The organism is Clostridium sp. AF02-29, assembly GCF_934835585.1.
Lineage (GTDB): Bacteria > Bacillota > Clostridia > Lachnospirales > Lachnospiraceae > Otoolea > Otoolea fessa.
Window position 1 is genome coordinate 1 of the sequence record NZ_CAKVZK010000021.1, and the last position, 46,686, is coordinate 46,686.

41 protein-coding genes and 1 riboswitch are annotated in these 46,686 nt (G+C 50.7%); of the genes, 36 read left to right on the plus strand and 5 right to left on the minus strand.

Annotation, left to right across the window (positions count from 1 at the left end; genetic code table 11):
* From PUQ60_RS06775 to PUQ60_RS06895, 25 genes are all read left to right on the plus strand, one after another.
* A partial coding sequence (locus PUQ60_RS06775) for a beta-L-arabinofuranosidase domain-containing protein (RefSeq protein ID WP_273418980.1) occupies positions 1–1,764 on the plus strand: 1,764 nt, incomplete at its 5' end.
* Between the two features lie 105 nt (positions 1,765–1,869).
* Positions 1,870–2,805, plus strand: a complete 936-nt coding sequence (locus PUQ60_RS06780) for an ABC transporter permease (protein WP_022359124.1) — start codon at positions 1,870–1,872, stop codon at positions 2,803–2,805.
* Positions 2,806–2,816: 11 nt separating this feature from the next.
* Positions 2,817–3,941 carry an oligopeptide ABC transporter permease gene (gene opp3C, locus PUQ60_RS06785; protein ID WP_022359123.1) on the plus strand — a complete coding sequence of 375 codons (1,125 nt, stop codon included), beginning with the start codon at positions 2,817–2,819 and terminating at the stop codon, positions 3,939–3,941.
* 11 nt (positions 3,942–3,952) lie between these two features.
* Positions 3,953–5,032: an ABC transporter ATP-binding protein gene (locus PUQ60_RS06790; RefSeq protein WP_273379271.1), complete on the plus strand. Its 1,080-nt coding sequence runs from the start codon at positions 3,953–3,955 to the stop codon at positions 5,030–5,032.
* Positions 5,029–5,967 carry an ATP-binding cassette domain-containing protein gene (locus tag PUQ60_RS06795; protein ID WP_022359121.1) on the plus strand — a complete coding sequence of 313 codons (939 nt, stop codon included), beginning with the start codon at positions 5,029–5,031 and terminating at the stop codon, positions 5,965–5,967. Before PUQ60_RS06790 ends, PUQ60_RS06795 begins: the two co-directional genes overlap by 4 nt.
* A gap of 193 nt (positions 5,968–6,160) precedes the next feature.
* On the plus strand, positions 6,161–7,849 hold the full coding sequence (locus PUQ60_RS06800; RefSeq protein WP_243022819.1) for a peptide ABC transporter substrate-binding protein: 1,689 nt from the start codon (positions 6,161–6,163) through the stop codon (positions 7,847–7,849).
* A 257-nt stretch (positions 7,850–8,106) separates the two neighbouring features.
* Entirely contained in the window at positions 8,107–8,814 is a 708-nt protein-coding gene (locus tag PUQ60_RS06805) for an FCD domain-containing protein (RefSeq protein WP_273379268.1), read from the plus strand.
* A 585-nt stretch (positions 8,815–9,399) separates the two neighbouring features.
* A riboswitch (molybdenum cofactor riboswitch) is annotated at positions 9,400–9,519 on the plus strand.
* Between the two features lie 193 nt (positions 9,520–9,712).
* Positions 9,713–10,153, plus strand: a complete 441-nt coding sequence (locus tag PUQ60_RS06810; RefSeq protein ID WP_118468960.1) for a DVU_1555 family C-GCAxxG-C-C protein — start codon at positions 9,713–9,715, stop codon at positions 10,151–10,153.
* A gap of 85 nt (positions 10,154–10,238) precedes the next feature.
* Positions 10,239–13,160: a molybdopterin cofactor-binding domain-containing protein gene (locus tag PUQ60_RS06815; RefSeq protein WP_022359117.1), complete on the plus strand. Its 2,922-nt coding sequence runs from the start codon at positions 10,239–10,241 to the stop codon at positions 13,158–13,160.
* A 513-nt stretch (positions 13,161–13,673) separates the two neighbouring features.
* Positions 13,674–15,968: a pyridine nucleotide-disulfide oxidoreductase/dicluster-binding protein gene (locus PUQ60_RS06820; protein WP_273379263.1), complete on the plus strand. Its 2,295-nt coding sequence runs from the start codon at positions 13,674–13,676 to the stop codon at positions 15,966–15,968.
* A 5-nt stretch (positions 15,969–15,973) separates the two neighbouring features.
* Positions 15,974–16,210, plus strand: a complete 237-nt coding sequence (locus PUQ60_RS06825) for a DVU_1557 family redox protein (protein WP_022360474.1) — start codon at positions 15,974–15,976, stop codon at positions 16,208–16,210.
* A 169-nt stretch (positions 16,211–16,379) separates the two neighbouring features.
* Positions 16,380–17,915 (plus strand): radical SAM (seleno)protein TrsS, encoded by a 1,536-nt coding sequence (trsS, locus tag PUQ60_RS06830; RefSeq protein WP_273379260.1) that lies wholly within the window; start codon positions 16,380–16,382, stop codon positions 17,913–17,915.
* A 29-nt stretch (positions 17,916–17,944) separates the two neighbouring features.
* On the plus strand, positions 17,945–19,834 hold the full coding sequence (locus tag PUQ60_RS06835) for a DVU_1553 family AMP-dependent CoA ligase (protein WP_273379258.1): 1,890 nt from the start codon (positions 17,945–17,947) through the stop codon (positions 19,832–19,834).
* 130 nt (positions 19,835–19,964) lie between these two features.
* The gene (locus PUQ60_RS06840) at positions 19,965–20,366 is read left to right on the plus strand and encodes a NifB/NifX family molybdenum-iron cluster-binding protein (RefSeq protein WP_022360477.1); all 402 of its coding nucleotides are present in this window, start codon (positions 19,965–19,967) and stop codon (positions 20,364–20,366) included.
* Positions 20,367–20,377: 11 nt separating this feature from the next.
* Positions 20,378–22,063: a DVU_1551 family NTP transferase gene (locus PUQ60_RS06845; RefSeq protein ID WP_273379254.1), complete on the plus strand. Its 1,686-nt coding sequence runs from the start codon at positions 20,378–20,380 to the stop codon at positions 22,061–22,063.
* A gap of 21 nt (positions 22,064–22,084) precedes the next feature.
* Complete coding sequence (locus PUQ60_RS06850) at positions 22,085–23,104, plus strand: molybdopterin-binding protein (protein ID WP_118684152.1); 1,020 nt, start codon at positions 22,085–22,087, stop codon at positions 23,102–23,104.
* Positions 23,105–23,173: 69 nt separating this feature from the next.
* Positions 23,174–24,250: an XdhC/CoxI family protein gene (locus tag PUQ60_RS06855; protein ID WP_273379251.1), complete on the plus strand. Its 1,077-nt coding sequence runs from the start codon at positions 23,174–23,176 to the stop codon at positions 24,248–24,250.
* A gap of 390 nt (positions 24,251–24,640) precedes the next feature.
* Positions 24,641–25,495 carry a molybdate ABC transporter substrate-binding protein gene (modA, locus tag PUQ60_RS06860; protein WP_273379250.1) on the plus strand — a complete coding sequence of 285 codons (855 nt, stop codon included), beginning with the start codon at positions 24,641–24,643 and terminating at the stop codon, positions 25,493–25,495.
* A 261-nt stretch (positions 25,496–25,756) separates the two neighbouring features.
* Positions 25,757–26,536 (plus strand): molybdate ABC transporter permease subunit, encoded by a 780-nt coding sequence (modB, locus tag PUQ60_RS06865; protein ID WP_337626183.1) that lies wholly within the window; start codon positions 25,757–25,759, stop codon positions 26,534–26,536.
* Entirely contained in the window at positions 26,533–27,621 is a 1,089-nt protein-coding gene (locus tag PUQ60_RS06870) for an ATP-binding cassette domain-containing protein (RefSeq protein WP_273379248.1), read from the plus strand. Before modB ends, PUQ60_RS06870 begins: the two co-directional genes overlap by 4 nt.
* Position 27,622: 1 nt before the next feature.
* Positions 27,623–28,633, plus strand: coding sequence for an NTP transferase domain-containing protein (locus tag PUQ60_RS06875; protein ID WP_022360484.1), 1,011 nt, complete (start codon positions 27,623–27,625; stop codon positions 28,631–28,633).
* A complete protein-coding gene (moaC, locus tag PUQ60_RS06880) occupies positions 28,608–29,084 on the plus strand; it encodes a cyclic pyranopterin monophosphate synthase MoaC (protein WP_022360485.1) in 477 nt (158 codons plus the stop codon). Before PUQ60_RS06875 ends, moaC begins: the two co-directional genes overlap by 26 nt.
* On the plus strand, positions 29,081–30,061 hold the full coding sequence (gene moaA / locus PUQ60_RS06885) for a GTP 3',8-cyclase MoaA (RefSeq protein WP_118468939.1): 981 nt from the start codon (positions 29,081–29,083) through the stop codon (positions 30,059–30,061). Before moaC ends, moaA begins: the two co-directional genes overlap by 4 nt.
* Before the next feature lie 132 nt (positions 30,062–30,193).
* Positions 30,194–30,631, plus strand: coding sequence for an MOSC domain-containing protein (locus PUQ60_RS06890; RefSeq protein ID WP_273379241.1), 438 nt, complete (start codon positions 30,194–30,196; stop codon positions 30,629–30,631).
* Positions 30,632–30,660: 29 nt separating this feature from the next.
* Positions 30,661–31,149, plus strand: a complete 489-nt coding sequence (locus PUQ60_RS06895) for a MogA/MoaB family molybdenum cofactor biosynthesis protein (RefSeq protein WP_022360488.1) — start codon at positions 30,661–30,663, stop codon at positions 31,147–31,149.
* Between the two features lie 176 nt (positions 31,150–31,325).
* On the opposite strand, the gene PUQ60_RS06900 is transcribed toward PUQ60_RS06895, so the two are convergent.
* The 5 genes from PUQ60_RS06900 to PUQ60_RS06920 all read right to left on the minus strand — a co-directional run bounded on the left by PUQ60_RS06900 (position 31,326) and on the right by PUQ60_RS06920 (position 36,366).
* The gene (locus tag PUQ60_RS06900; RefSeq protein WP_022360489.1) at positions 31,326–32,027 is read right to left on the minus strand and encodes a response regulator transcription factor; all 702 of its coding nucleotides are present in this window, start codon (positions 32,025–32,027) and stop codon (positions 31,326–31,328) included.
* Complete coding sequence (locus tag PUQ60_RS06905) at positions 32,020–33,981, minus strand: DUF4118 domain-containing protein (protein WP_273482889.1); 1,962 nt, start codon at positions 33,979–33,981, stop codon at positions 32,020–32,022. The genes PUQ60_RS06900 and PUQ60_RS06905 overlap by 8 nt, the downstream gene beginning before the upstream one ends.
* An 81-nt stretch (positions 33,982–34,062) precedes the next feature.
* Entirely contained in the window at positions 34,063–34,347 is a 285-nt protein-coding gene (locus PUQ60_RS06910) for a hypothetical protein (RefSeq protein WP_146143920.1), read from the minus strand.
* 17 nt (positions 34,348–34,364) lie between these two features.
* Positions 34,365–35,012, minus strand: a complete 648-nt coding sequence (locus PUQ60_RS06915; protein ID WP_273482887.1) for a TrkA family potassium uptake protein — start codon at positions 35,010–35,012, stop codon at positions 34,365–34,367.
* A 13-nt stretch (positions 35,013–35,025) separates the two neighbouring features.
* Positions 35,026–36,366 carry a potassium transporter TrkG gene (locus PUQ60_RS06920; protein WP_273482888.1) on the minus strand — a complete coding sequence of 447 codons (1,341 nt, stop codon included), beginning with the start codon at positions 36,364–36,366 and terminating at the stop codon, positions 35,026–35,028.
* 243 nt (positions 36,367–36,609) lie between these two features.
* Here PUQ60_RS06920 and PUQ60_RS06925 point away from each other — a divergent pair, with 243 nt between their 5' ends.
* The 11 genes from PUQ60_RS06925 to PUQ60_RS06975 all read left to right on the plus strand — a co-directional run bounded on the left by PUQ60_RS06925 (position 36,610) and on the right by PUQ60_RS06975 (position 46,656).
* Complete coding sequence (locus PUQ60_RS06925) at positions 36,610–37,377, plus strand: NAD(P)-binding domain-containing protein (protein WP_022360494.1); 768 nt, start codon at positions 36,610–36,612, stop codon at positions 37,375–37,377.
* A gap of 261 nt (positions 37,378–37,638) precedes the next feature.
* On the plus strand, positions 37,639–38,811 hold the full coding sequence (locus PUQ60_RS06930) for an ATP phosphoribosyltransferase regulatory subunit (RefSeq protein ID WP_273381059.1): 1,173 nt from the start codon (positions 37,639–37,641) through the stop codon (positions 38,809–38,811).
* Entirely contained in the window at positions 38,805–39,518 is a 714-nt protein-coding gene (gene hisG / locus PUQ60_RS06935; RefSeq protein ID WP_022360496.1) for an ATP phosphoribosyltransferase, read from the plus strand. The genes PUQ60_RS06930 and hisG overlap by 7 nt, the downstream gene beginning before the upstream one ends.
* A gap of 6 nt (positions 39,519–39,524) precedes the next feature.
* Positions 39,525–40,640, plus strand: a complete 1,116-nt coding sequence (gene hisC / locus PUQ60_RS06940; RefSeq protein WP_273381061.1) for a histidinol-phosphate transaminase — start codon at positions 39,525–39,527, stop codon at positions 40,638–40,640.
* Between the two features lie 109 nt (positions 40,641–40,749).
* Positions 40,750–41,346 carry an imidazoleglycerol-phosphate dehydratase HisB gene (gene hisB, locus PUQ60_RS06945; RefSeq protein WP_117796589.1) on the plus strand — a complete coding sequence of 199 codons (597 nt, stop codon included), beginning with the start codon at positions 40,750–40,752 and terminating at the stop codon, positions 41,344–41,346.
* Positions 41,347–41,454: 108 nt separating this feature from the next.
* Complete coding sequence (hisH, locus tag PUQ60_RS06950) at positions 41,455–42,072, plus strand: imidazole glycerol phosphate synthase subunit HisH (RefSeq protein ID WP_273381063.1); 618 nt, start codon at positions 41,455–41,457, stop codon at positions 42,070–42,072.
* Between the two features lie 78 nt (positions 42,073–42,150).
* Positions 42,151–42,861 carry a 1-(5-phosphoribosyl)-5-[(5-phosphoribosylamino)methylideneamino]imidazole-4-carboxamide isomerase gene (gene hisA / locus PUQ60_RS06955; RefSeq protein WP_273381065.1) on the plus strand — a complete coding sequence of 237 codons (711 nt, stop codon included), beginning with the start codon at positions 42,151–42,153 and terminating at the stop codon, positions 42,859–42,861.
* Between the two features lie 93 nt (positions 42,862–42,954).
* Positions 42,955–43,713, plus strand: a complete 759-nt coding sequence (gene hisF / locus PUQ60_RS06960; protein ID WP_117796566.1) for an imidazole glycerol phosphate synthase subunit HisF — start codon at positions 42,955–42,957, stop codon at positions 43,711–43,713.
* A 270-nt stretch (positions 43,714–43,983) separates the two neighbouring features.
* Positions 43,984–44,670, plus strand: coding sequence for a bifunctional phosphoribosyl-AMP cyclohydrolase/phosphoribosyl-ATP diphosphatase HisIE (gene hisIE / locus PUQ60_RS06965; RefSeq protein ID WP_118524367.1), 687 nt, complete (start codon positions 43,984–43,986; stop codon positions 44,668–44,670).
* Between the two features lie 358 nt (positions 44,671–45,028).
* Positions 45,029–46,222 carry an ATP-binding protein gene (locus tag PUQ60_RS06970; protein ID WP_273381067.1) on the plus strand — a complete coding sequence of 398 codons (1,194 nt, stop codon included), beginning with the start codon at positions 45,029–45,031 and terminating at the stop codon, positions 46,220–46,222.
* A gap of 2 nt (positions 46,223–46,224) precedes the next feature.
* Positions 46,225–46,656 carry an RloB family protein gene (locus PUQ60_RS06975; RefSeq protein WP_273381068.1) on the plus strand — a complete coding sequence of 144 codons (432 nt, stop codon included), beginning with the start codon at positions 46,225–46,227 and terminating at the stop codon, positions 46,654–46,656.
* Positions 46,657–46,686: the final 30 nt, after the last annotated feature.

Genomic DNA, 46,686 nt, shown 5'->3' on the forward strand with positions numbered 1-46,686 from the left:
GGAGATGAGAAAGGAACGTATTACGGGCGTGTATTTCAGGACAGCGACCTGGCGAAATGGCTGGAGGCGGTGGCGTACTCGCTGACCGTCGAGGCAAATCCAGAGCTGGAGGCGCGTGCCGATGCGATCATCGACCTGATCGGACGGGCGCAGCAGCCGGACGGCTACCTGGATACCTATTTCATTGCGGCGGAGCCGGAACATAAGTGGCAGAACCTGACGGACTGCCATGAGATGTACTGTGCCGGACATATGACGGAGGCAGGCGTCGCATACTATCAGGCGACGGGAAAGACGAAGCTTTTAGATATCTGTTGCAAGCTGTGCGATCATATCGATCGGCGGTTCGGACGGGAAGCAGGCAAAGTAACCGGCATTCCGGGACATGAGGAGATCGAGCTGGCGCTGATGCGGCTTTATCAGGCAACCGGGGAAGAGAGATACCGGAAGCTGGCGGCATATTTTATCGATGAGCGCGGACGGGATCCGGAGTTCTTCCATAAAGAAGCGGCGGCTAGAAGCTGGAGCCGCACCGATTACATGGACAAGCAGCCGCCGTCCTACATGCAGAACCACAAGCCGGTGCGTGAGCAGGATACGGTGGAAGGACACGCGGTCCGTTGTATGTATCTTCTGACGGCGGCGGCAAACCTGGCAGCGCAGAATCACGATGAGGCGCTGATGGCAGCCTGCCGGAAGATGTGGGACAACATGGTAGACCGGCGGATGTACATAACGGGTGGAATCGGTTCCACTTATTACGGCGAGGCATTTACCGTGGATTATGATTTGCCGAATGATACCGCTTACGCGGAAACGTGTGCGGCGGTGGGGGTCTGCTTCTTCGCGAAACAGATGCTGGAGGCGGATCCGGACGCGCGGTATGCAGATATTCTGGAGCGGGAGATTTACAACGGAACCATCAGCGGCATGCAGTTAGACGGAACGAAATTCTTTTATATCAATCAGCTTGAAGCCAATCCGGGCATGCCGACCAACGCATATGGCGAAGAAGAATACACACCGGAGCGGATCGGCTGGTATGACTGTGCATGCTGTCCTCCGAACCTGGCGCGTCTGATGACCTCACTTGGTTCCTATGTATGGTCTTCAAGTGAAGATACGATCTATTCCCACCTGTTTGTCGGGGGAACGGCTTCCTTTGAAACAGCGGGCGGCGTGAAGATAGCGCTTACATCGAAATATCCGTGGAACGGCTCCGTTACCTACACGGTAGAACCGGAGCAGGCGGGAGCAGAATTTACTTTGGCAGTCCGTTATCCGGGCTGGTGCCATCAGATGCAGGTGAAGGTCAATGGCATACCGGTTTCCGGGGCAGTCAAGACAGACAAGGGCTACTGGATGATCCAGAGAAGCTGGCAGCCTGGTGATACGGTTTCCTGCGAGATGGAGATGGAGCCGGAGCGGGTCTATGCACACCCGATGGTGCGGGCGGATGCCGGATGCGTGGCACTCAGACGCGGACCAATCATCTACACCTTTGAGGGCGTGGACAACGGAGAGGATCTTCAGACACTGCGGATTCCGCGGGAGGCGAAGATTGAAGCGCTTCCGTATCAGGCGGATCTGCTGGAAGGTATCGTGGCGCTGCGCGTGACGGGCTGCCGGAAGAAAGCGGCGGTTAATCCGGCGCTTTATGCAGAAGATGCGGCACCGGAAGACATGGTAACCCTGCAGGCAATTCCGTACTATGCATGGTGCAACCGCGGCATGACGCATATGCGCGTGTGGATGCAGGAATAGAGAGATAAAACCGTTTGTCTTATTTTATACTTCGGAGTTGAAAGAATATCCGGGCTATAAGAGAAGGAGAGAGACGTATTATATAAGAAAGAAGGGAGTACGGACATGAAGAAATATATCGGAAAACGTATCATGATTTCTCTTGTCACGCTTCTGATCATCATCCTGGTACTTTTTATGCTGCTGCAGCTGATGCCGGGATCTCCGTTCAACGATGAAAAGCTGACCGCGGATCAGATTGCGATGATGTCGAAGAAATATGGACTGGACAAACCGTTGATCGTACAGTTTTTCACGTATGTGAAGAACCTGCTGCAAGGCGATTTTGGTGTATCGTATGTTATCTCCAAGGATACCTCCATCTCGGTTCTGTTAAAGAACCGTGTGCCGGTCAGCTTTGGAATCGGACTGGAGGCAGTTTCCTTCGGTGCGGTAGTCGGACTGATTTTAGGTATTCTGGCAGCGCTCAAGAAAAATAGCTGGCTTGATACCATCTGTACTGTGATTTCAGTTCTGGGCGTCAGCCTTCCGTCCTATGTTTTTGCATTGGTTATGGCATATTTCATCGGCTACAAGGCACAGTGGCTGCCGCTTCTGTTTGACGGCAAGAAGTTCTTCGCATCGTCGATCATGCCGATGCTGGCGCTGTCGATGTTTACGGTAGCGACGGTGGCTCGATTTACGAGAACCTCCCTTCTGGAGGTGCTGGACAGCGACTACATGCTGCTTGCAGAGAGCAAGGGAATCACGGGACGCCCGCTTCTGGTGCGCCATGCACTTCGAAACGCGCTGATCCCGATCATTACGGTACTGGCGCCGCTGGTTGTCGATCTGATGATTGGTTCCCTGGTTATCGAGAAGATCTTCTCGATTCCGGGCATCGGAAGTTTAATGATTGCAGCGATTCAGTCCAACGATTACAACGTGACGATTTCGCTGGCATTTATCTACAGTGTCATGTACATTGTCCTGATGCTGGTGGTTGACGTCCTGTACGGAATTATCGACCCGAGAATCCGTCTGGCGAAGAAATCGGATTGAGAGGTGATGGCATGAAAAAACGGAGTGACGAAAAGACAGATGAGAAAATGACAGGCGGGGATGCGGCTTCCGTTCGGGAGCATGTGTTATCACCCGAAGAATATTTAAGCCAGATCGAATTTCTGGACGATGATTTTGAATTCCAGCACAAAGACGGCTTTGAACATGTCGATACAAACTTTGCAAGCCAGAGCTACTGGAAAGAGGCAATTGCACGGTTTAAGAAAAATAAGGGCGCAATGTTCAGCTTTGTCTGTATTCTGTTTCTGATTGTGATGGCGCTTGTCGGACCTCACATGAACCAGTTTACCTACGATCAGCAGATTATTACCAACCAGAACATGGCGCCGAGAGTGCCGGGGCTGGAAAATATGGGTATCTTAGATGGTTCTGAGACGATCCGTACATCTACCGGAAGCAAAGAAATCAACTATTATGAAAGCAACAGTCTGACCGATACCTACTATTGGTTTGGTTCCGATTCGCTGGGACGCGACCTCTGGACCAGGACCTGGAGCGGAACGCGGATCAGCCTCTATGTAGCGGTTCTGGCGGTATTCATCGACCTTGCGTTTGGTCTGACGTATGGACTTGTATCCGGATATTTCGGCGGAAAAGTCGATATGATCATGCAGCGTATCGTCGAGATACTAAACAGTATTCCGTACCTGATCACGGTTACCCTGCTTTTGTTAGTCATGAAACCGGGACTTATGTCCATCACGTTCGCCCTGATGTTTTCCGGGTGGCTGGGCATGAGCCGAATCGCCCGCGCGGAGGTCTTAAAGCTGAAAGAGCAGGAATATGTGCTTGCTTCCCGGACGCTGGGAGCAAAGAGTTTCCGCATTATTTTCAAAGAGATTTTACCAAATATTTTTGGTCCTCTGATTACACAGACGATGTTCTCGATCCCGCATGCGATCTTTACCGAGGCATTCTTAGCCTTTATTGGCCTGGGTGTGCCGGAGCCGATGGCTTCGCTGGGTTCCCTGATTTCGAGTGGATATCAGAACTTTACAAGCCATCCGTACATGATCGTGTTCCCGTTAATTGTCATGGGACTTCTGATGCTGTGCTTTAACATGCTGGCGGATGGTCTGCGTGATGCATTGGATCCGAAGATGAAGGATATGTAGGAGGAAATGGCATGGAGAAAAAAGAAGAAATTTTACGAGTGCGGAATCTGGACATTTCCTTCGAGACGACAGCCGGAGTGGTCAATGCCGTCCGGGGCGTCAACCTGACGGTAAACCGGGGCGAGACGGTTGCAATCGTTGGGGAATCCGGTTCCGGTAAATCGGTTTCTGCGAAGGCGATCATGGGAATCCTGGCAAAGAACGGAACGATCGACCGCGGACAGATCGCATTTTCATATTACCGTAACCCGGAGGAACGGGTCACCAGAGAAATTCTGCAGATGAAAAAAGAGGAAATCCGCCGCCATATCAACGGAAAACGGATCGCGATGGTTTTCCAGGATCCGATGACCTCCTTAAACCCGCTGATGCCGGTTGGGAAACAGATCATGGAAGGCATGATCTGGCATTACCATACACCGAAGGAAGAGGCATATAAGAAGGCGCTGGAGCTGATGAAGCTGGTCGGCATCACCGATGCGGAGAAGCGAATCAAAAACTATCCGCACCAGCTCTCCGGTGGTATGCGCCAGAGAATCGTCATTGCCATCGCACTGGCGTACGATCCGGAACTTTTAATCTGCGACGAGCCGACGACGGCGCTGGATGTTACGATTCAGTCGAAGATTCTGGAGCTGATTCAGGAGATTCAGAAAAAACGGCAGCTGTCGGTTATCTATATCACGCACGATCTGGGCGTCGTTGCGAAGGTTGCCGATTATGTCAACGTCATGTATGCAGGCAAGATCGTCGAGAGCGGCACGGTCGAGGATGTATTCTACGATCCGCGCCACCCGTACACATGGGGACTTCTCTCCGCGATGCCAGATCTGGGAACGGACGACGAACGTCTTTACACAATCCCGGGCAGCCCGCCAAACCTGCTTCACAAGGTAACGGGCGATGCGTTTGCACCGCGGAATAAATATGCGTTAAACATTGACAGTCGTCTGGAGCCGCCGATGTTCAAGATATCGGAGACACACAGCGCCGCGACATGGCTGCTGCATCCGAAGGCGCCGAAGGTCGATATGCCGCCGGAGCTTCAGGATCGAATTGAGAGAATGAAGAAAGAGGGGGGAATCGCATGAGTACAGTGACAGAGACAAACAAAAAGCCCCTTCTGGAAGTAAAAGGACTCAAGCAATACTTTCCGGTCAGCCGGAAATTTACCGTAAAAGCGGTTGAGGATGTCAGTTTTTATATCAATCCGGGCGAGACCTATGGTCTTGTGGGGGAATCCGGATCGGGAAAGACGACGATCGGGCGGGCGCTGATCCGCCTCTACGATCCGACCGCAGGACAAATTACCTTTGACGGAATGGATATTTCCGGAAAAATGAGCCGCCAGACAGAGGCGAGACTCAGAAGTGATATGCAGATGATTTTCCAGGATCCGATGGCATGTTTAAATCCGCGCCAGAAAGTAGCGGATATCATTGCACAGGGGCTGGATATCCATCACCGGTACCATTCCCAGAAAGAGCGGACCGAGATGGTGGCAGACATCCTCCACAAGGTAGGTCTGGCGCCGGAACATGCAAACCGGTACCCGCATCAGTTTTCCGGTGGTCAGCGGCAGCGTGTCGGCATCGCCCGGGCGCTTGTCATGAACCCGAAGCTGATCATTGCCGATGAGTGTATCTCGGCGCTCGATATGTCCATTCAGGCGCAGGTTGTCAACCTGATGAAGGACATCCAGGACGAGACGGGGCTTGCATATCTCTTCATCGCCCACGACCTCTCGATGGTTAAATATATTTCCGACCGCATCGGCGTTCTTCATCTGGGCTACCTTCTGGAGACGGGCACGACGGAGGAGATCTTCTCCCATCCGGTACATCCGTACACCCGAAGCCTGATTTCGGCGATCCCGAACCCGAACCCGGTGGTAGAGCGCAGCCGGATTGCACTGCACTATGATTATAAGACGAGCGGTCTGGATTACGGCGCAGGTACGATGCATCAGATTGAGGGCACACATTTTGTGCGCGGAACCGATGCAGATTTGGAAAAATGGGTGTAGATTTAAAAGAAAGCCGATGCATTCCGGCACAAAATCAACCATAATAAATGTGATAAAATGACCTGTTTAGCGGGTGATTTTATAGATGAGCCGAACCAGCAGACAACTGAGGATAGACAGCCGGGACCAGGAAATGCAGCATGAAACGGGAATGGTTTGGTTTTATTAAAAAAACAAAAAAGGAGGAAGTATTATGAAGCTAAGAAAAGTAATGGCGTGGACGCTGGCTTCTGCCATGTTTGCTGGACTTTTGGCAGGCTGCGGCGGCTCGACCCAGACAACAGAGACAGCAGCGGCTGAATCTGGAAGCGAAGAGGGCGGCAGCTCGGCTGAGGGCGGAAAGGTGCTTCGCTATCAGGCAAGCACTCTGGTAGACTCCCTGGATCCGGCACTTTCCAACGACTACACATCCAGTGGTGTTATCTCCCAGTTTATGATGGGTCTGATGACCAAGGATGAGTCAGGAGCTCCGGTTTACGGCGTGGCGGAGAGTGAGGAGAAGTCCGAGGATGGTCTGACCCTGACCTTCAAGATCCGTGACGACGCAAAATGGTCCAACGGCGATCCGGTAACGGCAAACGATTTCGTTTACGCATGGAGACGAGTAGCCGATCCGGCAACTGCAAGTGATTACCAGTTCTTTATCACAACTGCCTGCATCGCAAATGCAGAAGAGGTAACAACAGGTGAAAAACCGGTTGAGGAACTGGGTGTAGAGGCAGCGGACGATAAGACATTAGTCGTAACTTTAAGCTCCCCGTGTGCTATCTTTGATTACCTGATGGCATCCGGCGCATGCTTCCTGCCTTTAAATCAGAAATTTGTAGAGAGCTGCGGCGGCAACTTTGCAACTTCCGCAGACACCCTGTTAGCAGATGGCCCGTTCAAGGTATCTTCCTATGAGCCGTCTGCCATGAAGGTAGAATTAGTAAAGAATGATCAGTTCTTCGGTGCATCCGATGTGAAACTGGACGGCGTTGAGTTCTCGATCATTACCGACAGCCAGACAGCAGCCCTTTCCTTTGAGAATGGCGATCTGGACGTTGTAACCTTAAGCGGCAACCTGGTAGAGCAGTATGAGGATGATCCGAGATTCTCCACCAGAAGTGACGGTTACAACTGGTATCTGACCCCGAACATGAAGAAAGAAGGGCTTGACAATGTAAATATCCGTAAGGCACTGGCAAAATCGTATGACAAAGAAGCGATCACAACCCGTGTTCTGAAAGATGGTTCCACACCGATGGATTACTTCGTACCGCAGGGCCTTGCAACCAATGAAAAGGGCGAAGATTTCCGTGAGGCAGCAGGCAGCGCATACGACAGCTGGACCTACGATGTAGAGGCAGCAAAAGAGCTGTGGAAGACAGGCCTTAGCGAGCTTGGCAAAGATTCCTTATCCTTCACTTTAATGTGCGAAGATACTGATTCTGCACAGGCTGTTGCACAGTTCTTACAGAGCGAGTGGCAGAACAACCTGCCGGGTCTGACCATCGAACTTCAGGTACTTCCGAAGAAAGCCCGTCTGGAATACATGCAGAAAGGTGAATATGATATCGGTCTTACCCGCTGGGGTCCGGACTACGCAGATCCGATGACTGATCTGGATATGTGGATAACCGGCAGCTCCACCAACTACTCCCAGTTCTCTGATGCAGACTACGATGCAACCATCCAGTCCGCAAAGAAGGGCGATCTGGCACTCGACCAGGATGCTCGTTGGGAAGCTTTAGTTGGCTGTGAGAAGACGCTGGCAGATCAGTGTGTTCTGTTCCCGATTTACGGACAGTCTGTAGCCGTTATGACCAATCCGGATGTAAGCGGTATCCAGTACTACTCCGTAGGACTTCCTTATCTGTTCATCAATGTAGATAAAAAGTAATAAATAAAAACAGATGGATCAAAATCTGAAATGATTTTAGATTCGAAGCGGACCGCAGAGTGAGAAAATGTACCCTGCGGTTCGCTTTTTTTGTTATTTTATGGCATTTTCGCTGTCAAATTGCAGCCTGCTTGTAACGGTTCACAGGTAGGAATTTTCTGAACTGAAAATTCCGTACGATACAGTAAGGGATGATTTACACGAATCGGAAATGATGATACAATCATAGAAATAGTACAGAGTATTGAGGTGGAAAAATGGCAGGGAAAAAACGAAACAGCAGCTTTGAAATACTGACAGCCATGCAGGACTTAAACACCCCGGCGGGAGCACTCCAGCTGGCGCAGATCCTGCATCTTCCGTCCGCCAGCATCGGGCGGGAGCTTCTGGAGCTGGAGAAAGCAGGGCTGCTTGTCAAGGTGCAGAACAAGGGGCGGATCCTGACGCCGCAGGGCGAACGCTTTCTGGAAGAAGAACGGTCACGCCGGGAGAAGATGAAGGCGGCGAATGAGCTTATCGAGGCGGCGTCGATGGAGACAGAAAGCGGGCTGGAGGATATTCTTTTGGTGCGGAAACTCCTGGAGGGATATGCGGCGGAGGCATGTGCAGAGCAGATTGAGCCGAAGGGACTTCAGAAATTAAAAGATCTGCAGGCAGACTATCTCTATGCAATCCGCCATGGAAGGGCGGGAAGCGAGGAAGATCTGGCGTTCCATCTGAAGATCGCGCATCTCTCAGGCAGCCCGTCTATCCTGCGGATGTTAAAGCTCATCCTGACCGACCAGGACGCTTATGCGCGCTTCAATCAGGCAGCAGTCCGTTCTGACGAAGTCCGGGAAAATGAACACGAAAGCCTTCTGACAGCGATTGAAGCCGGAGACGGGGCGCTGGCGCGCCGGGAGATGGAGCGGCATCTGGAGCATGTAGGGGAGAACCTGCAGGCGTATTTTGCGGGGAGAAAGTAGGATTTGTACGGATTATAAATAAGAAAAAATTTATGCAAATCACATCTTCGATGCGGAAGCTGTATGTGCATGAATTCTGTTTTTAAATATGCTTGCGTTATCTGAAATAAAAAATAATGGTCTGCAGAATAAAATTTAAAACAGAAAAAGAAAATGAAAAAAAGATACTTAAAAATGTGAGGATTTATAGCGGATAAATAACAGATATTCATGTTTGATTATGAATCAAAAAGATATAAAATTCATATAAATGAAATTAAAGCGAACAAAATTCATGTTTAAACAAATAAAGATGAAAAATTATGAAAGAGTGAGGAGCGTTATTTTTTAAAAAAATACTCGATTAAATAGTGGAAAGGAAGAATACAAATCTTCAAATAATACAACATTTGAACGGAAGTTATGCTGAAATTCTGTAAGTAAACAGATATTACAAGGGTAAAATAGCATGTTGAAAATCCCGTATTGAGGTAAAATAAGGGGCGAACAAGTGTCTTGTCGATGTAAAAAATTTCAAAATTATGAAAAATGAGATTGACTTTCGATGAAAAGCAGAGTACCATAGAGGTATCAAAACCAAAATAGAAACAATCTGTTTTTCGAGCCGAAATTGCTAAGCGGGAAACCGTATGCAGTCAGGCCAATGGGTACATCTGGAAATGGAAGTGCCTTCCGCATTTGAAAAGAAAGAGAGATTCGCTTTACATCGATGGATACGGGAAGCTGTCAGGCTTCTTGTATAGATAGGGTATATATGTGCTGGCAGATAGGTATAGATATAGGTGTATCCATATCTATAGGTGCAGATGTATATACAAACTCGGATACGTTAGGCGGTACTGTCTTTTCAGAGGCGGTGCCGCTTTTCTTTTTGTGTTTCTAAGAACAGGAGGTGCGGATGGAGCCGGATATTAAAAAACTGAACCAGTTGCTTTTATCGGGAAGCTGCTGCAGTCAGGCACTTGTTTCGCTGGGACTTACCCTTAAGGGCGAGGAGAACCCGAGCCTTCTGAAGGCATCTGCATCACTTTGCCTGGGAGTCAGAAGCGGGCTGACCTGCGGAGCTTTGACCGGTGCGGCGATGATGATGGCGCTCTTTGAGCCGGAAGCGGCATACAGCGAGATGATACCGGAACTGGCAGACTGGTTTCAGGAAAACTATGGTGAAATCTATGGAGGAAGTGATTGCCGTTCGATTTTAGGAGATAACATGGCCAACAAGGCACTTCGGTGTCCCCAGGTGGTAGAGAATACCTACCGCAAGGCCAGAGAACTTCTGGAAGACTATGGCGTGGATCTGGCGGATCTGGCAGAGATGCTGGAAAACGCGGATGACTAAGGAATCGTAAGTGTTAGGTATGATGCGGAAGGATAGTCGGAAGCATCAGGGCTCTATTTATTTTAAAGAAGGAGGACTAAACAGCATGAAATTAAGAAAAATGATGTTGAACATCAACGGTGTGGATCGTATGTTTATGTGCGATCCGGAAAACGATAAACTGTCAGATGTTCTGCGCCGGATCGGTCTGACCGGTGTTAAGGTTGGATGTGGAACCGGTGTCTGCGGTTCATGTTCCATCATTCTGAACGGACAGGTAATCCGTTCCTGTACCAAGAAAATCAGCCAGGTAGAAGAGTATTCCAAGATTACCACCATCGAGGGTATCGGTACTCCGCAGCATCTGCATCCGTTACAGGTTGCATGGATGAACTGCGGTGCTGTACAGTGTGGTTTCTGTGTACCGGGCTTCATCGTTTCCGCATATGCTCTGTTAGAGCAGAACCCGGATCCGACCCGTGAAGAGGTTCGTGACTGGTTCCAGAAGACAAGAAACGTATGCCGTTGTACCGGATACAAACAGATTGTAGATGCAGTTATGGCTGCAGCTAAGGTTATGCGTGGCGAGTGCAGCATCGAAGATATCAAGTTCCACAATCCGGAAGATGGCAACTACTACGGAAAACCGGTTGTTCGTCAGGATGCACTTGGTAAAGTTTGTGGCCTGACCGACTACGGCGATGATCAGGCTCTTAAGATGCCGCAGGGCGTTTTATATGCAGCTATCGTTCAGCCGAAGGTTACCCATCATGCAAAGATTCTGGCTATCCATACTGAGGAAGCTGAGAAGATGCCGGGCGTTGTTAAGGTTATCACAGCAAAGGATCTTATCGCAGCAGGCGGAACTAACATCATGGCTGAGGGTCAGTTCCATGAGAGAAGTACTGTTATGACACCATCCCGTAAAGTTCTTCAGGATGAGAAGATCTATCGTTACGGTGATGTTATCGCTATGGTAGTAGCTCATACACATCGTCAGGCTCGTGCAGCAGCCGCTAAGGTTACGATGGAATACGAGCAGCTGCCAGAGTATCTGACATATCTGGATGCAGTTATGCCGGATGCTATCCGTATCCATGAGGATACTCCGAACATCTTCTGCGAGCAGCCGGTATTAAAGGGAGCAGGTCTGGAAGATGCAGAAGAGGTAAGAGACTTAATCGACAAAGCACCGCATGTAGTAGAAGGAAGCTTCTCCTCCTCCCGTGAGCCGCATCTTTCCATCGAGGGTTGTGTACTTCAGTCTTACTGGGGCGATGATGGCCTGCTGACCATTCAGTGTAAATCCCAGTGTGTATACTCCTCGATCGGACGTCTGGGTAACTGCCTTGGTGTACCGAAGGATAAATACCGTATCATCATGAACCCGACCGGCGCAAGCTTTGGATGGTCTACCAACGCAGGCGATATCGCACTGTGTGCAGCTTGTACCGTAGTTACCGGCGAGCCGGTATCCCTGTCCATGTCCTATGAAGAGCATCAGCACTTCAGCGGCAAACGCTGCCCGGCATACTCCAATGGCCGTCTGGCATGTGATAACGAAGGTAAGATCCTGGCTGCTGAGTTTGATATCGGTATGGACCACGGCGCTTACTCCTGGGGCGGTGACGACGTTATGACCAAACCGGCACGTTTCACCTTCTTCCCGTACAATGTACCGAACGTAGCAGGTCTGGTTCGTGTAGCCAACGTAAACCATGCATTTGGTACTGCTTACAGAAGCTACGGTTCTCCGCAGGCATATACACTCAGCGAGCCGCTGATGGATATGATGGCAGAAGAACTGGGCATGGATCCGTTCGAGTTCCGTTATAAGAATATCTGCCGTGAAGGCGATAAGAATATCAACAGCTATGTATATCCGCAGTATCCGATGGAGAAGATCATGGATACCATGCGTCCAATCTATGAGAAGGCAGTGGCTGATGCGAAAGCAGCTGACACACCGGAGAAGAGAAGAGGCGTTGGTATCGCATGGGGCGGCTTCAACGTTACTGAGGGCGGCGGCGACAGCGCTGAGGTTGCTCTTGAGCTTATGCCGGGCAACAAGATCCGCAAATACGACACATGGCATGCAATGGGCCAGGGTGCTACAACCGGTTCTCTGGTAGTAACACTGGAAGCTCTGAAAGAAATGCATCTGACACCAGAAGATATCCAGCTGATTCAGAATGATACCAAGACCTGTCCGGATACCGGTATGGCTGGTGCCAGCCGTTCCCTGTACATGGATGGTAATGCAACCATCATCGCAGCGAACAAGCTTCTGGCAGCTATGAGAAAAGAAGATGGTACCCTTCGTACCTATGATGAGATGAAGGCAGAAGGCATCGAGACCAAGTATCTTGGCCGTTACGAGACCAACACAACTCCGGGTCTGTGCCGTCTGGATCCGAATACCGGTATCGGCGACCCGACTCCGGCATTCACATACTGCCTGAACCTGGCAGAGGTTGAGGTTGATACTAAGACCGGTAAGACTACCGTTCTGAAATTCACCTGTGTTGACTTCGTTGGACGTATCGGTAATATCGATGCTGTTAACGGTCAGGCATACAGCGGTATCATGCATGGTATCGGCTTCGCTCTGAAAGAGGACTACGCAGACGTTAAGAAACATGCGAACATGTTTGGCGCTGGTACTTCCTACATCAAGGATGTTCCGGATGATATCAACCTGATTCATATCGATGGCGCTATCTCTGATGGTCCGTTCGGTTCTTCAGGTGCTTCTGAGGCATTCCAGGCATCTGGTCACTGTGCAGTTCTGAATGGTATCTACAATGCCTGCGGCGTACGTATCCATGAGATCCCGGCACTTCCGGAGAAGGTAAAAGCTGGTCTGGATGCAATCGCAAAGGGCGAGAAACCGTACGAGCCGAAGAAGTACTTCCTTGGTTCCGATATGTATGAGGAACTGGAGAACATCAAAGAGAATCCGGTACAGGTAGGAACCCAGAGCTTCTACGTATCCCTGGATGATCCGACGGCAGAGCGTCCGTTCTAATCCGATTCGGAAGAGGAATGCGTGGCTGCACATGAAGCGGGCAGCTGCGGCAAGGCGTATCGCGTGATTGTAAATAAGAATTAAATAAAAGCTGCTGCGAACCTGCAGAATCTATGTTTAGAGAGGTAGGTTTTGCAGCGGCTTTTTTGTAATAGGAAATTCCTTGGAACAATGATGCGTACTCATGTGAAGATGTAGGTTGTCGCAAGCGACCGCGCGAGACGCCTGAATGTGCCAAGACACATTCTTTTGTTATAGTGTATAATAAAAAGTATTAAAATGGGCTCCTGGAATTTTTACGTATCGATGGAGGACGGGATAAATGATTCTGGGAGAGGATAAATGGTTACTGTTCACGGGTAGGCACTTTTGGAACCGAAAGTGCCGTAAGAAAACGTGGTGGCAGCAGGAATTTGCCGTATTTAAATGCGAAGCCACGGCAAATTCCGTTACTGGGCACGTATGCGTGAACAGTAACGATAAATGCAGGAGAAAAGAAGGGAGGTCCGCCCTGTGAGCTATTTGGAAGATTTTGAGAAGACGCTGGCGGAGAAATGCCATCAGAACGAGCCGCCGTTCTGCCAGGCAGCCTGTCCGTTCCGGCTGGATATCAAGGGGCTGGAAGAAAAGTGGAAAAAGGGACGTTTCAACGCGGCGTACCGGACCTATCAGAATACGGTGGGATTTCCGGATATTGTGTCGAAGCTGTGCAGCCATCCGTGCGAGAAGGCATGTCTGCGTGCGAAGCTGGACGGGGGAATCGCGATCGGGCTTTTAGAGCGGGCGACTGTCGAGTACGCGAAGCGGAAGGCACCGAATGCGTATAACCTGCCGTCGAAAGGAAAAAAGATCGCGATCGTCGGAGGCGGTCTTTCGGGGCTTGGCTGTGCACTGCGTCTCTGCAATAAAAAGTACGAGGTAACGGTTTATGAGCGGGAAATGGTTCTGGGCGGTCAGGCGAGAAACCAGATGGATCCGGCGGAATTTGATGCGGAGATCGAGGCACAGTTCCAGTTTGAGGAATTTTCACGCCATCTCGGTGAAACGGTAACGGATCTGGAGGCACTCCGGGCGGACTATGATGCCGTGTATGTGGCAACTGGGGCAGACGGCGCGGACTTTGGTCTGGAAATGGACCCGGACGGCGCATTTGCAACCCGGACACCGGGCGTTTTCATTGGAGGTTCCCTGACGGGCGGCGACAGCATGAAAGCGCTGGCGGATGGGCTGGCGGTTTCACTTGCGATCGAACGGTATCTGAAAACGGGCGGCATGAATGAGCCATTTCGAAAGGAAGGGACACTTTTAAATCTTCAAACGAATGGGATCGAGCGTGCCGATCGGGTGGTTCCAGCAAACGGGGAATCGTATACGGAGGAAGAGGCGATGCAGGAGATCGCGCGCTGCCAGAAGTGTTCGTGTGATGCCTGTATGCGTGCCTGTGATCTGATGCGCCTGCATGAGAAAACACCGCGCCGCCTGTATGAAGAGGTTTACATAACAATTCATCCCGGCACGTTATCGCGCGATGGTACGTGGGCGACCAGACTGATCAGCACCTGCGATCACTGCGGGCTTTGCAAGGAAGTCTGTCCGCAGCATATCGATTTCAGCCAGTTTTTGCTTGACAGTATGCGGGCAATGCAAAAAAAAGGCGCGATGCCGTGGCCATTCCACGATTTCTGGCTGCGCGACATGGCATATGCCTCCGGAAAAGCGGGGCTTACGCGGAAACCGGAGAATGTTAAGAAGAGTTCCTATGCATTCTTTCCGGGATGTCAGCTCGCCGGTTCGGATCCGCGCTATGTGACGCGGACGTATGAGTGGCTGCGTTCCAAAAAGCCGGATGCGGCGATCTGGATGACCTGCTGTGGTGCGCCTGCCGAGTGGGCAGGCGAAGTGGACATCCACGCGGCACATCTGGAGGAAATGCGGCGGCAGTGGAGAGAGCTTGGCGAACCGACAGTGGTTTTAGCATGCCCGAACTGCCGGAAGATGTTTGAAGAATACCTGCCGGAGCTTCCGGTTGTCTTTCTGGCGGAAGTGATGGAAGAGTGGGGCGTGGAGAAAGATGCTGCTTTGGAACCGGACAATGCTGAAAAGGGTGAAATGGAAGCAGGAAGTGCCCAGCAAGCGCAGCCGTATGCCTTGTTTGATCCCTGCGCCAGCCGCTATTACCCGGAATTGCAGGAGAGTGTGCGGCATCTGGCGGATGCAGCAGGGATTACGTGGGAAAATCTGCCGTATGACGGGAAAAAGGCGCGCTGCTGCGGATACGGCGGGCATATCGGGATTGCTTCTCCGAGCCACACAAGCTATATGACAACTTCCCGTGCAAAAGAGGAGGAACTGCCGTATGTGACCTACTGCGTCAACTGCCGGGAGTCCTTTGCCGGACAGGGTAAGGAGGCGGTTCATATCCTCGACCTGTTGTTTGGGTTAAATGGCGCGGGGCGCCCGGCGGCGACGGTGACGGAGCGCTGGCACAACCGCCTGGCGGTGAAACGGGAACTGCTTAAGACGTACTGGAATGAGACGATCGAAGAGGAAACACATATGAAATTAGAAGTTGAGAAGGAGCTGGAACGCAAATTGTCAGCGAGCCAGATTTTGATTGAAGATATGGAACAGGTCATTGAACACTGTGAGCGGGAAGACCGCGGCATCATCGACCCGGAGACGGGACATCGGATCGGGCATCTGAAGATCCAGCATATGACCTACTGGGCAGAGTATGAGGTGCTGCCGGACGGCGGTTATAAGCTCTGGAATGGCTACAGCCACCGCATGAATCTGGAAGGAGAGTGATGAGTATGCCGACGATCGATGGAGGCGGAAGAGATCAGCGGATCAAAGAGGCGTTGGAGAAAAAAGTCATCTGCCGCCGGTGTCAGGTGGAGATGGTGCCGAAATCCACATTTTTTGACTATCTGGGGCACAATTTCCACACCGAGATCCTGTGCTGCCCGAAGTGCGGCGAGGTATATCTGCCGGAAGCGCTGGTAAAAGGGCGTATGGCGGATGTGGAGAGAGAGCTGGAAGATAAGTAGATAGTAGATATAAGTATGATTCATGAGAGATGCTTTTGGATCTGAAAAGGATAGGTGAGACAGGCTGGCTGCGGGGATTTGCCATGTGTGAACATGAGAACACAGCCCATTTGCGGCTGGCTGCATCATGGGAGAACTGTAATGAATTGAGATAAGGGGATGAAAGACGATGGTAATGAACTTACAGGACAGAGGTGTCCTGCCGGAAGAAATGCGCTATACATACAGTGTCTGCCCGGTCTGTTTAAAACGCATTCCGGCAAAGCGGGAAGAGCGGGACGGGCAGATATATCTGGTAAAAACCTGCCCGGAGCACGGGACATTTTCCAGTGTAATCTGGAGAAATAAGCGCAAGTTTGCCGACTGGCGCGGGGAACGTCCGGCGGTGGGAGAAAATGAAAATCTAAATTGCCCGGCGGGCTGCGGTCTGTGTGCGGAGCACAGGCGCGCCACCTGCTGTACCCTGCTGGAGATCACAGCGCGGTGCAATATGAACTGTACCTTCTGTTTTGCGGAGCCGGATGGGGCGCAGGATCCGTCCTTAGACACGGTAAAACGGTGGATCAACGATCTGACGGAGCCGGGAAAGACACTTTTGCAGCTTTCCGGCGGGGAACCGACAGTGCGGGACGATCTGCCGGAGATCGTGGCGTATGCGAAGCAGGTTGGCTGTAAATATGTGCAGTTAAACAGCAACGGTCTGCGCCTGGCGGAGGACGAGGCGTTTATAAAGCGTCTGGCGGATGCGGGACTTTCGTTTGTATTTATGCAGTTTGACGGCGTGGACGATGCCGTATATGAAAAACTGCGCCGCCGCCCGATGCTGGAAGTGAAAAAACGGGCGATCGAGCAGTGCGGCCGGTATGGAATCGGCGTGACGCTTGTTCCGGTCATTGTTCCGGGCGTCAATACGGAGCAGATCGGGGACATCATCCGGTTTGCCATTCAGCGGTCGCCGTATGTGCGCGGCGTGCATTTCCAGCCGGTCAGCTATTTTGGACGTATCCCGGAGCTTCCGGCGGATGATGACCGCTATACGCTGGATGAGCTTCTGGAGGCGGTTGTCAGCCAGAGCGGCGGGCTTATCAAAGAGGAACAGATCGCGCCATCCTGCTGCGATCACCCGATGTGTGGGTTCCACGGGGATTTCATCGTGATGCCTGGGGATAAATTGATGCCGCTGACAAATTATAGTGGAAAAACCGAGACAGAACCGGAGGGCGAAGGCTGCTGCTGCGGTCCGGATCCGGCGGAGAAGAACCGAGAATTTGTCGGACGCCGCTGGGAACGGCGCGATTTGGAAGAGACCTGCTGCTGCGGGGAAAAAGAGCCAGAGAGAGAGGCTTGCTGCTGTGGCGGAACTCAGCCCGAACCAGGAAGCTGCTGCTGTGGCGAAACTCAGCCCGAACCAGGAAGCTGCTGCTGTGGCGGAACTCAGCCCGAACCAGGAAGCTGCTGCTGTGGCGAAACTCAGCCCGAACCAGAGTCCTGCTGCTGTGAAGAAGAATCAGTTGACATAACAAATATGGAGGACTTCTTAAAGCGTGCAAAAAGCCACGGCTTCACGATCACATCCATGGCGTTTCAGGATGCCGGAAATCTCGATATCGAGCGCCTGCGCCAGTGCAGCCTGCATGTGTATAAAGACGGGAAGAAGATTCCGTTCTGTGCATACTACTTGTCTCCGATGGAAAGAGGCAGATAATAGAAGCGCAGAAAGGAGAGGTGCAAAAAATGGATACAAATGAGTGCAGTCTCTGCCGACCGGGCGGATTTGCGCTGACGAGGCAGATGTTCCAGTTTGCGGGAATTGAGATACCGGAGGCGGGAGCGGCAGAGACGGAGTCTACAGACCCTGCAGTGCCGCTTCGCGTCATCGACATCGGCTGCGGAACCGGCGGCACGATGCGATGGCTTTCTGAGCATTTCCCAGACTGGCAGATTTCCGGCCTGGATAAGAATCCGGATGTGCATGAACCTGGCTGGATAGAGACTGGATGTGCGGAGAAACTGCCATATCCAGATCAGACGGCAGATATCATTCTGATGGAGTGCAGTTGTTCCAAGGCTGCGGAACCGGCGGCGGCGCTCCGGGAGGTGTACCGGGTGTTAAAACCGGAAGGATGGCTTTTGATGAGCGATATGTATGCCCGGAAGAAGGAGCTTTTCTTAGACGGGATGCTGGGACGGCTGGAGTCTGCTAAAACAATCCGTGACCGGCTGGCGGAGGCGGGATTTGTGCTTGCAAAGATGCAGGACGCGTCGGGAACATTGGCGGAGTGGATCGGGCAGCAGATCTTCGATGGAAATCTGGAATTCGTCTGCGCGGCGCTGGGGGCGGAACGGAAGATTTTAAAAGAAGCGGGCTGCGGTTATTTTATTGCGGCGGCGCAGCCGTCCGGGTTATGGCGGACACTTTCGTATGTAAAGGAGAAAAGTCCATTTTATCAGAAGAAATTTACATCCGTCTGGGGACAGCTTGGGAAAATGGCAGGTTCCGATGTACGGCTCGCGCCGGATTCGTTTTCATGGGCGGATTTCCGGGCACTTCCCCTCACAACCCCGGAGGAACTGAAAGCGGAGCCGGAAACATTTTTATGTGTTCCAGCCAAGGAGATCGCGCGGATCATCACGCTGAAAACCTCCGGCAGTACAGGGGCGCCGAAGCGCCTGTTTTTTACCGAAGACGATCTGATGCAGACGGCGGATTTCTTTGAAACAGGGATGCAGTACATGGTAAAGCCGGGCGATCGGGTCACGGTTTATATGGAAGGACCTGGATTTTTTTCGATTGGAGGACTTTTAAAAGAAGGATTGGGGCGCATTCAGGTGGAGACGAAGGTTCATGGACTGATTCACGATATGGAAGCGGCAGCGCGGGACGGCGAGGGGGCAGACTGCCTGATCGGTGTCCCAAGCCAGATGTATGCGCTGGCAGCCCATGCGCCGGGACTCCGCCCGAAAACAGTGCTTTTAAGTGCTGATTATGTGCCGGTCAGCGTGCAGCGTTTTTTGGAAAAAACATGGAACTGCCGGGTCTTTACACACTGGGGGATGACGGAAACGGGTTACGGCGGCGGCGTACAGTGTGGGGCGCGTGCGGGTTACCATCTGCGGGATCGGGACCTTTTGATTGAGATTCTGGATCCGGAGACGGGACAGCCGGTTCCGGAAGGGCAATACGGCGAGCTGGTTCTGACAACGCTTCGGCGGCGGGGAATGCCGCTTGTGCGCTATCGGACCGGCGATCTGGGGCGGATGATTGCAGAACCGTGTGCCTGCGGATGTTTAAAGCCTAGACTTGATAAGGTTGAGGGACGGCTGGATGACAGCGTCCGGCTGTCCGGCGGCAAAGTACTTTCCATGCACATATTAGATGAGCTTTTATTTGCCCTGGATGAGGTGGAAGATTTTCAGGCATCTTACAATGCGGTGCAGAAGCATCTGACGGTGGCTGTTATGAAGAAGGCGGGTTATGCAGATGCGGTAGGAAGCAGAGTGAAAAATGTCAAAGCAGCATTAACGGAATACTTTGGGAACTGCCTGACCGTCGCGGTGATAGAAAAAGAAATTTCCCCATACATCGGTTCGGGAAAAAGACGGCTGATCATCGAGGAAAAATGAAAAATGAGTGGTAAAATTCAATATCATGAAAAACTTGACGATAAGTTTTAATTGCAGTATCATAAAATTAAAAATAATCGAGAAATTTTGAAAAAAATCAGTAAAATTTGACAAGAACAAGGAGAAAAAAATGAACATAGCGATTGCATCGGAGACAGAGGAGATCGACGGACTGGTACCGGCGACTTTTAAGGAGAGTCCGTTTTTGATGATTATTGACGCGGACAAGAACCAGATTTTCCATGTCTATGGAAAACAGGATCCGGACAATCTGGTATTTGCGAAGAAGGTGGTAGAACATGACTGTGAGGCAGTCATCTGCGGACCGATCGAGAAAGAACCGTTTGAGATACTGGTAAAAGCGGGCGTGACCCGTTATCTGGGAAGCGGGCATACGGTTCAGAAGGCATATAGCTATATGAACCGTTATAAACTGGAGCTGATCCGCGACTACATCGGCGGACCGGGACCATTTGGACACAGCCATGATTTCAGCTGCGAGTGTGGGGAAGAAGAGGAACACGAGCACTAGGAAAGGATAGAATGCGGACGATTTATTTGATCCGGCATGGGAAGCCGGAATTTCCAGATGAACGGAAATACTGTATCGGACGGACGGATCTGCCGCTTTCAGAGGAAGGGCGGACACAGATTCGGGCGCTGGGGGAGACATTTGCGGGACGCAGAATTGAAAAGATTTATACCAGCCCGTTAAAGCGCTGCCGGGAGTCAGCCGCGATCCTGCAGGAAGTGATTGACAGAAGTATTCCGATTGAGGTCGTAGATGGTCTGGCGGAGATTGACATGGGGGAATGGGATGGTCATTCCTTCGATGAAATCCGGGAACAGTTTCCAGCGGAGTATGTGGCACGAGGGGCAGATATGTACGATTTCCGACCGCCGCAGGGAGAGAGTTTTGCAGATTGTGCGGGGCGCGCCAGGACAATCTGGAATGAACTCCGGATGAAGAGCCGGGGCGATATTCTGGTAATCGGGCACGCGGGTTGGTTCCGGACACTGATCAGCGGCTGGGAGAAGCGGAAAAAGACAGAACTTCTGCAGATTCCCTTTGGCTACGGACAGGTGTATGAAAGAAAGGATTATGTATTTGACGCCTTGATCTCGGCGGCGGGGCGATCCTCGCGGATGGGGGATTTCAAACCGCTCATGAAGCTCGGCGCCCAGACGGTCCTGGAACGTGAGATACAGACGCTGCGGGCGTGCGGCGTACATGAAATCACGATCATTACCGGACGCCGGGCGGAAGATATACGCGCGGCGGCTGCGGGACCGGGAATCCATTTCATCCACAATCCGGCGTATGCGGAGACGAAAATGTTTGATTCCGTCTGCCTGGGGCTTTCCTATTATGAGGAAAAGCGGAAAACGGCAGGAAAGGAGACGCTGGATGGCATTTTCTTTTTCCCGGTGGATGTGCCGCTGTTTACGCCATTTACGCTGGAATATGAAAAATACCGATTTGCGGAGGGCGATGGGGATGTCTATCTCCCGGAGTATGAGAAAATACCGGGGCATCCGCTTCTGATCCGTGCAGATGTGATCGAAAAACTGCTGCAGCATGACGGAACGATGGGGCTTAAAGGCGCCTGTGAACAGCCGGAAATCCGCCGGATTCCCCTGGATGTGCCGGATCCGGGCTGCGCGTTTGATGCGGATACACAGGAAGAGTTTCAGAAATTGCGTGATTGGGAGAGAAAACGTCCTGTCCCGGACAAAGAGGAGTGTGAACGTCTGCTTGCATGGTTTCACACGCCGGAGGCGACGGTGCGCCATAGCCGGGCGGTTGCGGAGCTGGCCGTGGAATTGGCAGATAGAGTTCTAAAGCATAGGGCGGAAACGTGTGTGGAGATGACATACAAAAGCCCTCCAATCGATAAACACAAAATCTATGCGGCGGCGCTTCTTCATGACATCGCCAAAGCATACCCCGAACATCCGGAGACAGGGGCGGGATGGCTGCGGCTTCTGGGACATACCGGGATCGCGGATATCGTTGCGGATCATATGGATCTGCCGGAAGAAAAGCTGGGATATCTGAATGAAAGCCTGATCGTGTATCTGGCGGACAAGCAGGTACAGGGAGAACGGCGTGTAACGATCGAAGAACGGTTTGCGGCAAAACGGGAGAAATTTAAGGATAACCCGGAGGCGCTGGCGGGCGTGGAACGGCGGTATCAGCTGGCAAAGCGTGCGGAGGCATTACTATAAAAAGGAAAAGAGGAAAATCATATGAAATTAATGAAAACAACCGAGGCAGTCGGACAGGTACTCTGCCATGACATGACGCAGATTATTCCGGACGTGACGAAGGACGCCGTATTCCGCAAGGGACATATCGTGCGTGAGGAGGACATCCCGGTACTGCTTTCGATTGGAAAAGATCATATTTATGTCTGGGAAAAGGACGATACAAAATATCATGAGGACGAGGCGGCGGACATTCTGCGCGGCATCTGCCAGAATGAGTATATGCGTGCAACCGATCCGAAGGAAGGCAAGATAGAGCTGATTGCGGAGTCGGACGGTCTGTTTCAGGTCGATGAAGAACGCCTCTTAAAGGTCAACAGCCTGCCGGAGATGATGATCGCGACCCGCCGGACGAATTTTCCGGTAAAAAAAGGTGATAAGTTAGCCGGAACCCGTGTGATCCCGCTGGTAATTGAAAAAGAAAAAATGGAAGAGGCTAAGAAGGCAGCGGGTTCAGAGCCGCTGTTAAAGCTGCTTCCGTATAAAAATAAGAAAGCGGGCATTGTGACGACCGGAAATGAAGTGTTCTATGGACGGATTGAGGATAAATTTGGCCCGGTCATCCGGGAAAAGCTTCAGGAATTTGGTGTGGAAGTTCTGGGACAGAAGATTATAGGGGACAATCCGGATAAAATCACGGAGGCAATCCAGGAATGGCTGGATCAGGGCGCCGATTTTGTTGTCTGTACCGGCGGCATGAGCGTCGATCCGGATGATACGACACCGAGCGCGATCAAGCAGACCGGGGCGGAGGTTGTCTCCTACGGCGCACCGGTACTTCCGGGAGCGATGTTCTTGCTGGCATATACGAAGGACGGAAAGCCGATCATGGGACTTCCGGGCTGCGTGATGTATGCGAAGAGGACCATCTTTGATCTGGTGCTGCCGCGTGTGATGGCAGATGTGCCAGTGACAAAAGCGGATCTGGCGAAAATGGGCGCAGGTGGTCTGTGCTTAAATTGTCCAACCTGTATTTTCCCGAACTGCGGTTTTGGTAAATAATCGAGCCAGAGAGCGGCGATGAGGCAGCAACCGCGATGGCACAACTGCGAAATGAGAAATGGATGGCTCATGCAGTATAAAAGAGAGGAAGTGCGTGATATGAATCTGTATGGGGAGATTCTGAAAAAACTGGAAGGGACGCCGTGTCTGGCGCTCGAGAGAAGCTTTGTGGGAGAAGAGGGAAATCTAGCAGATATGCGCTGTGAACTGAGAGAAGGCGCAGAGGCGTCAGAGATTGGAAAAGAAGCCCTGACACAGGGGCAGCCGGTCTGTGGGCGCGCCGGAAGCAGTTGGAATGTGGCGGAACCATTTTTCCCGAAAGAGCGCCTGATTATTCTCGGAGGCGGCCATGTGGCTCTTCCGGTGGCAGAATTTGGCGCGCGCGTCGGATTCCTGGTAACTGTGGTGGACGACCGCCTTTCCTTCGCGAATCCGGGACGTTTCCCGATGGCAGAGAAGGTGATCTGTGATGACTTTGGGCATGCGATCAAAGAACTCAAGATTCAGGAGAGCGACTATATCTGTATCGTTACGCGCGGACACCGCCACGATGCGGACTGCCTGCGGATGATTGGAAAAGGAAAAGAACCGGCGTATCTCGGCATGATTGGTTCGAGACGCCGCGTCGGTATCGTGAAACAGGAGCTTCTGGAAGAAGGTTACGATCCAGAGCGGATGAGCCGTTTAAAGAGCCCGATCGGTTTAAAGATCGGCGGTGTGACACCGGAGGAGATCGCGATCTCGATTTTGGCGGAGATCATACAGGTAAAGCGCATGGATCGGGAAGACAAACGTGTGAAAAACCGTTCCGATCTGGATTTTGATGTGCTGAAACGCCTGGCGGATGAGCCGGATGAGCCGAAAGCAGTGGTCACGGTGATTGAATCAAAGGGTTCCTCCCCGCGCGGGGCAGGCGCGAAGATGATTGTCTACCGGGACGGACGGATTCTCGGCAGCATCGGCGGCGGCTGCAGCGAGGCGGCCGTGCTGGGCGAGGCACGTTCTCTGATCGGAAGCGGCAGGTACAAAGTAGTTCATGTAGATCTGACCGGCGAGGCGGCGGAAGATGAAGGAATGGTCTGCGGCGGCATTATGGATGTGCTGGTGGAAGACTTTGCCACGGATCGGGAACCGTGTGACCGGTAAGGAAACCGAAGCACCGGCGTATTTGGATACAAAATTTCAAATAAATGAAAAATAAAAAGATAAAAATAAAATACATGAAAAATCATCATAACAATTTCATGAAAATAGACGGAAAGGTTTGGAAAGAAAAACTGGAAAATTCATAAGAATAAAGGGAAAATGCAGAAAAAAGACTCGTTATTATTTAATGCACATAACGACTATGTGCATTAAATAAGAATCATTGTAAAGATTGACAAAAAAAGTGCCACGTGCTACTATTTGATTAGCAAATATCATTATAATTTTCCGAAAATAACGGAAGGGTAAAAACCACATTGCTATGGCGTGAGGAATCGAAACGAGAAGGACGCCGGAAACGTGTGCGTGAAATGAGGGAGGAACCAAGATATGAGAAAAACGTGGGCACTTGTAATGGCAGCAGCGATGGCGGCAGCATCCCTGACCGCATGTTCATCCAGCAAACCGGCTGAGACAGCAGCACCGGAAACGGAGGCAGAGGCAGCTGAGACAGAAGAGACCGAAGCGGAAGCAACCGGCGACCAGCAGGAGATTCTGGTAGCGGCAGCAGCCAGCCTTCAGTACGTTATGGAAGACAAGATTCAGCCGGCATTTGAGAAAGAGAATCCGGACATCAAGCTGAGCTTTACCTTTGACAGTTCAGGAAAGCTGCAGACCCAGATCGAAGAGGGCGCGGATGCAGACGTATTCTTCTCTGCAGCGATGAAGCAGATGAACGCGCTGGAGGACGAGGGACTGGTTGATGCAGATTCTGTCGTAGAGCTTCTGGAAAATAAGATCGCCCTGATCGTTCCGAAGGATTCTACACTGGGAATTACCGGTTTTGAGGATATCACAAAGGCAGAGAAGATTGCACTCGGCGATCCGGAGAGTGTTCCGGTTGGACAGTACTCCAAGGAAGCCTTTGAGAACCTGGGTATGTGGGATGATGTAGAGGCTAAGACAAGCTTTGGTACCAATGTAACCGAGGTTTTAAGCTGGGTAGCAGCCGGAAGCGCAGATGCAGGTATCGTATACCTGACCGATGCAACCACCAGCGATCAGTTTGACCAGGTAAAGGTTATCGGATATGCACCGGAAGGAAGCGTATCGAAGGTTATCTATCCGGTTGGTGTTGTAAGTGCAAGCACAAAGAAAGATGCAGCACAGAAGTTTGTAGATTATCTGGGAACTGATGATGCGCTCTCCTTCTTTGCGGAGTATGGCTTCACAGCAAATAAATAAGCCGGGAGCGATGACTGTCTGGGATATGCAGCTGACTGTGTGAACAGAAAGCAGGACAGCGAAGGACAGACAGTGAACCATGTATGGAATAAAATCCGCCGCAGAATGCAGGGTCCGTTGAAAACCAGGTGTTCTGCGGCAGTTTTTATCTCAGTCGAGAAGACTCCCACCTCTTTAGGTGGCGAGTAATAGCAAATTTGTCTCAGTGGGAGTTGGGTCTCACGGACGTTCGACTTGATTCATAGGAAAGGGAGAAGAAAGATGGACTGGTCTCCGATATGGATATCGATGAAAACAGCAACGCTGTCAATCATTATTACGTTTTTTCTGGGAGTCTGGATGGCGCGGCTGGTGGTATCGGCACGCTCTGAGAAAGTGAAAATGGTGCTGGACGGCATCCTGACGCTTCCGATGGTCCTGCCGCCGACGGTAGCAGGATTCTTCCTGCTGATGATTTTCGGTGTAAAACGACCGCTCGGACAGCTGTTTCTGGAATTGTTTGGCGTCAAGATTGTATTTTCATGGGCGGCAACGGTGATCGCGGCGGTGGCGATCTCATTTCCGCTTATGTACCGGGCAGCGCGCGGCGCGTTTGAACAGGTCGATGTGACGCTTATCTATGCGGCTCGGACGCTGGGATTTTCCGAAAGCCGCATTTTCTGGAAGGTGATTCTGCCGTCGGCGATGCCGGGCGTCCTCAGCGGCGCGATCCTTGCCTTTGCGAGAGGACTGGGCGAGTTCGGTGCGACCGCGATGCTGGCGGGCAATATCGCCGGAAAGACGCAGACACTGCCGCTTGCCATCTATTCACAGGTGGCGGCTGGAAAAATGTCGATGGCATACCAGTATGTGTGGATCATCGTGGTGATTTCCTTCCTGGTCGTCGTGCTGATGAATGTGCTGTCGCGGCGGGATATGCGCGGACGCAACAATCATAAAAAGAAAGATAACAGTGTGGAAGCGGGCGGTCAGGATGCAAAGGTTTCGGTGGAACTGTTTGCGGACAGGGAAGCGGATGCACAGAAGGGAGGCGCGCGATGAGCCTGCAGGCGATAATCAAAAAGAGATTTTCCGGCTTTTCGCTGGACGTATCGCTTAACACCGATGGCGGCGTCATGGGCATTCTCGGCGCCTCCGGAAGCGGCAAGAGCATGACGCTCAAGTGTATCGCCGGAATTGAGACGCCGGACGAAGGGCGGATCGTGTTAAACGGCAGGGTGCTCTTTGATTCGGAAAAGCACATCAACCTGCCGCCGCAGAAGCGGAAAGTCGGTTATTTATTCCAAAATTATGCATTGTTTCCGAATATGACCGTAGAAACCAACATTGCAGCGGGGCTTTCGGGCAGCAAGGAGGAAAAACAGGAGGCAGTTGCCCGCATGATCTGTCTCTTTAAATTAGAAGGGCTTGAAAAAAGGTATCCGTCCCAGCTTTCCGGCGGACAGCAGCAGCGTGTGGCGCTGGCGCGCATTCTCGTCTATGAGCCGGATGTGATCATGCTGGATGAACCATTTTCGGCGCTTGATTATTATCTGAAAGAACAACTGCAGTTCCAGGTGCGCGAGGTACTCCGCGGGTACACGGGCGATGTGCTGATGGTCAGCCACAGCCGGGACGAGGTCTATCGGTTCTGCGAGAAGAGCATCATCTTAAACCGTGGACAGGTGGCGATGAAGGGAGAGACGCGGGCGATTTTCCAGAAACCGGAAAATGTTACTGCGGCACGTCTGACAGGCTGTAAAAACTTCAGCCGGATCCGGCGGATCGGCGAATATGAGGTGGAGGCACTCGACTGGGGACTCACGTTTCAGACCGAAGAAGCGGTTGCCGCGGAGCATGCCTATATCGGCATCCGGGCGCACCAGTTTTACCCGGCGCACGGCAGTGCGAATGAATTTACGTGCGAGTGGAGGGACACACTCTGTCAGCCATTTGAGTGGGATGTTTTGCTGCGTCCGGTGGAAAATGCAGGGGCAGCGGGTGACAAAGAAAATGCACTGGAACGCGAGGTGATCTGGTGGAAGGTAGACTATAAGCAGAGTGATTTACTAAACCAGTATCAGCGCGGAGACCGCGTCCGGCTGGGAATTGCACCGGGAGATATCATGCTTTTAAAAGAAGGTTAGAATGATAGAAAAGGGGATATGTATGGCAGATGGGAAAACAGGCGCGATCATCCTGGCGGCAGGGCGGTCGGCGCACATGGAAGAATTAAAGCCGATGCTCCGGATGGGGCAGACCACGATGATACAGAGGGAGATCGACACGATCCGGCAGGCGGGGATCTCGCCGATCGTCGTCGTGACCGGGTATCAGGCAGATGTGCTGGAACGTCATATTTCACACCGTGGTGCGGTCTGTATCCGAAACAAGCGGTATGAGACATCGCAGATGTACGGCTCAATCTGCATGGGACTGCGCCATATCCAGAAAAAAGCCGATCGGGTGCTGTTGTTCCCTGCCGACGTGCCGATGATCACGGCGGACACAATTGAGAAGATGGCGCAGGCGCCCGGAAGCATGGCAGTACCGGTCTGTCAGGGAAAAAAAGGACACCCGGTCATGCTGTCGAAGGAAGTGTTTGGACATATCTTAACGTACCGGGGCGGAAAAGGACTTCGCGGCGCAATGGATGCGTGGGGCGAAGGTGTCCGGGAGATCGAGGTTGAAGATCCGGGTGTTTTACTGGACACCAACACGAAAATGGACTACGAATCGCTGCTTGCCTACGAAAAAGACAGGCAGAAGCGCGGGGAGCTGGCATTTCAGGCGTCGATTTCGCTGAGCCGCGAGGAAGAATGCTTCAGCGCGCTGACGGCGGATTTTCTGGAGGCAGTTGCTGAGAGCGGTTCAATGCTCGGTGCCTGTCAGATCCGGGATATTTCCTACAGCAAGGGCTGGAAAATGCTCAAGATCGCGGAGGCGCAGCTGGGAATCCAGTTTTTAGAGCGCCAGACGGGTGGAAGCAAGGGCGGATTTTCTGTGCTGACGCCGGAGGGAAAGGCGTTTTTAGAAAAATTCCGCCGGATGGAAGCAGCAGTGCAGGCGGCAGCAGAAGCAGCGTTTGAGAAAATCTTTCTGGAGCCGGAAGAAGAGGAAAAGGAGGATACAGATGGAAGAGAAATTAACGCATTTTGATGAAAAGGGAAATGCGATCATGGTAGATGTAACGGAAAAGAAGATTACCAGCCGGACGGCGACGGCATCCGGCAAGATTCACGTCAATGAAGCTGTCATGAAGGCGGTTCTGGAGGGAACGGTTGCCAAGGGCGATGTGTTGGGGGTGGCGCGCGTGGCGGGAATCATGGCGGTGAAGCAGACCGCACACCTGATCCCGATGTGCCACACACTTCTCATCACGAAATGCAGCGTGGATTTTGAGGTGGATGAAAAAGAGCTGACGATCAAGGCACTTTGTACTGCTAAGCTGGAAGGAAAGACCGGCGTCGAGATGGAGGCGCTGACCGGCGTCAGCGTGGCGCTTCTGACCATTTATGATATGTGCAAGGCGATCGATAAGCGGATGGAGATCGGAGAGATACATCTCGATGCAAAATCGGGAGGAAAGAGCGGGGAATTTGTGCGATGATAGACGGATACGGCAGAACGATCGACTACGTCCGGATCTCCGTGACCGATCGATGCAACCTGCGCTGTGTGTACTGTATGCCGGAGGAAGGCGTCGGCAGCATTTCCCATGAAGAGATCCTGCGGTTTGGTGAGATCGAGAGGGTCTGTCAGATTCTGGCAGAGAACGGCATTCAGAAAATCAAGCTGACCGGAGGCGAACCGCTGGTGCGCCGGAGACTGCCGGAGTTAGCAGCAGCGTTAAAACGGATTCCGGGAATCAAGAGCCTGACGATCACGACGAACGGTGTTTTATTAGAAGAAATGTACGATGCGCTGGCGGACGCGGGGGTTGATTCAGTCACGATCAGCCTGGATACGCTGGATGCGTCGGTGTACCGGCAGCTCACACGCCGGGATGAGATCGAAGCGGTCAGACGCGGCCTTCGGACGGCGATCCAGAAAGGCAGGATGCAGATCAAGATAAATTGTGTGCCGGTGCTTGGGATCGAGGAGCAAAAGCTTTTAGAGGTGGCGGAACTGGCGAAAAACCATAACGTGCACGTGCGTTTCATCGAAATGATGCCGATCGGCATGGGAACGCAGTTTGCCTTTGTGAAAGAAGATGCGTTGAAGCATGCGCTGGAAGAGGCATTTGGAACCTTTACCCCGTGCGGGGACGTGGCAGGAAATGGTCCGTGCCATTATTTCGCAGTCCCTGGCTTTCAGGGACGGATCGGTTTTATCAGCGCGGTCAGCCATAAATTCTGTTCCGAATGCAATCGGATCCGGCTGACCTCAGAAGGATTCTTAAAGACCTGTCTCCAGTATGACAATGGGGTGGAATTAAAGACCATTCTGCGCGGCGGCGGTACCGATGAAGACCTGCGCCGGGCGATCGGACAGGCGCTTGCGGAAAAGCCGAAGGGACATAGTTTTGAGAAAAAGACGGAATTTACGGATCGGGAACACCGGGGAATGTCCCAGATAGGCGGATAAGCAGGGTGTTTGTGAGAATTATGATTATGGTTTCTGCGGTGAAAGTGTGAGCCGGCGGAATGTTACAAGTGAAATATCGTATATGAAATATGAAATCGGAAAATTTATGGATAAAGAAAAGGGGAAACAATCATGGGAAAAGTAATCGCAACGTGTACCAGTGAAATCAAAGGTGTTCAGAAGAAAAATGTCCATCAGGTCTGTCTTATCGAGGACTATGGAATCGAGGGTGACGCCCATGCGGGCAAATGGCACCGTCAGGTCAGCCTTCTTTCATATGACCGGATTCAGGAATTCCGCGCGCGGGGGGCGAAGGTCGAGGACGGCGCGTTCGGTGAAAATCTGGTCGTGGAAGGAATCGATTTCAAGACGCTCCCGATCGGGACAAAATTTAAATGCAACGATGTCGTGCTGGAATTGACACAGATCGGAAAAGAATGTCACCATGGATGCGCGATCTTCCAGGCAATGGGCGATTGCATCATGCCGCGCGAGGGCGTATTTACGAAGGTGCTGCACGGCGGCGTGATCAAAGAAGGAGATAATCTGGAGATTCTGGAAGAAGTGTAGGAAAGAGATCAAAGAGAGGTGGGAAACCAATGAGAGCAGCAATTATTACATCCAGTGACTCTGGGTACGCGGGAAAACGGGAGGATGTGAGTGGTCCGGTAATCGCAGAAATGGTGAGAGAGGCTGGTTATGAGGTGGTCTGGCAGAAGGTGCTGCCGGACGACCAGGCGATGTTGGAAGAGGCGATGAAGGAGATCTGCGATGAGGGAAAGGCCGATCTGCTCTTAACAACGGGCGGAACGGGATTTTCTCCGCGCGACGTGATGCCGGAGGCGACGCTGGCGGTCGCGGAACGGATGGTTCCGGGTATCCCGGAGGCGATGCGGGCATACAGCTTACAATTTACAAAGCGGACGATGTTAAGCCGAGCGGCAAGCGGGATCCGCAAACGCACGCTGATCGTCAACCTGCCGGGCAGTCCGAAGGCGGTGCAGGAGTGTCTGGAATACATTCTGCCGCAGCTGGATCATGGATTAAAAATCCTTTTGGGGCTTGATGGGGAGTGTGCTAGAAAGTAGGGAAAGCAGCAAAAACGAAGATGGAAAAACAGATATAATATATAAGACGATGTATGCTAATAGCGAGGACTTTCAAGTCCTCGCTATTTCAACGATGGTCAGCTTATTTGGGGCAGAATGGAATGACCACAAGAAATCTACTCCATTCAGTCATGAATGTTCAGTTCAGGAATTACTTACTCGATGCGGAGCATCCGATAGCCGATTCCGATGTGTGTTTGTATGTATTGCTGCCCGTCTTTTCCGCGTTCCAGCTTTTTGCGCAGGGTCGCCATGAACACCCGCAGAGAAGCGATATCGTTTTCCCAACTGCTGCCCCAAATCTGCTGCGTGATATAGGTGTGTGTCAGAACCTTACCAACATTTTTGGAGAGCAGGCACAGCAGCTTGTATTCGATGGGTGTCAGGTGCAGCTCTGTGCCGTCAAGATATGCGCAGCCTGCCGCATAGTCGATTTTCAGCGCACCATTCGTAAAAATCGGAGAATCCTGCACGGAGTCTGTTTTCATCATCGACAGTCTCCGCTGCGTCACCCGCAGTCGTGCCAACAGTTCGTCCACGGAAAAAGGCTTTGTTAGATAATCATCCGCCCCAGCATCCAGCGCCCCGATTTTATCGGAATCCTCGGTTCTGGCGCTGATTACAATGATCGGCATATTCGACCACGACCGGATTTTTTGGATGACTTCCACGCCGTCCATATCCGGCAGCCCCAGATCAAGCAGTACAATGTCCGGGTTGTGAGACAGCGCTTCCATCACGGCACTTGCGCCGTTTTGCGCCGAAAGATACCTATATTCGTGAGTTTTTAGTGTCATCGTTATTAAATTTCGCACCGGGGTATCATCTTCTACAACGAGGATGAGCGGCTTATTCATTTAAGTTCACCTCACTAAGTGGTATTGTAAAGGAAAAGATGCAGCCATGCGGCGAATTGTCTTTCAACGTCATTTCACCATGATGTGCATGAACAATAGTTTGACAGAGCGTAAGTCCTAGTCCAAGACTTCGGCGGCTGTCGCCAATTGGATTGCCCCCAGTAAAGAACATTTCAAAAACACGTTCCTTCAGTTCATTCGGAATACCGGGACCGTTATCGCTGACACATATTTCAGCCATATTTTCTCGCGGGATTGCCGTGATCCGGATGTTCGAGCCAACTGGAGTATATTTGACTGCGTTATTCACCAGATTGATGAGCACCTGCATGATGAGTCCTGCGTCCATCCGTGCCAGCAACAGTACGTCTCCGCAATCTACTGCGATGTGATGTTCTGCCGCTCTTCGGTCAATATGCCTGAGTGCTTCCGATATGATGTCATCCACGACCTGATCAGAAAGGTGCAGCTTTACGCTGCCGTCTACAATTTTCGTAATGGAAAGCAAGTTCTCAACCAGTCCCGTCAGCCATTGTGCATCGTCATAAATGTCCGTAAAAATTTGTTTCCGTGTCTGCTCATCCAACACGTCATAGCTGTGCAGCAGCGTATCTGCGTTGCCGGAAATCGAGGTCAGTGGTGTCCTGAGATCATGAGAAATCGAACGCAAAAGATTGGCGCGAAGCTGTTCGTTCTTTGCAAGAACGGCAGCTTCTTCCTTTTCTCTGGCATTTCGCAGGTTATCCAGCGCCAGAGAGCACTCGCCGAGGATGGAGAACAGAACGCTGGATGTAAATGCGTCAGGCTGCGTTTGCTTTTCCATCGGAATCCCGACAACACCGTAAATCTGCTGCCCGGTACGGATGGCAAGATACAGCCGTTTTGCCTTTGAAAAGTTTTGCGTCGTTGCTCCGGCGCGCTTGCGGTTTTGCCAGACCCATTGAACCACGTTCTGTTCCCGATCGGTATCTGGGATGCTGTATGGACTACTTCCGTCAGCCGGATAAATGTTCCCATCCAGCAGAGCGTTGCCCTGTGCCGGGTAAATCAGAACGTCTCGCTGCATGAGCTTTTGTATCTGCGTCGCGGTCATCCGATAGACCTCCTCCGGCGTTTCCGCTTTTTGGAGCTGTCTGTTCATATCAAAAAGGAGCTTCGTGCGATAACCGTCCCGTGCGGATAGCTGTGCGTGGGCTTTGAGCTTGGCCGCAAGTGTACTTGTCAAAAGTGCAGCCGCGAACATGACGGCAAAGGTTATCGGGTATTTGCTGCCATAGGCTGCCAAAGACAGCCGGGGCTCCGTCAGAAAATAATTGAACAGGAGGACACTCAAAAAAGCGGACAGCACACCGCAGGTATAGCCGCTGGTAAAAGTGGAAGTCAGAAGCACACCCAGCAGGTAAACCATGATGATATTGTCATTTGCAAAGCTGAGCCGCAGAAAGATCCATCCGATGACCGTCGTAACTGCCAGAATTCCGATGGTCAGAAGTAGTTCCCGGGCGGTCGGAAACGCCGGGCGGGTAGTAAGCGGCTGATTTCTGCGGCAGTTCTTATAGGCTTCCACATCCGGAATAATATAAATATCTACCTCCGGTGCAAGCGTAATGAGCTGTTCTGTCAGCGTCGATTCGCTCCAGAAATGCCGCCGCTGTACGCCGCTTCGCCCAATCACAATTTTGGTCACATCAGAGAGCCGCACATATTCCGCGATCTGTGTCGCCACATCTTCACCATGCGTTGTGACAATTTCTGCGCCAAGCTGCTGCCCCAGACGCATATTCGCCTGCAAACGGACGGTATCTTCCGCGTTCATATCAGCGTCTCCGGGGGTCTGCACGTAAAGTGCGGTAAGACTGGCGCAAAATGCCTGTGCCATTTTCCCTGCCATTCGTACAATGCGTTCATTGGATGGAGACGAGGACAGGCACACAAGAATATGCTCTTTTGGCATTTCGCTTCCTTTATTCTGCACATTTTCACCACCCCTCTTAAACAATATTATAGCAATTATAGCATCAAAATGTGAAGGTTTCTACTGCGCCCAATTGGATTTGTTGTCCGGAAAAGAAATTTGCTCTGAATCATAGATCACGATTTCTACATGGGCATGACTATTGCGAAACTGAGAAAATGTTTCCTCAAGTTCGTCAGGAGAAATATTTCCGACCAGATGCACGCACGGTTCAGCCTGCTGTTGTTCAGACGATTCTTTGATGCGCTTCTGATTTTCGTCCAGAAAGCGATCCAGCCGTTTCATCAAAACCCAGCCGAACAGGAACATTAGCGCCGTCCCAGCGATCAAAACGCTATCTTCCATATACCCTCACCGTCCGTTCAGATTCGGAAGCACTTTTGCAGCGCTTTGTATTCGCCCAACGCTAAAATCGTTATTTCCCCGGACAGCACTGTATCCGGCGTAATGGAAACGTCGGTTTTTCCGGAATGTTTGATGCCGAGAATGTTAATGCCATACTTTCTGCGAATATCCAGTTCACCAACACTTTTGCCGATCCACCCGGCCGGAACTTCTACTTCAAAAATGGCGTGCTGCTCGTCGATCTCTATGTAGTCGAAAATATGGTCGGCAGTGTATCGGATCGCTGCCCATTTTGCCACCTGTTTTTCCGGGTAGACTACCTGGTCGGCACCGTTGCGAAGCAGAAACTTTGCCTGCACATCACGCTCGGCACGCGACACCACGCACTTCGCCCCCAGCTCTTTCAGCAGCGAGGTGGTTTCCAGCGAGTTCTGAAAGTTACCGCTGATGGTTACGATGCAGACATCAAAATTTCCGATGCCAAGAGAGCGAAGAAACTCCGCGTTTGTACTGTCGCCAATTTGTGCGTTGGTGACATATGGCAGCACATCACTGATTCGTTCCTCGTTTGTATCGACCGCCATGACCTGATGCCCCAGCTGAGAAAGCTGTATTGCAATATGCCGTCCGAAGCGGCCTGTGCCAATCAATAGAATGTTTTTCATGTGAAAAGACTCCTTATCCAATCGTGATTTTTTCCTGCGGCAGCTTTGCATTCCCCACTTTTTTGCTGGAAAATGTCGCATAAATGAGGGTAAGACCGCCGACTCTGCCCAGATACATGAGCGTGATCAACACCATTTGCGATGGAATGTGCAGCTGCGGTGTAATACCAAGTGTCAATCCCACCGTCCCGACCGCCGATGCCGTTTCATACAGGCAGGCAGACAGCGGAAGATTCTCATATGCGCTGATAAAGACCGCACCGCCAAAGAACAGCACCAGATACATCGTCAGAATGGTCGCGGCGGTCTTGACGGCGCTGCAATCGACTCTGCGTCCGAAAAATTGGGCACTATCGCGCTGGCGGAAGGTCGCAGTGGCATTGGCAATCAAGACCGCCAGCGTCGTTGTTTTCATGCCGCCTGCTGTAGAACCTGGAGAACCGCCGATGAGCATCAAAAGGATCATCACGCCCTGCGACGCACCGGACATCGCGGATAGACTTACCGTGTTGAAGCCCGCTGTCCTCGGCGTGACGGACTGAAAAAAGGATGCCAGCAGCCGGTTTCCGGCGGGAAGCGCGGAAAAGTCTGAAAAGAAGAAAAACATAGCAGGCAGAAAAATTAAAAAACCTGTCGTGACCAGAATCACCTTGCTCTGCATTCGGTAGCGATGAAACCGCCACTTGTTTTCAAAGATGTCATCCCACGTCAGAAATCCAATACCGCCGATCACGATCAGCAGCATAATCGTGATATTGATTACCGGGCTGTCCGCGTAGCCGGTAAGAGATGGATAGCGGTTGCTTTCTGTCCCAAGAATATCAAACCCGGCGTTGCAAAAAGCAGATATGGAATGAAAAATCGCCATCCAGACGCCGCGCCATCCATAGTCACGGCAGAACACCGGCAGCACGGCAAGCGCCCCCAGCAGCTCAATCAGAAACGTCCCTCGCAGGATGAAGCGTGTCAGACGGACGATTCCGCCGACCTTTGGTGCTGAAATTGCATCCTGCATGGTGCTGCGCTGCATCAGAGAAATTTTTCGCCCGGACAACAGCGCAAACGATGCTGCTACGGTTACGACACCAAGACCACCAATTTGGATCAGTGTCAGAATAACCGCCTGCCCAAAGGTTGACCAGTAGCAGCCTGTATCCTGTACTACAAGCCCGGTCACGCAGACGGCAGAGGTCGCAGTAAACAGCGTTTCATTGAATGGAGTTACATTCTCTCCAGTCGTGGAGATCGGCAGCATCAGCAGTAGCGCTCCGAGTAGAATGACCCCGGCAAAACCCAATGTGATAATTTGAAAAGACGAAAGACGGCGCTTTCGTCGAATAAGCTCTTCCGGCATAAAGGCAGCTCCTTATTTTTGTGATGGTCATATTATACAGCTGGAGATTTTAAGAGCGGATAAGGGAGATTTAGCGATGTATTAAGATTGAATAAAGATGAGTAGGATGCTGGAAAATATGTGTTTTTGGTTGTATACTGTGTATGTGAATAAAATCGGGGGAGTAATTATTAGAAAAGTTCGCTCGGAATCGTCTGGAAAAATTTCGGGTAAACGGAGAGGAGAAAGAGAGGGTAGAAGTTTATGAAACTGGGATTTATTGGGACGGGAATCATTACGACGTCCGTCGTGACTGGATTCTGCGAGAGCGGAATGGAGAATCTGCAGATCGTTGTATCGCCGAGAAATAAAGAACGGGCGCAGATGCTGCATGAAAAATACCCGGAGATCGTGTCGGTCGCGGCGGATAACCAGGAAGTTGTGGACCGGTCGGACTGGGTCTTTGCGGCGCTCCTTCCGAAGGCGGCGGAAGATATCTTAAAACCGCTTCATATCGGACCGGAGAAGAAGTTTATCAATCTGGTTGCAACGCTGAGCTTAAAGCGCATCGAGGAAATGTTTGGATCGAGAGAGATTCTGGCGGATGTTGTGCCTCTGACCTTCGCGGCGAACCGCTTCGGACCGGTGGTGATTTACCCGGATATCCCGGAGGTAGTCGATCTGATGAGTCACGTCGGCAAGCCGGTTCCGGTCGATACGCCGAAGCAGATCGCGATCCTTAGGAGCACGACGGGCCTGATGAGCGCTTACTATATGCTTCTGACCGTCATTATCCAGTGGTGTGAGAGAAACGGGCTGGATGAGCCGTCCGCACGGGCATACATCACCGAATTTACTGGGGCGCTGTCCCGCAAGGCAGCGACGTGGGACGGGGATCTGGAAGACCTTGCCAGAGAAATGACACCGGGAGGACTGAACTGGATGGCGCTGACGCATCTGGAGGAAAAGGATGCGTATACGCCTTGGACGGAGATTCTGGGGCCGATTTTGGAGAAGGTTATAAAAGAATAGAGTCGAGGTGGAAAAACTCGGGGCGCACATTTCTCACGCCCCGAGTTTTTCTTTTAATTAAAGTGTGAGTATTCTAAAAAAGTAGTTGCTTTTTTTAAGAAGGAATGATAGTATATAGAAAACACTTTAGTACGCTACCATGATAGCAAGATAAACAAAAGTGATGGGAGCTATAACGGCAGGATATAGACGAGCGGGTGATTGTCCGGCAGATTTTGTTGAGCCGGGGCGGTTGCGGCGGCAGTTGAGAGGAGATAGAGCATGAATTTAGAGATTCAGAGCCTTCGGAGGGCGGAGGCGGCGACGCTTCGCCTGAGAGGTCTTTATGAGAGCTATGGATACCGCAAGTACCGGATGGGGCGGTTTGAGGAATATAGTTTGTATGTAGCGAATAAAAGTTTCCTGCTGGGGGAAAATGTGCCGACATTTACGGATCTGGACGGACGCCTGATGGCTCTCAAGCCGGACGTGACGCTGAGCATCGCGAAGAACACCAAGGCAGATAAAAATACGTGCGAGAAGGTCTATTATCTGGAGAGTGTGTATCGTGAGAGCAAGGAAAGCCACACTTACAAAGAGATCAGCCAGATGGGACTGGAGTGCATGGGCGGCGTGGATGACTGCGTGATCGCGGAGGTGCTGGCGCTGGCGCTCAAGAGTCTGGCGGATTTTGAGACGGACTATGTGCTCAAGATTTCCAACATGGATTTCGTGGTGGGACTGATGGAAGAGCTTCCGGTCAATGCCGATCAGAAAGATATCATTTTAGGGCTGATCCGGACGAAAAACCGCAGCGGACTGGAAAAACTGTGCGCGGATCTGGCACTGCCGGAGGGCGATACAGAGAAATTGATGAAGGTTTCCGGGCTGTACGGAGAGTTTGGGCGGGTGCTGGCAGAGGCAGGTGCGATCGCGGATACGCCGAAAATGAAAGAGGCGGTTGCCCTGTTATCCCGCCTGTATGAGGTTCTGGAGGCGATGGGACTGGGCGGACAGCTTGACAAGGTGCGGCTGGACTTCTCGATGATCAATGACATTGAATATTATAACGGTATTATTTTTCAGGGATTCTTAGATGGTCTGGCACGCCAGGTGCTTTCCGGCGGTCAGTACGACGGCATGATGGCAAAATTAGGAAAGAAAGCCGATGCGATCGGATTTGCCATCTATTTAAAAGAGCTGGAACGCCTGCCGGAAAAGAGCATCCGCTACGATGTCGATGCGCTGGTACTCTATGAGCCGGATGTCGATGTAGTGCGCCTGTGCCAGGCGGTTGAAAGCCTGCGCCGTCAGGGACTGCGTGTGCGGGTGGAGAAAGCTGTGCCGGAGGATCTGCGTTACTGCTATCTGTACCGGTATGACGGACGTCTTTCCCTGGAAGAGGACCGGGAAACTGCCTTTCAGGAGAATGGAAAGGAGGGCGCGAGATGTTAAACATAGCACTGCCGAAGGGAAGACTGGGCGATCAGGTGTATGAGCTTCTGGCGTCGGTCGGATATGACTGCAAGAGTATTTACGACGAAAATAGAAAACTGGTGTTTGAGAACCCACAGACGGGTGTCCGCTACCTGCTCGTAAAGCCGAGTGATGTGGCAATCTACGTCGAGCACCATGCGGCAGACGTCGGAATCGTCGGAAAAGACATTCTGATGGAGAGCAACCCGGATGTATACGAGCTTCTCGATCTGGGACTTGGAAAATGCCGGATGTGCGTGGCTGGAAAAGAGGATTACGTCGAGGACAAAGACCGACCGGTGCGCGTGGCAACGAAATTTACGAATATTGCGAAAGAGCATTACGCGAAGCTGGGACGCGATATTGATATTATCAAATTAAACGGAAGCATTGAGCTGGCGCCGATTCTGGGACTTTCGGACGTCATCGTGGATATTGTAGAGTCGGGCAGCACGATCCGTGAAAATCACCTGAAAGTGCTGGAAGAGTTCCTGCCGATCAGCGCCCGTTTCATCGCCAACAAGAGCAGCTTTGAGTTTAAAAACAAGCAGATCACCGAGATGGCGGAGAAGCTGAAGGGCGCGGTGGAAGCACACCAGAAGAAAAAGGAACAGGAAAAGAAAGAAAAAGAAGCAAAAGAGAAAGCGGAGAAAGAAACCGCAGCAGAAGATAAAAAGGAGGCGTAGGCAGATATGAGCCGTTTTTTGAGCAAAGCAAGCGAATCACTTCTTCCGTATACACCGGGTGAGCAGCCGCAGGGGCGGAAATTTATCAAGCTGAACACAAACGAATGCCCGTATCCGCCAAGCCCGAAGGTTGCGGAGGCGATTCTGGCAGGGTATGAGGAAAATTCTTCTAAAATTATGCCGCTGGAACTTGCAAATTTACGCCTTTATTCGGATCCGGAAGAGCGCGTCCTTATCGAGGCGATCGCCGATCACTACGGCGTGGGAACAAACCAGGTCATCGCGGGCAATGGTTCCGACGAGATTTTAGGTTTTGCATTCCGGGCATTCTGCGACCAGAATGCGCCGCTTCAGTTCGCGGATCTGACGTATGGCTTTTATCCGGCACTCTGCGGGCTCTATGGAATCCCGTTCAAGGTAGTTCCGCTGGAGGAAGATTTTACCTTAAATATCGAACCGTATAAAAATTGCGGAAATAATGTGATCATCGCCAATCCAAACGCTCCGACAGGCATGAACCTGCCGCTTTCTGCGATTGAGGAAGTAGCGGCGTCCAACCCGGATCGCGTTGTGATGGTGGATGAGGCGTATGTGGATTTCGGCGGCGAATCGTGTGTATCACTGCTTCCGAAATACGAAAATCTGGTGATTATCCAGACCTTTTCCAAATCCCGCAGCTTAGCCGGCGCGCGCGTCGGATTTGCGATCGCAAGCCCGGAACTTATCGCCGACATGAACCGGATCAAATACAGTTTTAACCCGTACAACGTCAACCGCCTGTCGATTCTGGCTGGCGCGGCGGCGATGCGCGACTGGGACTACACGAAAGAATGTACCGGGCGCATCTGCAAAACGCGTGAAAAAACGACCGAGGCGCTCCGGGCACTTGGATTTACTGTGCTGGATTCGAAGACCAACTTCATTTTTGCCAAGAGCGGCGATATGCCGGGAAAAGTCTATTTTGATGGACTGCGCGAGGCAGGAATCCTGGTAAGACGCTGGGACAGCGAGCGGATCAAAGATTACGTCCGCATTTCCATCGGATCCGAGGAAGAGATGGAAACGTTTGTTGAGGAGACGAAGAAACTGGTGGAAGCGGCGAGAAGTGCAGTTGTAAGATAGGCTGGAATTCAATAGGTTCACGCATTTACTGTGGGAACCGTATGAAAATGCTGGCAGCATGGTTTTTGTAGATGGGGCAGCTGTGAATAAGAAAGGAAGGCTGGCAGAAATGTCAAGAGAACGCAAGATTTCATTAGAACGAAACACGGCAGAGACGAAAATCAGCCTGTCGATTGATTTAGATGGAACGGGAAAATATCAGGTCGATACGGGCTGCGGATTTTTAAACCATATGCTGGAGCTCTTTGCCAGACATGGACGGTTTGACCTCACATTGAAATGTGACGGAGATACGCAGGTCGATTACCATCATACGACAGAGGACATCGGAATCGCCATGGGACAGGCAATTTTAGAGGCGCTGGGTGATAAAAAGGGCATCCGCCGTTATGGCAGTTTCCTGCTTCCGATGGATGAAACACTGGTAATGACGGCGCTCGATTTAAGCGGACGTTCCTATCTGGTCATGGATGTGGAGATTCCGACCGAAAAAGTGGGCGATTTTGATACCGAGCTTGTAAAGGAATTTATGATTGCACTGTCCTCCAACAGCCGGATGACGCTGCATTTTAAAATGTTCCACGGCGAAAACAGCCACCATATCATCGAGGCGATGTTCAAGGGACTGGGACGCGCGCTCGGCGAGGCGGTGTCGATTGACGAGAAGTACCGGGACGAGATTCCATCGACAAAAGGGGTATTATGATCTAAGATAAAAGTAAGCATAACAAATCTATTTAATAGGTTTATAATGATTCAGCGGGTTCCTGCGTTGACTGCGGGAACATACATGAATTGATATAGGAGGCTGCAAATGATAACAATTATTGACTACGGCGTGGGAAACCTGTTTTCCCTCAGTTCCTCCCTCAGTTACCTGGGACTGGAAAATAAAGTCAGCCGCGATCCGGAAGATTTAAGAAAAGCGGATCACATCATTTTACCAGGCGTCGGCGCGTATGGCGATGCGATTGCGAAGCTGCGCGGATCCGGAATGGCAGAGCCGCTGCTGGATGAGGCAAAGGCGGGCAAACCGATCATGGGAATCTGCCTCGGAATGCAGCTTCTCTTTGATAAAAGCTATGAATACGGCGAGCATCAGGGTCTGGGACTGATTCCAGGCGTGATGGCAGACTTAAAAGAAGACATTCCGGCAAACTTAAAAGTGCCGCACATGGGTTGGAACAGCCTGCATCTGACAGAAAAAGGAAAGAAGCATCCGCTGTTTAAATACAGCAAAGAGGGCGATTACGTCTACTTTGTCCACAGCTTCTATGGAAAAGATTGTGATGAGAGTCTGCTGGCAACCTCGGAGTACGGCATTCCGGTCACGGCGTCCGCGGCAAATGAAAATATCATGGGCTGCCAGTTTCATCCGGAGAAGAGCGGGGAAGTGGGACTGCGGATTCTGAAGGCGTTTTCGGAGCTATAATTAATAGAAAAACAAGAAAGGTAACTGTTTTTTCAGGCTTGTAGATTGGATTTAAACAGTTATGGAGAGGAAACGGACATGGAGCTATTTCCGGCGATTGATTTGCGGGACGGCAAGGCGGTACGCCTGGTGCAGGGCGATTATAACCAGATGACAGTATTCAGCGACCGGCCGGAAGAGGTGGCGCTGGGATTCAAGGAGCAGGGCGCGAAAAACCTGCATGTGGTCGATCTGGACGGCGCGAAAGACGCGGCGCTGGCAAATTTTGACACGATAGAGAAGCTGATTAAGACAACGGGATTATTTGTAGAAGTCGGCGGCGGCATCCGCAACGAGGTATCCATCGACAAATACCTGTCGCTCGGAGCTGGACGCGTGATTCTCGGCACGGTGGCGGTCACAAATTATCCATTTGTCGAAGAAATGGTCCGCAAATACGGCGATAAAATTGCAGTCGGTGTGGACGCGAAGGACGGTTTTGTGGCGACTCACGGGTGGCTTGAGACGAGCGAGGTAAGAGGCGTTGACTTCTGCCGCCGCCTGCGCGATACGGGAGTGAAAACGGTCATTTACACCGATATTTCCCGTGATGGAAAGATGCAGGGAACGAACCTGGAGCTTTATAAAGAATTATCGCAGATTGAAGGGCTGGATATCGTGGCGTCCGGTGGAATCAGCAGCCTCAAGGAGATTGAGATCTTGAAAAATGAGGTGTATGGTGCGATTTTAGGAAAAGCGCTGTATCTGGGTGCGATTGATTTAAAGGAAGCACTGAAATATTCCGTTTAGGAGAAGCGCCGTATAAAAAGCGGCAAAAAAATCATTCGAATCATTCGAATCGTTCGAATGAATAATCAGAAAAAGAAATCAGGAGGGAACGGCATGATTTCAAAACGTATTATTCCGTGTCTGGATGTAAAGAACGGGCGTGTCGTGAAAGGCGTCAACTTCGAGGGAATCCAGGATGTGGCGGATCCGGTCGAGATGGCAGAATTTTACAACCAGAGCGGCGCGGATGAGCTGGTATTTTATGATATTACGGCAAGTGTAGAAGGAAGAAAAATCTTTACCGACATCCTGACTGAGGCGGCAAAACGGGTTTTCATCCCGCTGACGGTCGGCGGCGGCATCAGCACGCTGGATGATTTCGACCGCGTTTTAAAATGCGGCGCGGACAAGGTCAGCGTCAACAGCGGCGCGATCAAAAATCCGGAGCTTATTACCGAGGCGGCACACCGCTACGGCGATCAGTGTGTGGTGCTTTCGATGGATGTTAAACGTGTTGGAGACGAATACCACGTATTTAAGCAGGGCGGGCGTGTCGATACAGGCATTGATGCGCTGGAATGGGCAGAATCCGGCGTCAGACGCGGCGCAGGCGAGCTGGTGGTCAACAGTATCGATACCGATGGCGTGAAGCAGGGATTTGACATTCCGATGCTTTTGGAGATCGCGAAGCGTGTCGATGTGCCGATTATTGCATCGGGAGGCGCGGGAAAGAAAGAAGACTTTTTAGACCTCTTCCAGTATCCGCAGATCGACGCGGGACTGGCGGCGAGTATTTTCCACCGGAAGGAAGTAAATATTAAGGAACTCAAGCAGTATTTGGCGGAGAATGGGGTGGAGATGCGGTTGATCTAAATCGCATAGATTCCCAAAAAGTTAGAGGGCGGTGCTTTTTCGTGAGTAGGACGGAAAACGGGCGTCCAGAAACTTCCGAAAAACGCTTGCGCTCTTGCGCCTACGCAGCGGTGCTAAGTTCGAAAAGACCTCACTAAGCACCGGCGTATGCGATGTTTTCTACAGTTTTTGGGCGCCTGTTTTCCTAAGGATCGCGGGAGTGGGCGTCGGCGCTGCGTTGGACGCGGGGAATGTATATAAAAAATTTTAGTGGTAAGGTAGGATGAGAGTATGAGTGAGAATATCAACGAGATTGCAGGCGTAGAGCCGTCGTTTAAGATTGATGAGTTAAAGTTTAATGAGAAAGGTCTGATTCCGGCGATTGTGCAGGATCATTATAGCAAAAAGGTTCTGATGATGGCCTGGATGAATAAGGAGAGTCTGGAGATCAGCCTTCGTGAGAAGAAAACCTGTTTTTACAGCCGCAGCCGTCAGGAACTCTGGAGAAAGGGTGAGACGAGCGGGAATGTGCAGCATATTTCCAGTATTTATGCGGACTGCGATAAGGACACCTTGATTGTCGAGGTAGTCAAGGAAGGTCCGGCGTGCCATACGGGCGCGGAGAGCTGCTTCTTTGAGCCGGTTTACCAGAACGAGGAGATCACGCCGTTTTCCTATGAGGGACTTTACGACCTCATTATGGGACGTAAGACGAACCCGAAGGAAGGAAGCTACACCACCTACCTGTTCGACAAAGGTCTGGACAAGATTCTGAAAAAGGTCGGCGAGGAGTGTACCGAGGTTATCATCGCGGCAGCGAAGAAAGACAAGGACGAAACGATCTACGAGCTGGCAGACCTGTGTTACCATGCCATGGTTCTGATGGCAGACGCGGGCATCAGCGTAGAGGATGTGACGAAAGAGCTGGCGAAGCGGCATGTGGTGGATCATAAGGTGAAGCAGGAGTATATGCGGTAGAGCGGGCGAAATTAGAACGATTGAAATTGAAAAAGGTTAGAGGGAAAGCCATGCAGAGGTTCACAGATAGCTGCATGGTTTCCTTTTTTTATTATGAGAGTTTATAACTGTTCACAGGTAGGAATTTTCTGAACTGAAAATTCCGTACGATACAGTTCTGGTTGCAGACTTTGCTTAAGATGTGATATTCAGAAATTCTTACTTGAGTAAGAAAGAATAACCTTTGAGCGAAAGATGGAAGGATGGAAAGATTATGTCAAAAAGATGATGTTAGAACAATAAAATTACGAAAAATCCGTAAAAACATTGACATAAAAATCAAGAATTCGTATATTATATAAAAAGGAGGTACAAAAATATGTTGGTCCAATTTAAAATGAAAAATGTTCTTTCCTTTAAAGAAGAAACGATTTTTGATATGACAGCAATCAGCGCTTATAAGGAACATCCATCGAACCTGATTGATATAGATAAAAAAGAAAAATTTCTGCGGGTAGCGGCTATTTATGGTGCGAATGCCAGCGGAAAGTCCAATTTCGTGTGGGCCCTGAAGCTTTTTAGGCGAATTGTTTCCCAGTCGTTGAACAATGTTGATGATGAAACAGAGTCGGTACTCAAAAAATATAGCAGACCATTTTCTTTTGAAGAAAATAAGGGAAATTCAGAGTTTGAAATTGTACTGATTTTGGGGGATGAGGAGTATCAGTATGGTTTTGAGTATAATTCTGAGAAAATTGTGACGGAATGGCTGTACAGAAAGAACCTAAAGGCAAACCGAAAAGCGATGATTTTTGAGAGAGCGATGCAGGAAGTGAATCTTGGGGATTCTGTCAGAAAAAAATGTGAGGCTTATAAAGAACAAATTCCGTCGGAGACACTTGTGTTATCCTTCTTTAATAAACTTAATTTAAAAACAGATATTTTTAAAACCGTATATTCAGGGATTATGGATATTTTAGTTTTTACATCGGATGATTGTGAAAATACGAACTTCCTGGATGCCATCCTGCCTAGAATTATTGATAACGAAAAAGAAAAATTATTGGAGTTTCTCGCTGCAATTGATATTGGAATAAAGGATATTACGTATAAGAAAAAAGAAAAAGAAACGCTATTTTTTACATTTCATAAGGGAGAAGATGGGGAATTATATCCTTTAAATTTATACGATGAGTCAGAAGGTACAATCAAAAGTATCATGCTTTATATTCATGCTCATATGGCGATTATCAGCAATTATGTACTGGTGATGGATGAATTAAATGTAAAATTACATCCACTGCTGTTGAAATTTTTTATCGACTTATTCTATAATAACGACTCAATGGCTCAGTTGATTTATACCACACATGATACGACATTAATGGATAAGAAATTCTTTCGAAGAGATCAGATTTGGTTTGTACAAAAAGATGAGCTGGGACACTCGGAGTTGTGTGCGCTTTCGGATTTTAAGGTACGTTCCGATGCGTCATTTGAAAAGGATTATCTGGCGGGGGTATATGGAGGAATTCCATTTCTTAAGGAGTTTTCTTTGAAAGAAGGTGAGTAGGTGTGGGAACGGATGATTTATTTAAGAAACGCAGGGCAGAGCGACAAAAGAGAAAGCATGAATTTAAATCGGTTAATACAAATTCGTTTTTAATTGTTACAGAAGGTGAAAAAACAGAGCCACTTTATTTTAAAGGCTTGCAAAAGAAAATTAACGAAAAAGTAAATGGTCGAATTGATATCGTCGAAAGTCCGGTTATAGATATATTCGGACAAGGGTGCAGCACCAGTCGGTTGATAGAAGCAACTGAAGAGATAGTAAAAGATTCAAAGGTGTTTTATCAGAATATATGGGTGGTTTTTGATAAAGACGATTTTAAAGATTTTGATGAGGCAATCCGGCTGGGAAAAGAAAAGGGATATAAAATTGCCTGGAGCAATCAGTCATTCGAATATTGGCTTTATTTACATTTTGATGTTGTCAAGATTGGTTGACACATTTTTCTCAAGGACATCATGGACTAT

Bases quoted from the DNA above. Each gene is read 5' to 3' on its own strand.
- hisIE (WP_118524367.1), top strand. From the start codon at position 43,984: ATGAGTGAGAATATCAACGAGATTGCAGGCGTAGAGCCGTCGTTTAAG.
- hisG (WP_022360496.1), top strand. From the start codon at position 38,805: ATGTTAAACATAGCACTGCCGAAGGGAAGACTGGGCGATCAGGTGTAT.
- PUQ60_RS06910 (WP_146143920.1), bottom strand. From the start codon at position 34,347: ATGGAAGATAGCGTTTTGATCGCTGGGACGGCGCTAATGTTCCTGTTC.
- PUQ60_RS06825 (WP_022360474.1), top strand. From the start codon at position 15,974: ATGCCGACGATCGATGGAGGCGGAAGAGATCAGCGGATCAAAGAGGCG.
- PUQ60_RS06890 (WP_273379241.1), top strand. From the start codon at position 30,194: ATGGGAAAAGTAATCGCAACGTGTACCAGTGAAATCAAAGGTGTTCAG.
- hisH (WP_273381063.1), top strand. From the start codon at position 41,455: ATGATAACAATTATTGACTACGGCGTGGGAAACCTGTTTTCCCTCAGT.
- PUQ60_RS06870 (WP_273379248.1), top strand. From the start codon at position 26,533: ATGAGCCTGCAGGCGATAATCAAAAAGAGATTTTCCGGCTTTTCGCTG.
- moaC (WP_022360485.1), top strand. From the start codon at position 28,608: ATGGAAGAGAAATTAACGCATTTTGATGAAAAGGGAAATGCGATCATG.
- PUQ60_RS06905 (WP_273482889.1), bottom strand. From the start codon at position 33,981: ATGCCAAAAGAGCATATTCTTGTGTGCCTGTCCTCGTCTCCATCCAAT.
- hisA (WP_273381065.1), top strand. From the start codon at position 42,151: ATGGAGCTATTTCCGGCGATTGATTTGCGGGACGGCAAGGCGGTACGC.
- PUQ60_RS06815 (WP_022359117.1), top strand. From the start codon at position 10,239: ATGAAATTAAGAAAAATGATGTTGAACATCAACGGTGTGGATCGTATG.
- modB (WP_337626183.1), top strand. From the start codon at position 25,757: ATGGACTGGTCTCCGATATGGATATCGATGAAAACAGCAACGCTGTCA.
- hisC (WP_273381061.1), top strand. From the start codon at position 39,525: ATGAGCCGTTTTTTGAGCAAAGCAAGCGAATCACTTCTTCCGTATACA.
- PUQ60_RS06800 (WP_243022819.1), top strand. From the start codon at position 6,161: ATGAAGCTAAGAAAAGTAATGGCGTGGACGCTGGCTTCTGCCATGTTT.
- PUQ60_RS06790 (WP_273379271.1), top strand. From the start codon at position 3,953: ATGGAGAAAAAAGAAGAAATTTTACGAGTGCGGAATCTGGACATTTCC.
- PUQ60_RS06920 (WP_273482888.1), bottom strand. From the start codon at position 36,366: ATGCCGGAAGAGCTTATTCGACGAAAGCGCCGTCTTTCGTCTTTTCAA.
- PUQ60_RS06855 (WP_273379251.1), top strand. From the start codon at position 23,174: ATGCAGTATAAAAGAGAGGAAGTGCGTGATATGAATCTGTATGGGGAG.
- PUQ60_RS06900 (WP_022360489.1), bottom strand. From the start codon at position 32,027: ATGAATAAGCCGCTCATCCTCGTTGTAGAAGATGATACCCCGGTGCGA.
- PUQ60_RS06835 (WP_273379258.1), top strand. From the start codon at position 17,945: ATGGATACAAATGAGTGCAGTCTCTGCCGACCGGGCGGATTTGCGCTG.
- PUQ60_RS06795 (WP_022359121.1), top strand. From the start codon at position 5,029: ATGAGTACAGTGACAGAGACAAACAAAAAGCCCCTTCTGGAAGTAAAA.
- PUQ60_RS06840 (WP_022360477.1), top strand. From the start codon at position 19,965: ATGAACATAGCGATTGCATCGGAGACAGAGGAGATCGACGGACTGGTA.
- PUQ60_RS06895 (WP_022360488.1), top strand. From the start codon at position 30,661: ATGAGAGCAGCAATTATTACATCCAGTGACTCTGGGTACGCGGGAAAA.
- PUQ60_RS06805 (WP_273379268.1), top strand. From the start codon at position 8,107: ATGGCAGGGAAAAAACGAAACAGCAGCTTTGAAATACTGACAGCCATG.
- PUQ60_RS06970 (WP_273381067.1), top strand. From the start codon at position 45,029: ATGTTGGTCCAATTTAAAATGAAAAATGTTCTTTCCTTTAAAGAAGAA.
- PUQ60_RS06925 (WP_022360494.1), top strand. From the start codon at position 36,610: ATGAAACTGGGATTTATTGGGACGGGAATCATTACGACGTCCGTCGTG.
- PUQ60_RS06810 (WP_118468960.1), top strand. From the start codon at position 9,713: ATGGAGCCGGATATTAAAAAACTGAACCAGTTGCTTTTATCGGGAAGC.
- PUQ60_RS06930 (WP_273381059.1), top strand. From the start codon at position 37,639: ATGAATTTAGAGATTCAGAGCCTTCGGAGGGCGGAGGCGGCGACGCTT.
- PUQ60_RS06915 (WP_273482887.1), bottom strand. From the start codon at position 35,012: ATGAAAAACATTCTATTGATTGGCACAGGCCGCTTCGGACGGCATATT.
- PUQ60_RS06875 (WP_022360484.1), top strand. From the start codon at position 27,623: ATGATAGAAAAGGGGATATGTATGGCAGATGGGAAAACAGGCGCGATC.
- PUQ60_RS06780 (WP_022359124.1), top strand. From the start codon at position 1,870: ATGAAGAAATATATCGGAAAACGTATCATGATTTCTCTTGTCACGCTT.
- hisB (WP_117796589.1), top strand. From the start codon at position 40,750: ATGTCAAGAGAACGCAAGATTTCATTAGAACGAAACACGGCAGAGACG.
- hisF (WP_117796566.1), top strand. From the start codon at position 42,955: ATGATTTCAAAACGTATTATTCCGTGTCTGGATGTAAAGAACGGGCGT.
- PUQ60_RS06845 (WP_273379254.1), top strand. From the start codon at position 20,378: ATGCGGACGATTTATTTGATCCGGCATGGGAAGCCGGAATTTCCAGAT.
- PUQ60_RS06850 (WP_118684152.1), top strand. From the start codon at position 22,085: ATGAAATTAATGAAAACAACCGAGGCAGTCGGACAGGTACTCTGCCAT.
- modA (WP_273379250.1), top strand. From the start codon at position 24,641: ATGAGAAAAACGTGGGCACTTGTAATGGCAGCAGCGATGGCGGCAGCA.
- opp3C (WP_022359123.1), top strand. From the start codon at position 2,817: ATGAAAAAACGGAGTGACGAAAAGACAGATGAGAAAATGACAGGCGGG.
- moaA (WP_118468939.1), top strand. From the start codon at position 29,081: ATGATAGACGGATACGGCAGAACGATCGACTACGTCCGGATCTCCGTG.
- trsS (WP_273379260.1), top strand. From the start codon at position 16,380: ATGGTAATGAACTTACAGGACAGAGGTGTCCTGCCGGAAGAAATGCGC.